Below are 55,666 nucleotides of genomic sequence, written 5' to 3'. Positions count from 1 at the left end.
GTCGGCACCGTCGATGCCGGCACGACCCGGACCGACACCCTGGCGCTGGAGCGCCAGCGTGGAATCACCATCAAGTCGGCCGTCGTGTCGTTCGAGATCGCCGGCACGACGGTCAACCTGATCGACACCCCGGGGCATCCGGACTTCATCGCCGAGGTGGAGCGGGTGTTGAGCCTGCTCGACGGCGCCGTTCTGGTGATCTCGGCCGTCGAGGGCGTCCAGCCACAGACCCGCGTCCTGATGCGCGCGCTACGGCGGCTGCGGGTACCGACGCTCCTCTTCGTCAACAAGATCGACCGTGCCGGCGCCGATGCCGGGCGGGTGCTCGAAGCAATCAGGGGACGCCTCACCACCGCGATCATCCCCATGGGTACGACCGACGAACCCGGCACCCGCGCCGCGCGGTTCAGGCCGTACGGGTTCGACGATCCGGCCTTCCGGACAGCACTGACCGAGGGGCTCGCCGAGCGGGACGACTCGCTGCTGGCCGCGTACGTCGAGAACGAGTTGGCGGTCACGGACGGACGGCTACGCGCGGATCTCGCCGCACAGACCCGGCGGTCGCTGGTGCACCCCGTCTTCCTCGGATCGGCGATCACCGGAGAGGGCGTGGCCGCGCTGATGACCGGCCTCGCCGAACTGCTGCCCGCCGAGGCCGGCGACCCGGAGGGCGCCGTCTCGGGGCGCGTCTTCAAGATCGATCGTGGACCGGCCGGGGAGAAGATCGCCTACGTCCGGATGTTCGCCGGCACGGTGCAGCTCCGGCAACGGTTGCGCATCGAGACCGCCGGCGGCGGCGATGTCGAGGCGAAGGCCACCGGCATCAGTGTCCCGGAGCACGGGGAGTGGGTCCGGCACTCCCGACTCGTCGCGGGCGAGATCGGCAGGCTCTGGGGCCTGAACGGGGTGCGGATCGGCGACACCATCGGTCAGCCGCCGCCGACCGGGGGCCAGTGGCGCTTCGCGCCGCCGACCATGGAGACCGTGGTCGCACCCGTGCGGCCGGCTGACGGCGGCGCGCTGCGCGGCGCGCTGGCACGGCTGGCCGAGCAGGATCCGCTGATCAACGTCCGGGCGGACGACACCGGCCGGGAGATCTCCGTCTCGCTCTACGGTGAGGTGCAGAAAGAGGTCATCCAGGCGACGTTGGCGACGGAGTTCGGCATCGACGTCACGTTCCACGAGACGACGATCATCTGCGTCGAGCGCCCGGTCGACCGCGGCGAGGCCGTCGAGGTTCTCAACACGGAGTCCAACCCGTTCCACGCCACCATCGGCCTGCGGGTCGAGCCGGGTCCGCAGGACTCGGGGATCGAGTTCCGGATGGGGGTCGACCCGCAGTCGATGCCGATGTACGTCTACAAGAACGCCGACATCTTCGCGGACCACATGGCTCAGTACGTACGCCGGACGCTGCGCGAGGGCCGGTTCGGTTGGCAGGTCACCGACTGCGTCGTCACGATGATCGACTGTAGCTACAGCCTGGCCGACGGCCCGCCGTCGAGGCGCGGCCCGCTCAGTACGCCGGCCGACTTCCGCAACCTGACGCCGATCGTCCTGATGCGGGCCATCGAGCAGGCCGGAACCGTGGTCTGCGAGCCGATGCTCCGGGTGAGCCTCGAAATCCCGGTGTGGGCGATCAGCGCCGTGCTGACGGCCCTGGGTCGTCTCGGCGCGGCGGTCAAGCACCAGTCGCTACGGGGTGACCTGACCACCATCGAGGTCGTCGCACCGGCGGCGCGAGTGCCGGACCTGCAACGCCGACTACCGGGACTGACCGGGGGCGAGGGTGTTCTCGAATCCACACTCGACGGATACCGGCCGGTCCGGGGTGAGTTCACCACCCGGCCACGGACGACGGTGGACCCGCGCAACCGGGAGAGGTACCTGCTGTCCCTGACCCGGCAGGGAGCCCGGGGTTGAGCCGCTGGTCAGCGAACGGGAGGCAACGCCGTTGACAAGATCATGGGAGTCTGTGCCATGGACTCGGTAACGCTGCAGACGGCGGCACGGCGGTACCTGATGGAACGCTACGACGAGCTGACCCGCAGCTATGCGGCGCTGCCGAATCAGGGGCGGGCCGAGGACGGGTACCACTACCGCCCCGAGGCCTGGCGGATCTTTCCCCGGTACAACGTGGTCGCGGCGATCCTGGAAGAGGTGGAGCGGCTCGATCCCGACCGCCTGCCCGAGCTGCCCGACCTGGTCGACGTACTGGCCGAGGCGGGTGACACGGCCCAGTCGTCGTTCACCCGGACCGCGTCCAACGCGGCGGAGGCCGAGGCGATGGCGGAGGAGCGTCGGCTGTTCCGGTCGACCCTGCGGGGCTGGGTGACCAGCGGCGACGTCCGGGTGGAGCCGCTGGCGTACCGGCGCGTGTTGACCCCGGCGGAGTCGACCGAACGGCAGGAACAGCTGCGGCGTCGGTGGGGACTGGTGGGCCGGTCGTGGCACCCGATGCTCGCCGACCCGCCCCCGCCCGGCGTGCTCGTGCTGACCGAGGCGTCGATGTGGGACGAGCGGGGACTCGCCGAGGCCCGCGCCGCGCTACGGCGGCTGGGCGGAGGCCGGGTCACGGAGCTACGCGAGTACGGCGCGGACGTTCTCGTCGATGTGGCGGCGTTCGCGCCCCGGTACACCGGTGCCGAGGGGGTGTGGAGCGACGACACGCTCACCTGGATCGCGTTCGCCTCCCACGAGGGAACCGTTGCGTTCGGCGGCCAGCTCGCCGCCGCCCTGGCGACCGGATGGGCCGACGTCGACCAATGGCGCTGGTCATCCTGATGTCGACCCCGGGGTGACGGAGTCGCATCCCGGATAGTGCCGCGACACGCGTCGCTCGGTGGCCTCGATGTAGTCGTGCAGGGCCTGGCGGGAGCGCGTGAGCGTGTCGATGCGCTCGTCCAGCCCGTGCAGGCGTGCCCGGAGGGTGTCCAGGAGCTCGGGGCAGGGCTCCAGGTCGGGGGCCGCGCCGGTGGCGCAGGGCAGCATGAACCCGATCTCCTGGGTCGACAGTCCGGCTTCGAGCAGTTTCCTGATCTGGGTCACGGTCAGGATGGCGTCGGCGGTGTACTCGCGGTAGCCGCTGGCGCCGCGGCCCGGTTCGAGCAGGCCCTGGGCCTCGTAGTACCGCAACTGATGCGCGTGGACTCCGGACCGCCGGCTCAGCTCCCCGATCAGCACGCCCGCTCCTCCTTGACCTTCATACCGGTATGAACGTTGATGATTCTGCCAGCACCAGCCACCCAACAAGAGGGAGCAGACGATGCAGAGTCGCGACGCCGACCACACGCCCGTAACCGTCATCGGCCTGGGTCTGATGGGCCAGGCGCTGGCCGGGGCATTCCTGCGCGACGGACACCCCACGACGGTGTGGAACCGCACGGCGGCGAAGGGCGAATCCCTGGTCGCGCAGGGCGCGACGCTCGCCGCGTCGGTCGGCGACGCCGTGGCGGCCAGCCCGCTCGTGGTCGTCTGCGTCTCGAACTACGAGGCGGTGCACGAACTGCTCGATCCGCTGGGCGAGGTCCTCGATGGTCGGATCCTGGTGAACCTGACCTCGGGCACGTCGCGTGCGGCCCGCGACAGCGCGGAGTGGGCGTCACGGCGGGGCAGCACCTACCTCGACGGCGCGATCATGGCCATCCCTCCGGCCATCGGCACGGCGGACGCCGCGATCCTCTACAGCGGGCCGCGGTCGGCCTTCGACGCGCACGAGTCGACCCTGCGGAGCCTCGGCGCGGGAACGACGTACCTCGGCGCCGACCACGGCCTGTCGTCGCTGTACGACGTGGCGCTGCTGGGCGTGATGTGGAGCGTTCTGAACGGCTTCCTACAGGGTGCCGCCCTGGTCGGCACGGCCGACGTGGACGCCGCGACGTTCGCCCCGGTCGCGAACACGGTGATCGGAACGGTGACCGAGTGGGTGCCCGGTTACGCGCGGCAGATCGACGAGGGCAGGTTCCCGGCCCTCGATTCCACCCTCGCCACCCACGTGGGCGCGATGGAGCATCTCGTCCACGAGAGCGAGTCCCTCGGCGTCAGTGCCGACCTGCCGAGGTTCATCAAGGCCCTGGCCGACAGGGCCGTCGCCGACGGGGACGGCGGCAACGGGTACGCGGCGATCATCGAGCAGTTCCGCAAGCCCTCAGGGGTACGAGGGTGACCGCCACACCATTCGACCAACGCACGCTGGCAGGGCGCTATTCGCTCAGCAGCTGTTCGCGCAGGATGTCCGCGTGTCCGCAGTGCTGGGCGAGCTCGCGCAGCACGTGGAGGTATACCCAGCGCAGCGGAAGCGGGCCTCGCCGGTTGCCGTGGACCGTGTCGTCCAGCCCCAGCGGTGACGTCGCGCGGCGTGCCGCTTCGCACGCTTCGCGGTGTGCGCGCTGGACGGTGGCGATGGTGTCGCCGTCATCGAGCACGAACGAGTCGTCCGGCGTCGCGGGGATGCCGATCTCGTCCCGCGGGCGGCAGGTGATGGCTTCGTCGAACCAGACCTTCTCGACGAAGGTCGCGTGCTTCACCAGGCCCAGCAGCGTGGTTCGGGACGGCACCAGGGAGCGGCGCACCTGATCCTCGGTCAGCCCGTCCAGGCAGCGGTTGAGCGCGCCGCGATGTTCGTCGAGGAACGCCTCGAACTGGGCCCGGGCCGGCTGGTTGGTGACGTTCTCGGCGGACGTCGCAGGGAGTGAGGACATCCGGGAAGCATTCCAAGACCATCGCCCGGGAGCAACCAGGACACATCGGCAGGTTCGGGCGACATCCGGGGCATGGGCATGCTGGTCGATGACGGCGGTCCGGGGCGGGTGGAGCCGCGGCCCGGGCGCCGATGGCTCAGAACCTGACGGCGATCCCGATCACCGGGGGGCGCCGGACGTGCAGGATCCTGGTGAGCCAGTTGCCCAGCCGGGACACGACGTACTTCCGGGCCAGGAGCCTTCGTGCGACTGCCGTTTCCGACTCGTCCAGCAGCCGGGCCGTGCCCTGGGCGGTCGGAGCGCCCGGGGCGATCCGGCCACGGATACCGCAGACCGTCACCACGACATGGCTGTTGTTACGGATCCGCTTGACCTTCCACGCCGCGGCGTCGGACACCACGAAGAGTTCACCGCCGTTCCGCACGTGCCAGACCGGCGTGGCGACTCCGGTGCCGTCCCTGCGGTAGGTGGTGAGGCTGACGTACCTGCTGCGGCCGATCTCCTCGACGACGGTCATCGGCCGAGCCTATCGACGTACGGGGCGGCGGACGCCCTGGATCTCCTCGCCAACCAACCGGTACCGACGGTGGGCGGAGTCCGACGCGCGCCGACCGGCGGGCTGCCGTAGGCGTTCAGCGGCGGTCCAGTCAGTGTCCAGCGGGTTCGGCGAGGCTGCCGGTGCGGTCGCATCCGCGCCGCTCGTCCACCTCGGGAGGAACCGATGCCACTCCGCGTCCACCGGCTCAGGCTGGTCCAGCTGTTCTTCGTGCTCGTTGCGGTCACCGCGCTCGGCGCGGCCTGGGCCGGTACCGCGTCGGCCGCGCCGACCGGGGCCGTGGCGTCCCACGCCGCCCCCGGCGAGGCCGCGTCCATCGCGGCCTCGTGGCCACAGGCCGCAGCGTTCGCGGTGGTGCTGCCGCCTCCGCACGATCCGTCGCGAGGGTCCTGCACGGCGAGCCGGATCGGCGCGCAGATCCGGCTCGACTGCTTGATCCAGAAGCCGGACACCACCCTCTGGGTCGCCTGCTCGGGTGGGTTCGTCGAGATCCGCCACCTTCCGGTGGGCGGGATCACCGCGCAGGGCACCTGCCCGCAGTACGGCGGGTACGCGCTCACCGCAACCTCCAACCCCTGATTCCTACGGCGGGGGGCCGGTACGTCGTGAGCGGATCCGCCGCCCACGGCGTACCGGCGCGGCCTCGGGCCGCCACGCCGGTGAGGATGATCCCGGCGTCCGGGGCTGAGCGGGAGCGTCAGGTGGCGCTGGGTCCGGGCACCAGGCAGCCGTCCGGGGTGCACCCTCCCTCGACGCTGCCGACGACCGGCAGCGGCTGCGGTGTGGGATGGCTGTCGGTCCAGGCCCTGGTGATGACCGCGAGCAGTTTGTCGGTGCCGATGGCGCCGGGGACGGCGAACCGGTCGTCGAGCACGAGGAACGGCGCGCCGTGGGCGCCGAGGCGTGGCGCCTCGCGCTGCTCGGCCGCCACCCGGGCCCGGTAACGACGGCTGCGCAGGGCCTCGGCGGCCTCGTCGGGGTCCAGGCCCACCTCGGCGGCGAAGTCGAGGACCTCCGTGGCGGTCCACAGCTTGCGGGCCTGCCCGAAGTGTGCGCGGAACATCGCCGGCTGATCAACCGGACCTCCTACCCGGAAGTCCCGCCCCGCGTCGAGTACGCCCTCACCGAACTCGGCACCTCGCTGCTCTCCACCGTCCTGGCCCTGGCGGCCTGGTCCGCCGACCACCATGCCGAGATCCGCCGCCACCAGGCCGCGTACGACAACGACACCGCGCGGTAGGACCCGACCACCTGACCCGACCTACCGACCGCCGACCTACCGACCGCCCTGCTGAAGGTCCGATCCGCTGAGCTGGTACCCCTGCTCGGTCAGCGTGCGCGTCATGTGCGCGGCGTACCACGGCGGCCAGTCGGGGTCGGGCCTGCCAAGTTCCTTCTCGTGTACGCCGTGCGCGTCCGCAGCCCGCCGAAGTGCGTCGGTCAGTACGTCGGTCATGGTCCGTTCCATCGCCTCTTCCTCCGCCTCTTCCTCTCGCCCGGACTCGTCGACGCGCCGTCATCAGGCAACCCGTCATCAGGCAACCCGTCATCAGGCGACCTCGGACCGACTTCGTGGGCACGCTGCGGGCACGTCACGACGCCGCACCCGTTGCCATGCTGTCACCGCCAGGCGGGCCACGACCCGTGGTTCCGTGAATCCCGGCGAACGACCAACGGCGGGCCCGTACGGCCGAGCAGCGTTGCCGGGCACCCGTCAGGTGGCGTCTCTGACGTACCGGCCGGGAGGCAGGCCGACGATGCGCTTGAAGTGCCGGTTCAGGTGCGCCTGGTCGTAGAACCCCGCCTGGGCCGCGACCTCGCTGATCGGCAGTCCTGCCCTGAGCAGGGACTTGGCGCGGCGTACCCGGGTCTGCGTCTGGTACGCGTGCGGCGTCATTCCCACCGCGGCCCGGAAGACGCGGCACAGGTGGAAGGCGCTGAGGCCGGCGTTCCTGGCCAGATCCTCCAGCGTCACGTTCTCGTCGACGTGTTCCCGCAGGTACTCCTTGCTGAGCAGGACCGCCCGGCGTTCCCGGCCGGGAGGTCTTGGCGTCTGCGGGGGTACCGCGTGGCGGGCGACCAGGAGGACGAGGGCTTCGACGAGCTGTGCCTCCCGTTCGAGCCGGTTCGAGTCCGGTGGCTCCGAGAGCTGGTGGAAGCGGCGTAGCTGTGCGGCAAGCTCCCGGTCCCGCACGACCTCGCCGCCGAACTCCGGCCCACGGTGCCGGTATCCGGGGAACTCCGCCGCGATCCTGCCCATGAGGTCCGGGCCGGGATACAGGGCCCGGTACGTCCAGGAACTCTCCGCGGGGGAACCACCGGCGTGCGCCTCCTCCGGGTTGAGCGCGATCAGGTCGCCGGGGCCGATGACGTGCGTGTCCCCCCGGTAGGTGGGCGTGGCGATGCCTTCCTCGGTGAGGGCGATGAAGAACTCCTCGTGCGCGTGCGGTCGGAAGGCGAATTCGCTGAGGGTGGCCCGGAGAAGCTCCAGGCCGCCGAGATCCGTCGCCCACCACATCCGGGCGCGGTCGGCCTCCGGCGGGTTCCCGGAGGGCCCCGAGGCGCTCGTCACGGATCAAGCGTAGTCCGGAGCAATCCCGTCCAAGACCGGCGGTCCGGATCCGCCATAGGGTCCGCTGACACCGCCAGCCAGTGTGGAGGAATCACCGATGGAAACGCATCTCAGCAGCGCATCCCGTCCGCCGGCCGCCGTGCCGGCCGAGCTGTTCGCCCGGACGGCCCAGATCGCGGCGGACTGGCTCCGGTCGCTCGACCGGCGGCCGGTGGCCGCGTCGGCGACCCTCGGCGAGCTGCGCTCCCGGCTCGGTGGCCCGCTCCCGGTCGGCTCCGTCGATCCACTGACGGTGGTCGAGGATCTGGCCCGTGCGGCCGAGCCCGGGCTGGTCGCGATGCCCTCGGGTCGCTATTTCGGCTTCGTGATCGGCGGAGGACTGCCGGCCGCCGTCGCGGCCGACTGGCTCACCTCCGTCTGGGACCAGTGTCCCGGCTTCTACGCGTGTGGTCCGGCCGCGTCCGTCGTCGAGGAGGTGACCGGTGCCTGGCTCGCTGCCCTGCTCGGGCTGCCGGCGGACGCGTCGTTCGCCTTCGTCACCGGCTGCCAGACGGCCCACCTCACCTGCCTGGCCGCGGCCCGACACCACGTCCTGGACGCGGTCGGCTGGAACGTCGAAGAACTGGGCCTGGGCGGATCGCCGTCCATTCGGGTCATCGTCGGGGCACGACGGCACGTGAGCGTCGACCGCGCCGTGCGGTTCCTGGGCATCGGGAGGGCGTCCCTGCGGGTCCTTCCGGTCGACGGCTCCGGCCGGATGGAGGTGTCCCGACTGCGGGAGGAACTTGCCGCCGCCGGCACGCCGACGATCGTCTGTGCCCAGGCCGGTGAGGTCAACACCGGCGCCGTCGACGACCTCGACGAGATCGCCGACGCCGTCGCCGGCACCGGAGCGTGGCTGCACGTCGACGGGGCCTACGGCCTGTGGGCCGCTGCCAGCCCGGCATTGCGCCACCTCGTCAGGGGCGTCGAGCGCGCCGACTCGTGGGCCTTCGACGCACACAAGTGGCTGAACGTCCCGTACGACTCGGGCCTGGCCTTCTGCGCCCACCCGGACTCGCACCGGGCCGCGATGACCGCCACCGCGGACTACCTGGTGCAGGGCGGTCCGGGGCAACCACGGGACGCCATGGACTGGACGCCCGCCTTCTCGCGACGGGCCCGGGGATTCGCCGTCTACGCGGCGCTGCGGTCCCTCGGGCAACGGGGCGTCGCGGACCTGGTGGAGCGGAGTTGCGCGCACGCCCGGACGTTCGCCGACGGACTCGCCGCCGTACCCGGCTGCGAGGTGTTGAACGAGGTCGTGCTCAACCAGGTGCTGTTCCGGTTCGACGACGACCGGACGACCGACGGGGTCCTCCGCCGGGTGATCGACAGCGGCGAGGCGTGGCTGAGCGGAACGACGGTCGACGGTCGACGGGCGATCCGCCTGTCGGTCACCAACTGGCAGACGAGCGACAGCGACATCGGCCGCGCCCTCGACGCCTTCCGCAACGCCGCGGTTGAGATGTGAGGAAGGGGCCCTTCTTATACAGAAAACGATAAGAAGGGCCCCTTCCTCACCGGCCGTTGACGTCGGTTGGGCACCCACCTAGTCTGGTTACGGGCGTGGCCGTAATTGGGTTGGTGGGTGTTGGTTGTTGGGGTGTTGGGGTTGCCGGCTGGGGGTTTGACGGGGCCGGCGAATCCGGGGGCGGCTTTCTGGCGATCAGGTGTGCGAGCTGACGCCGGTCTTTTTCGGTGTCGGGTGATTACGGCTCCCTCCGTTACTCAATCGATGATGCTACTGACGGCCCGTAGCCAGGAAAGTAGGCGCCCATGCGCAGCACTCGTAGAGTCACCGGCCTGCTCACCGCGCTGACGGTGGCGCTGACCATGTCCGGCGTACCGGCGGCCGAGGCGGCGACGTCGGAGGCCCCGACCGTCACCGTCGACCCCCTCGGCATTCCGCTGCGGGACGTCCTGTTGATCGGCGGGACCGTGGCACCGGGCCCGACCGGACGGCCGGTGCTCTGGTCGGCGGTGTCCGGCGAGCCGGCCCGGCTGGTGGCGATCGATCCGGGCACCGGCCGGACGGTGTCCACCCAGGACCTCACCGGCGCCCCCGGCTCGTACGCGGTCGCCGCCGCACCGGACGGCACCGTCTACGTCGGCGCGTACAACACCGGCGACCTGTACCGGCGGAAGCCGGGCCCGGACAGTCCGATCGAGAACCTCGGGCGGCCGCTGCCGTCCGAGACGTACATCTGGCGGCTCGCGGTCGACGAGCGTGGCATCGTCTACGGCGGCACCTTTCCCGGCGCGAGGGTCTTCTCCTACGATCCCGGCACCGGTCGCAGCCGGGACTACGGCCAGGTGCTCCCTGGCGCGCAGTACGTCCGGAGCCTCGCGGTCGGCGGTGGCAAGATCTACGCCGGTACCCAGCCGGACGCCCACCTCTTCGAGATCGACAAGACCACCGGTAAGCGCCGGGAGCTACCACTACCCGCCGAGCTGGGCGACGGCGTCGGCACGACCGTGTACGACCTCAACGTCCACGACGGCCGGGTGTACGCCCGGTTCGGCTCGGCCATCAACGGCGACCTCGGGGTGTACGACATCAAACGTCGCAAGTGGACCGACCTGATCCCCGACGTGGCCGGGCTGGACGTCGCCGAGCCCGGACCGGGTGGCCTGGTCTACTTCACCCGTGCCGGCCGGCTCGTCGGATACCACCCCGGGACCCGCAGGTTCACCGACACCGGGCTGGCCTTCCCCGGCCGGGTGGTCAACAACCGGGGCATCGGATGGGTCACCCTCGCCGACCGGAAGTGGCCGGGACGCACCCTGGTCGGGCTGCTCTGGCGCGGCGACATGTTCCGGTACAACCCGTTGACCGGCCGGTCGGAGGTGTTGCGCACCGACGTGCCCGGCGAGCCGATTCCCCTCGCGGCGCTGCACGTCGGCGCGTCCGGCACCGTGTACGCCGGTGGCTACCTCAACGGCGGTCTCGCCCGGGTCGACATCGATACCGGCGTGTCGGACTTCCAGCGTTTCGCCCAGGTGGAGGGCGTGCTGGAGACCGACGGTCAGGTCTATCTGGGTGCGTACCCCGACTCGCGCCTGTACCGGTACGACCCGGGCCAGCAGTGGAACAGCTCGGAGTACTCGCCCTCGCTGCCCGGCACTCCGGAGAACCCGGTGAAGCTGGTCGACCTGAAGTCCTCCGACCAGGTGCGGGCGCGGGTGCTGACCGACGCCGGGGACAAGGTCGCCTACGGCACGATGCCGAACACGACACTCGGCGGCGCGCTCGCCATCGTGGACAAGGCGACCGGGGCGTCGACGGTGCACCGGCCGGTGGTCACCGACTCGTCGATCGTTGCTCTGGCGTACGCCGGCGGTCTGATCGTCGGCGGTACCTCGATCGACGGTGGGTACAGCGTGCCGGCGCCCACCCAGACCGAGGCCCGCCTGTTCGGCTGGAACACCGCCGGCGACGCCAAGGCGTTCGAGATCGTTCCGGTGCTGGGTGCGAAGGCCGTTCCGGCGCTGGTCGTCGACCGGTCGGGGCTGCTGTGGGGGCTGGCCGGCGGGCAGCTCTTCGCCGTCGACGTGGCCTCCCGGTCGGTGGTGCGGCGGGTCCAGCTCGCCCCGGGGGTCTCCGACAGCCGGGGTCGGCTCGGCTACGACGCCACCGCCGACGTGCTGTACGCGCTGGTGGGCAATCGCCTGCTGTTCCGGGTGGACGTCGCGGCCGGCACCTCGACGCAGTTGCTGGACCAGTCGGCCGAGTTTCTCGCGGTACACCCGGACGGGCGGTTGTTGCTCGGCGACGGGCCGCAGTTGTACCGGGTGACCGTGTCCGGTTGAGCGCGGCGGCGATCACTGCCGACGGCCGGTGGCCCTGTGTAGGACCGCCGGCCGTCGGCCTTCCGTGGCTGCGGTTGCCCGTCCCGGTCCGGCCGGAGCGGGACACCGCACCGGAATCGCCGGACGCCCATGGTTTCGGTCCGGGCGTAATTCACCCCACCCCCGTCGCCGGATGATCCACAAGCCGATGGTCGCTGGCAGCTTCGGATCGATTCATCATCGACTATGGAGTTTCGGCCGCGCCCGTAATAGGGTCTCCGGGCACCCGCCGGAACGAGGGAGTCACTCGTGTCGTTGTCGTGTCGAATCGTCCTGCCCGCCACCGTCGCCCTGGCGGTCACCGCCGCCGTACTGCCCGCCGGTCCCGTCCAGGCCGCTCCGACCCCCGTCCAGGCCGCTCCGATCCCCGTCCGGGTCGCGCCGGCCAATGCCGACCCCGGGACCGTCACGGACTTCGGGGTGCAGCAGACCGCCCTGACCGTCTTCGAGACCCACTACGGCACCGGGGCCGACGACCGCCCGGTCGCCTACGGCGTCCAGATGGGATCGCCGGGAGTGCTCAGCGTGACCGATCCGGTGACCCGTGAACTGCTCGACACGGCGTACCTGCACGAATCCTCGGGCGCCTGGGGCATCACCCAGGCCAGCGACGGCATGGTGTACGCCGGCAGCTACCCCAACGCGCACGTCTACTCCTACGATCCCCGCACCCGGGTCACCACGGATCTCGGTGCACCGGTCGCCGGGCAGGGCTACCTGTACGGCCTCCGGTCCGGTACGGACGGCCGGATCTACGGCGGCACCTATCCGGACGCGCACGTCTTCTCCTACTCGCCGACGGAGGGGTTCCGCGACTACGGCGCGATGTATCCCGGCGAGCAGTACGTCGTCGACACCGCCGTCGACGCCGCCCGGAACGTGTTGTGGGCGGCGATCGGGAGCCACGGCCACCTCGTCCGGCTCGACCTGACGACGGGGGAGAAGCGGGACATCTGGCCGGAGGTGCTGCGCGGCGACGCGAGCTATCCGTACGACGTCAACCTGGTCGGCGGCAAGCTCTTCGTCAAGCGGAGTCAACAGCAGGCCCTCGTGCTCGACCCCGACTCCGGGGCGGTGCTGGCCGACGGGTTCACCATGAACTCGCGCGGCACCTCCGCGCTGGCCCCGGACGGCCGGTCGGTCTACTTCACCTCCGGCAGCCAGCTCTGGCGCTACGACCTGCCGACCGACACCTACGGTCCGGCCCCGGACGGCGCCGGTGCGCCACTGGCCACGGCTGGGGCGAGCATCGGGTTCGGGTTCGTGGCGGGCCGGTTGCACGCCACGATCGGCAACTACTCGGGTCAGGCGCTCTGGTACGACCCGGCAACCGGGGCGAGCGAGCGGTACCGGCTGCCGTTCCCGCCGCAGGCCCTGGACATCAACAACATCAGTGCCGGCCCGGACGGCCGGGTCTACACGAACCTCTACATCAACGGCAACATGGCCGTGCTCGATCCGGCGACCGGGGTGACGACCAACGTGGGGCGGATCGGCCAGACCGACGGGTTCGGCTGGCACGACGGGCTGATGTACCAGGGCGTCTACCCGTACGGCGGGGTGCTGGAGTACGACCCGGCCCGGCCGTACCAGTCCGGCACCAACCCGCGTGAGCTGTTCCGGATGCAGCCGGACGGGCAGAACCGGCCGATCGCGTTCGCCTCGGCCGGCTCGAAGCTCTTCGTCGGCAGCACCCCGGACTACGGGCTGTGGGGTGGCGCGCTCACCGTGTACGACATCGCGACCGGCACCCGGACCACCCACCGGGACATCATTCCCGACCAGGCCGTCATCGCCCTGTCCGTGATCGGTGACCGGCTCTGGGCCGGCAGCACGATCGGTGGCGGCGGGGGCACCGAGCCGAGGGCGACGGAGGCGAAGCTCTTCACCGCGGACCTGGCGACCGGCGAGAAGATCGCGGAGTACACCCCGGTGCCGGGGGCGTTCGCGATCAGTTCGGTCGCCCCGGGACCGGACGGCATGGTCTGGGGCCTGGCCGACGGTGAACTGTTCGTTCTCGACCCGGCGACCGGCGCCACCGTGCATCGTCTGGACGTGCCGGGGAACCACACCGGGGCGCACGACGAGCTGGTCGTCAACCCCGCCGACGAGCACGTCTACGCCTCGCTCGACGGCTATCTGCTCCGGATCGACCCGCTCTCCAAGGCGGTCACGGTGATCCGGGACGCGCAGACGTACCGGCTCACCCAGGACGGGCAGGGCAACCTGTGGTTCCGCAACGGGGTCAAGGCCCCCAACGGGGCGGTGCAGTACGGCTCGAACCTGCTGCGCTACGTACCGGAGGCGGACGGCTGCCGGGGTTCGGACCTGCGGGCCACGGTGCTGACGGGGGCCGTGGACTCCCGGGTGCGCAACCGGTACGGCACGGACGGCTGCACGGTCAACGACCTGATCCGGGACGAGGCGACCTGGGACAGTCGGGCCGCCTTCCTGGTCCACGTCGTACACGTCACCGGACGACTCGTCCGGGCGAAGACGATCACGGCAGCCGAGATGGGCGCGATCCTGGTGGCGGCGGCACGGTCCGGCGTCGGCGGGTAGCGCGTCGCGAGGGGGGTGCCGGGTCCGGGCCGGACGGGTCACTGTCCGGCCCGGACCCGGCATACGGCGGTTACGGCACTGTCCGATAAGGAAATCGGGCGTGGATGGCCTGACGACGTCATATTTGATCTTCGTGCATCTAGTATCGGCCCGGACCGTAAGTTAACCTACTTCGAACCAAGCTCACCTGGGAGGATGCGGGATGCGTGTTCGGAAGAGCCTGTCAGCCGTTGCGGTGGCGCTCGTCACCGTGCTCGCGGCAACCGCCTGTGGAGGGTCCGAGGACTCGGACAAGAAGACCGTGACGATGTGGATGTACCCGGTGATCGCCGACGAGGCGAAGCACCGGGCCTTCTGGGACGAGACCGTCACCGCCTTCACGGGGCAACACCCGGACATCGAGGTGAAGACGGAGATCTTCCCGTGGGCGAACCGTGACCAGGCGCTGGCCACCGCCATCGCCGGCAACAAGGGACCCGACGTCGTCTACCTCATCCCCGACCAGCTGCCGAAGTACGCCCGCAACATCGAGCCGGTCGACGCGTACCTGGACGACGCCGCCCGGAGCGACTACCTCGACAACGTCCTCACCTCCGTCACCATCGACGGCAAGATGATGGGCGCACCCGTCCTCACCAGCGCCGTGACGATGATCTGCAACAAGAAGGTCTTCGACGCCGTCGGCCAGACGACGTACCCCACCAACTGGAGCGACATCCTCGGCATGGCGCCCGCGTTCAAGGCCAAGGGCTACGACATGACCGCCTACGCCGGAGAGGTGAAGAACACCCTCAACCAGACCTTCTATCCGTTGCTCTGGCAGGCCGGCGGCGAGGTGTTCAGCCCGGACGGCAAGTCGGTGGCCTTCGACAGCGACGCCGGCCGGAAGGCACTCACCTTCGTCAAGCAACTCGTCGACGGCGGATACCTGGACAAGAGCCTGCTCACCACGGCGCCGTCGATCGAGCAGACCCGGATCGCCCAGAACAAGGTGGCCTGCGTCTGGCACATGGAGCCGCAGCAGGTGGAGGGCTTCTGGGGCAAGGAGAACATCAAGGTCCTTCCGCCGATGACCGAGGCCAGGCAGATCGGGTACGGCACCGTCGGCTCGCTCGCCATGCTCAGGGGCGCCGCGGACAAGGAGGCCGCGGGCAAGTGGATCGCGTTCGTCTCCGGCGTCGACATCGCCAGGAAGTACGACACCAGTTCCGGCTTCTTCGCCGCGAAGAAGTCCGCCGGCACGCTCTACGCCGGGGATCCCGTCCTCGGCGAGCAGGAGAAGTACGTCGGCATGACCACCGTCGGGCCGCTGCACGAGAAGGCCCGGGACGTGATGGGCGTGCTCGCTCCGGAGATCCAGGCGGCCCTGCTGGGCAAGAAGTCGGTGGACCAGGCCCTGAGCGACGCGGCCAAGGCCGCCGCCCCGCTGCTCGGCTAGTACGGGGACGACGGGCCGGACCTCCCACGAACCGCGAGAAAGGTGATGGACATGGTCGCGCTGCCCGACCACCGTCGTCGACGCCTGCGTCGCCCGTCGGCACGGGAGGCGGGAACGGCACTGCTCTTCATCCTGCCGTGCCTGGCGCTCTTCGTCGTGTTCCGGTTCGGGCCCGCGATCGCCGGGGTGGTGCTCGGCTTCACCGACTACACGATCGGCGGTGACACCGGCTGGGTCGGGTTGGAGAACTTCCGCCGGCTCGTCGACGACCCCACCTTCTGGTCGGCGGTACGGGTGACGGTGATCTTCACCCTGCTCTCCGTACCGCTGTCGATGCTCGCCTCGCTGGGGATGGCGCTGCTGACCCGGCGGGCGTTCCGGGGCGCGAAGATCTTCCGGTCGATCTTCTTCCTGCCCGTCGTGACCAGCCTCGTCCTCGCCGGGGTGGTCTTCACCTGGGTGTTCTCCGAGGGCGGGCCGTGGTCGGGCCTGATGGCCGGCCTCGGCCTGCCGGCGGGGTCGTGGTTGGCCGACAGCTTCCTGGTGATCCCCGCGCTCGTGTTCGTCTCGGTGTGGTCCCGGTTCGGATACGGGATGCTGATCCTGCTCGCCCGGCTACAGGCGATCCCGGCCGAGTTGGAGGAGGCGGCGCTGACCGACGGCGCGTCCGCCTGGCAGCGGTTCCGGTACGTGACCCTGCCGCAGCTGCGACCCGCGCTGTTCTTCGTGGCCATCATCGAGACGACCGTGTCCTTCCAGGTCTTCGACACCATCTACGTGATGACCGGCGGCGGCCCGGTGCGGGCCAGCTACACCCTCGTCTACCTGCTCTACGACCAGGGATTCCGGTACTTCGACCTCGGCTACGCCAGCGCGATCGGAGTCGCGTTGTTCGTGATGACCGTCGTCGTGGCGCTGATCCAGCGCCTGACCCTGGGGAGGGACAATTGACCGAAACCCTGGTGCCACCGGCCGCCGCGCCCGCCCCGTCGATCCCGTCGGGGCGTGGCCGGCGACCCTACCGGCCCCACCGGGCCAGCCGCTCCTGGCAGCTCGTCCGGACCGTGCTGCTGGTGGTCGGTGCGGCGATCACGCTCTTCCCCTTCTACGCGATGGTGGTGCTGTCGTTCAAGCCGACCGGACCGGTCACCTTTCCCGACAGTCTGCTGCCGTGGCCGTTCTCGGCCGAGGCGTACGACTCGGTGTTCGGGGCCAAGAGCGTGCTGCGCTGGGTCGGCAACACCCTGGTCTACTCGGTGGTCTCGGTGGTCGGCGTGCTGCTGCTGTCGTCGCTGGCCGGGTACGCGTTCGCCAAGAAGCGCTTCCCGGGCAAGGAGACGATGTTCTGGTCGTTCCTCGCGATGCTGATGGTGCCGTACCACGTCACCATGATCCCGACGTTCATCATCATCTCCGAGTTGGGCGGCGTGGACACCTACTGGGGCCTGATCCTGCCGACCCTGGCCAACGCGCAGGCGGTGTTCCTGATGCGCCAGTTCATCGCGTCGCTGCCCGACTCGCTGTTCGAGGCGGCCCGGCTCGACGGCTGCTCGGAATGGCGGGTGTACGTGTCGATCGTGCTGCCGCTGATCAAACCGATCCTCGCCACCCTCGGGGTCTTCGTGTTCCTGTGGCACTGGAACGACTTCCTCTGGCCGCTCATCGTCGGGCAGAGCACCGACATGCGCACCCTGACCACCGGCATCGCCTCGCTGCAACAGGAGAACGTGCCGCTGAACATGCTCCTCGCCGGCTCGGTCATCGCGTTCGTGCCGATCTTCATGGCGTACCTGGTCGGACAGCGATATTTCACCGAGGGAATCGCCACCTCGGGAATCAAGGGGTGAACCGGGGGAGCGGGGCGGAACCGGAGCACGGTGGACCAGCGGCCGGCGCGGCGCGCACCATCGCCGTGGCCGCCCCGCCGGCACTGCGCTCGCTGTTCTTCCCCGGAACACTCTGGAAGGAACTGACCTCCCTCGGCCCGGTACGCCTGCCACCGGACGGAGCCGATCTCGGCGACCCGGCCGTCCTCGCGACCCTGCTGCGCGACGCGGCGATCGTCGTCACCTCGTGGGGCTGCGCGCCACTGTCGGCGCCGGTGCTCGCCGCCGCGCCCCGGCTCCGGCTGCTCGCCCACACCGGTGCCTCCGTCAAGCCGTACACCACGCCGGCCTCCTTCGCCCGGCCGGTTCGGGTGACGCAGGCCGGCGACGCGATGGCGTACGCGGTGGGGGAGCAGGCGCTCGGGTTGACCCTGGCCCTCCTCCACCGGGTGCACCGGTTCGACCACTCCCTGCGTACCGGTGCCGAATGGGCGGTCGCGAAGACCGCTCCGCCCCGCCGGGAACTGCGCGGCAGCGTCGTCGGGGTGGTGGGGGCGTCGCGCACCGGACGGGCGTACGCCGCACTGGTCCGCGCGTTGGGCGGGCAGGTGGTCGTCTGCGACCCGTTCCTGACCGGCCCGGACGCCGACGGGCTCGGCGTCCGGCGGGTAGGGCTCGACGAACTGCTCGCCGGCTCGGCCGTGGTGTCCCTGCACGCGCCGGTGCTGCCGGGCACCGCCGGCATGATCGGCGCCCGGGAACTCGCGTTGCTGCCCGACTGCGGTCTGCTGGTCAATACCGCCCGGTCGGCGCTGGTGGACGGCGACGCGCTGCTGGCCGCCCTACGCTCGGGTCGAATCGACGCCGCGCTGGACGTGTTCGACGAGGAGCCGCTGCCCGTCGACCATCCGCTGCGCCGGTTGCCGAACGTCCTGCTGACCCCGCACGAGGCCGCGGGTACGGTCGGATCGCGTCGCCGGGCCGGCGAGATCGTCCTCGCGGAGCTGCGACGGTTCCTGGGCGGCGAACCGCTGCGGCACGAGGTGCTTCCGCAGGACCTTGACCGGATGGGCTGAGCGTCGCGGCAGCAGGGGTGGCGGGTCGCCGGGTGCCGTCCGCGGCCACCTCGCGGACGACACCCGGCGTACCCGTCGTTCGGGACCGCGGTGCTATTCGGTGCGTAGTGCGGTGGCGGTACGGGTCCGAGCGGCCCAGCCGGCGGGTAGGAGCGCACCCAGGACGGCGATGAGGAGGCCCCCGAGGCCGAACAGCACCAGTTCGGCGGGGTGGTAGATGTTGATGACCGAGGCGGGTAGGTCGAAGCCCGTGACCCGGCCCATCTCGCCGACGATCAGCTTCTGCAGGACCACGCCGACGGGCGCGCCGATCGCGCCACCGATCAGGCCGGTGACGACGACCGAGGCGATGACCATGGCGATGGTCTGCCGTGGGGTCATCCCCAGCGCCTTGTGTACGCCGAGGTCGTGAACGCGTTCCCGGGTCTCCAGGACGACCATGTTGAGTACGCCCAGCGCGGCGACGGTGATCAGCATCAGGGTGAGGAGGGTGGTCAGCGTGTTGATGACGATGAGGACTTCGGGGATCTCGTCCTCGGCGATCTCCGCGGTGGCCCCCGCCGACGCCAGCGCGGTGTTCAGGCCCTCGACGTAGGCGGCCGGGTCGGTGCCGGTCTTGAGGGTGATCTCGTAGGTCATGGGCCGCAACTCCGGTTCGGCGGCCGTGAGCGTCGCGACGGCGGTGAGGATCTGCATGCCTCTGGACTGGATGTTGAAGGCCTCGCCGACGATGCGGACGGTGATCTGTGTGCCGTGGCTGGTCAGCACGATGGTGTCGCCGACCTGGGTCTGGGTGGCAGTCAGGAACGGCTTGGCCACGACGATCTCGTTGGGTTGGGTGAACCACCTACCGGAGACCATCTCGTAGCCGTAGGAGGAGTTGTCGCCGGTCAACGCGAGGGTGTCGAGGGCGCTGGTGAGCCCGGCGGTGGTCACCTCTGTCTCGACGGCGCCGCTGTATCCGCTGGTTCCGGCCTGTGCGGTGATCGCCGTGGCGACGGCCACGGGGTCCGGCGCCTGCGGCGGGCCCGGGGCGACCCCGGGTCCGCTTCCGGGCGGTGGTTTGGCCATCCGGCCGCCCGGGTGGACGATGACGTCGCCATGACTTTCCGAAGCCTGGACCTTGTTCAGGGAGGTGCCCAGTCCGACGGCGAAGGTCGCGGCGGCGGCGCCGAACGCGATCGCCGCGATGATCGTGGCCGACCTCAGGGCACGGGCGAACGGGTGGGCCAGGCCGAGGGTCACCGGTCGGGGTAGCGGGAGTCGTGCGGCCAGCCGGGCCGCCCACTGGCCGCGGCCGGGGCCCGGGGTGCGCCCGACAGCGAGTACGTCGACGGTGCGCAGCCTTCCGGCCCGTGACGCCGCCGCCCACGCGGTCACTGCGACCAGAGCCAGCGCCCCGGCGATCACCACGATGTTGACCGACGGGGCGACGCCGGAGTCTGCCGTGCCGTAGACCTCGTTGGTCTGCGCCAGGATCGGGATGATCAGGAGGTTGCCGGCGACGACGCCGAGCGCGGCGCCGGCCATGGCGGGGATCAACGCCTGGACCAGGTAGGCCCGGACGACCTGGCCGGGGGTGAACCCGAGGGCCTTGAGGATGCCGATCCGGTGCGTGCCGGTGCTGACCGCGCCGGTGATGACGTTGCCGATGATGAGGATGGCCATGAGTACGCCGAGCACGCCGAACGCGATGAGGAACGGCACCAGCAGCACCGTGTTCCCGGCGCTGTTGGTTCTGGTGGTGAGCCAGGACCGCGTGCCGGTCAACGCCCCCGCCGGGACGCTCGCCTCCACCGCGGCGCGGCCGGCGTCGACCTGCGTGGCCGTGGCGTCCGTGGCGAAGCGGTAGAGCATCTGGTACCCGCCGGTCGCGCCCGGAGCCGTCAGTGCCGTGATCTGTTCGGGGGTCACCCAGCCGCCGGCGGTCTCGCTGACGGACCGGGCCACCCCGACCACTGTCAGGGTGGGGCTGCCGGGAAGGTCCGGCAGTCGCAGCACGTCGCCGACCTCCGGCTGTAGAACCTCTGGGAGTCGGCTGTCGGTGTGCAGCACGATCTCGCCGGGGCCGGTCACCCAGCGCCCCTCGGTCGGCGTGACGGCGTCGACCGGTCCACCCGGGTCGGCCCGTCCGGCCACGGTGATCGATTCCATCTCTCGACCACGACGGTCGACCGGAGTGATCGACGCGGTCGGGAACGGTCCGGCGGCCGCGGTGACGCCGGTGGCGTTCGCGGACGCCGACAGTTGCGCGGCCGTGGTCCTGGTCGCGTCGAACTGTGCGGTCAGGTGCGCGCCGCGCTGCTGGGCGAACGCCCGGTCGAACGGTGCCCTGGAGGCCACCATCAGCGACCCGCCCAGCACGGCTGCCGATACCGCGATCATCACGACCAGCCCGATCACGACCGTCTGCACGCGGCGACGTCCCACGCCGGAGCGGACCACCCCACCCAAGGCGCTCATCGGCCCGCCTCGCTTCGCTCGGCGTTCCGGTGAGCCTTGCTGAGCCGGCTGACTCGCTCGCTCCGCTCGTTCATCGCCCCGCCTCGCTTCGCTCGGCGTTTCGATGAGCCTCCCCTGAGCCGGCTGATTCGCTCGCTACGCTCGCTCATCGGACCGGCTCCATGGCGGTGTCGGCGGCGACCCGACCGTCGACGAGTTGGACGGTGCGGGTCGCGCACGACTTGGCCAGGGCCAGGTCGTGGGTGACCAGGACGATGGTCTGGCCGTCGGTGTGCAGGTCGTTGAGGAGTTGCTGGACCTCCTCGCCGGAGGCGGTGTCCAGCGCGCCGGTCGGTTCGTCGGCCAGCAGCAGCGCCGGCCGGTTCATCAGGGCCCTGGCCACCGCGACACGCTGCCGCTCACCGCCGGACAGCCGGCCCGGGTAGGCGCCGGCGTGCCGGTCGATGCCGAGCGCGCCGAGCAGTTCCGCCGCGCGGCGCCGCGCCGCACCACGGGCCATCCCGGCCAGCTGCGCCGGCAGCATGACGTTGTCGGCGACGGTCAGGTCGTCCAGGAGATTGAAGAACTGGAACACCATGCCGACCTTCGCCCGGCGGTAGCGTGCGGAACCGGCTTCCCCCAACTCGTCGACGCGGACACCATCCACGGTCACCGTGCCGCTGCTCGGCCGGTCCAGTCCGGCGACCAGGTTCAGCAGCGTGGACTTGCCGCTGCCGGACGGTCCGAGAATCGCGACAGCCTCTCCGGCGGTGATCCTCAGCGACACGTCATCCAGCGCTGGCGGCCCCTCGTCGTACCTGCGGCTCACAGCACTCAACTCGATCACCGGCACGGTCATGGTGGATCTCCTTCGAATTCGTACACACATCTGGCTGGCTGAAGCTAGATCCGCTCCGGGAACGTGCGCGTCGGCCGTCGGAGGCAGATTCGGTACCAGGTAGGGATGAGGCGGGCGGGCGTCATCCCTGCGATGTAGTCGACGGAGGTAGCCGGGGTGGTCGGCTCGGCCGATGTCGCGGCCCGGGAACGTTGGCGAGAATGGCCTGGTGATGAACGTGGCGGTGGCCGGTCGGCTGCGGACCGGGCTCAGGCTGCTGCTGCGCCCGTCCGGTCCGCTGCCACCGCTCTCGTGGCGTGGTCAGATATTTGACGTGATCGTGGCGCTGAGCCTCGTCCTCGCCGCGGTCATGGAGGGCAACGACCGCGGCGCGGAACGCCGGTCGGTCGTCGTCCTGAACGACTCGGACCTGCCCATGCCGCCGATCCGGCCGCCCCATCCGGTGGCCGAGCCGTTTCTGCCGATCGAGGACTACGAGATCGGCTGGACCGTCGTGATGCTCCTCGTGGTGGTGCTGCCGTTGGTGTTTCGCCGCCGGTATCCGCTCGCGGTGCTGTGGATCGTCCTCGGCACGGCCCCCCTGGCGCACGACTACAACGCCGCGCTGAGGGTTTCCTTCTATGCCTGCGTCATCGCCGCCTACACGGCCGCCGTCTACAGCCCTTACCGAGTACCGGCGCTGGCCAGCCTGCCGATGGCGGCCTACCTCTACACCCAGCTTCGCGAACCGGCGGTGCCCACCGTCCCGGAAAATGCCGTCTCGTTCCTGATCCTGATCCCGATCGGCGTCGCGGCGAACGGCCTGCGGCGGTGGAAACGCCGCGCCGACGAGGACCGCGCCCGGCTTTCCGCGCTGGAACGCGAGCAGGCGGAGGCGCTGCGCCGCGCCGCCGAGCACGAACGCGCCCGGATCGCCCGTGAGCTGCACGATGTGGTGACGCACAACGTCAGCGTCATGGTCATCCAGGCCGGCGCCGCCCGGAAGATCATGCCGACCAGCCCTGGTCAGGCCCGGGAGGCGCTCCTCGCCGTCGAGGCCGGTGGCCGGGCGGCGATGGCCGAACTACGCCACGTGATGGGGCTGTTGACCATGGACAGTGACGGACCCGAGCCGGCCGCCACGGCCGGCCTGGCGCCGCAGCCGGGCCTCGACCGGTTGGGGGCACTGGTGCAGCGCGTGCGCGACACCGGGATACCGGTCGAGCTGACCGTGACCGGTCAACCCCGTCCCCTGCTGCCCGGCGTCGAGTTGACCGCCTACCGGGTGGTCCAGGAGGCGCTGACGAACACGGTCAAGCACGCCACCGGCGCGACGGCCACGGTGCTTGTCGAGTACCGCACCGACCAACTCCGGGTCGAGGTCAGCGACACCGGTGGCGGTCCCGACGTCTCCGCCGCGAACGGCAACGGTCGTGGGCTGATCGGCCTGCGGGAGCGCCTGGCGGTCTACGGCGGTACCCTGCACACCGGGCGACGCCTCACCGACGGCTACCGGGTCACCGCAGAGATCCCGCTGGAGGCGCCATGACCGGTCCACTGCGCGTCGTCGTCGCCGACGACCAGGCGCTGGTCCGTACCGGCTTCCGGATGATCCTGACCGCCGACGCCATCGACGTCGTCGCGGAAGCGACCAACGGTACCGAGGCCGTCGAGGCGGTCCGGCGTACGCTGCCCGATGTCGTCCTGATGGATGTCCGGATGCCCGAGATGGACGGGCTGGAAGCCACCCGGCGCATCCTCACCGGTGCCAGCAACGAACCGCGCGTGATCATCTTGACCACGTTCGACCTCGACCACTACGTCTACGCGGCGCTGTCCGCCGGTGCCAGCGGCTTCCTGCTCAAGGACGTCACCCCCGAACACCTGGTCGCCGCCGTCCGCATGGTCCGCTCCGGCGACGCGCTGCTGGCGCCCGCCATCACCCGGCGTCTCGTCGAAAGGTTCGCCAGCCGCAGCGCCGACACCGCCGCGATCCACCGCGACCTGTCCGCGCTGACCCCACGCGAACTCGAGGTCCTGCGCCTGCTGGCCCAGGGCCTGAGCAACGCCGAACTCGCCGCCCAGCTCTGCCTGTCCGAGGCGACCGTCAAGACCCACGTCGCCCGCATCCTCGCCAAGCTGGGACTCCGCGACCGCGTCCAGGCCGTCGTCGTGGCCTACGAGACTGGACTGGTCAGCCCGAGCGGGGTGTGAGACAGCCGCCTTTCCACACCCGTGCACCTCGTTGACCAGCGGTGGCGTGGCCGCAGCCGCCATGAGTAGCCTCTGCGGTCATGCGCATCTCGATCGCCGGGCTGGCCACCAGCCATCCCTACGCCGACGCCCGGACCCTGCGCCGGCACGCCGACCTGGTGGTCTGGGAGCCGGATCCGCAGCGGCTCGCCCGGTTCCTGGACGAGCATCCGGACGCCACCGTGGCGCCGGACCTCGCCGCGCTGCTGGACAGTCGGCCGGACGGGGTGGTGCTGACCGTGCCGCCACCGCAGGTGCCGGGGGCGCTCGCCCAGGTGCTCGACCGGGCGCTGCCCTGTTTCGTCAACAAGCCCGCCGCTGCCACGGTCGAACAACTGGACCAACTCGGCCGGGTCGTCTCGACAGCGCCGGAGCTGGTCCTGTCCACCTCGGTGCTCCGCTTCGCGCCGGACTTCGCCGCGTTCGCCGTACCGCGCGAGGAGGTGCTGGCGGTGCGCGCGACGGTGCGGCACGATGTCGGGCTCTGGGCCACCGGCTACAACCCGTGGCAGGACGATCCCGCCATCGGCGGCGGAACGCTGGTCATGATGGGCCTGCACGGCGTGGAGCTCCTCGTCGCACTGCTGGGGCCGGCCGTCCGGCTGGTCGGCGCGGCCACCGCGACCCGCAGCTACGACACCCTGCGCTCCGAGGACACCGGTCTGCTGACCCTCCAGTGGTCCGACGGCGTGCCCGGCACCGTCGAGGTGCTCGGGGTCAGCGAGGGCGAGGCGTACGAGGTCACGGTCCACACGTCCACAGGGGAACGACGCGTCGCGCTGCACGGCGGAGAGGACGAGCTCGGCTACCGGGCCACCATCGAGGCGTTCCTCGCCATGGTCGGCGGGGCGGCGAGTCCGGTCCCGTGGGCGCAGACGCGGGCCGTACTGGGCGTACTGGCTTCGGCACGCGCCCACCACTGACCACCGGCCTCGGCTCACCGGGCGTTCGACGGAACCCGCGGTCGGCGGTCCGGACCTTGACGACCTCTCCCGCCCACGGTTACGGTCAGGGCCGTTAATCGGAAGGGGTTGCATCGAATGCGATCGTTGGCGGAGCTCGAGGAGCGACTGTCGCGCCCACGCGACGTGCTCGTGGACGATCTGCGCAAACTCGACGGCGACATCCTGGTCCTCGGCGCCGGAGGCAAGCTCGGGCCGAGCCTGGTCCGGTTGGCGCTGCGCGGCGTCGCGGCCGCGGGCACGGACGCCCGGGTCATCGCCGTCTCCCGATTCTCTGAGCCGGGCCTGGCCGACGCGCTGCGCGGCGCGGGCGCCGAGGTGGTCGAGGCGGACATCGCCGACGACGACTCGCTGGCCGCACTGCCGCAGGTCGCGAACGTCGTGTTCCTGGTCGGATCCAAGTTCGGCACCTCGGGCCGGGAGCACGCGACCTGGGCCACGAACACGTACCTGCCCGGCCGGGTGGCACAGCGCTTCGCCGGGGCACGCCTGGTCGCGCTCAGCACCGGGAACGTCTATCCGTTGGTGCCGGTCGCCTCCGGCGGCTGCGACGAGCAGACCCCCGTCGCACCGGTCGGCGAGTACGCCATGTCCTGCCTCGGCCGGGAGCGCATATTCACCCACTTCGCGCTGCACGGCGACACCGCGCTGGCCCTGGTCCGGCTCAACTACGCGGTCGAGATGCGCTACGGCGTCCTCGTCGACCTCGCCCGCGCCGTCCTCGCCGGGGAGCCGATCGACCTGACGATGGGACACGCCAACTTCGTCTGGCAGGGGTACGCCAACGAGGTCACGCTCCGGGCGTTGCACCACGCGGCCACGCCGCCGTTCGTACTGAACCTGACCGGACCGGAGCTGGTCTCGGTCCGCCAGGTCGCGACCGCGCTCGGTGCCCGGCTGGGCCGCGAACCGGTCCTCGTCGGCACCGAGGCACCCACCGCCCTGCTGTCCAACGCCACGCTCTGCCACCGGCTCTTCGGCTATCCGGACACCTCGCTCGGCGAACTCGTCGAACAGACGGCCGGCTGGGTCGCCGACGGGCTGCCGTTGCTCGGCAAACCGACCGGATTCCAGCGCCGCGACGGCAAGTTCTAGGAGAGCCAGTGCTGACTGCCCCGAGCCCTCGGCACAGCGCCGCCCTGTCCCGGTTCCGGCGTGGCTGCGTGATCCCCGCGCATCCGCTCGCCCTCGACGAGCGGCGGCGCCTGGACGAGCGGAGGCAGCGGGCGCTGACCCGTTACTACCTCGCGGCCGGTGCGGGCGGGATCGCGGTGGGCGTACACACCACCCAGTTCGCGATCCACGAGCCGAAGGTCGGGCTGCTGGCGCCGGTGCTGGAGCTGGCGGCGGAAACCGCCGCCGGCTCCGACGCCGTCCTCGTGGCGGGTGCCTGCGGACCCACGGCACAGGCGGTCGCCGAGGCCGAACTCGCCGCCTCGCTGGGCTACCACCTGGTGCTGCTGTCGCCGGACCCGAGCCTCGACGAGGACGGTCTCGTCGAGCGCGCCCGAGCCGTCGGCGAGGTGCTGCCGGTGGTCGGGTTCTACCTGCAACCGGCGGTGGGTGGCCGGGACCTGTCGCGCGGGTTCTGGACCCGGCTGGCCGGGCTCGACTCGGTGGTGGGGATCAAGGTCGCCCCCTTCGACCGGTACCGCACCCTGGACGTGCTGCACGGGGTCTGCGCCGCCGGCCGCGACAGCGACCTCGCGCTCTACACCGGCAACGACGACCACATCCTGGCCGACCTGGTCGCGCCGCACCGGGTCATCTCCGACGGCCGACCGGTCGAGGTGGAGTTCGTCGGGGGCCTGCTCGGGCAGTGGGCGGTCTGGGCGCGTACCGCGGTCTCGCTGCTGGACGAGGCGCGCCGGGCCCGGGCTGGTGACGACGCGACACTGCGCCGGCTGCTCACCCTCGACGGTCACCTCACCGACGCCAACGCCGCCATCTTCGACGCGGCCAACGGCTACCACGGCTGTATCCCCGGCATCCAGGAGGTGTTGCGCCGGCAGGGGCTGCTCGCCGGGCGCTGGTGCCTGGACCCGGCGGAGGAGTTGTCGCCGGGACAGTCCGCCGAGCTGGACCGGGTGCACCGGGCCTATCCGCACCTGCGCGACGACGACTTCGTGGCCGCACACCTCGACGAGTGGCTGGCCTAGCCGTCCGATACGCCGTCAGGCGGCTTCGTTACAGGGTGAGGCGGTAGAGCGTCAGCGGACGACCGCTGGTGCCCAGGGCGAGATTGCCGGTCCGTTCGGCCAGGCCGGCGAGTTCCAGCCGGTGCAGCATCCGGCGTGCCGTCCGCTGTTGCACGTTGAGCTGGTCGGCCACCTCGCGGGTGGTCAGCGGGGCGGTACCGACGGCGTGGCGCACCTGGCGCAGCCGCAGCAGGGTCGGCACCGAGAGGCCGACCCGTTGCGCGATGACGGCGAGGTTGACGTCCTGCGTCGGCGGCACCGGGGTGGTCGACTCGAGCACGATGTCGGTCTCCCCACGCAGCGACAGCACCGCCGCGGCGGATCCGACCCGGCGGGCCCGGCTGAGCGCCCGGCGGGCGAGGTTCTCCGCCTCCGCGGCGCTGCGACCCAGCCCGAAGCCGATGTGCACGGTGTCGTGCCGGTCGGTGAGGCGGCGGAGCATCGGCAGTGTGGTGAAGCCGGCGGTCGCGTCGTGCAGCGGCCCGCGGGTCGTCACGATCAGGTGGGTTCCACGGGTGAACCGGGCCAGCGTTCCGCCGAGCGCCGCGACCTCCTTGAGCAGCCCTTCGTCGCCGTCCGGCACGTCGGCCAGGCCGAGGGCGATCTGGGCGTCCTCCTGCGCCTGACTGCTGGCCTGCAACAGCAGTTGCCGCAGCGCGGTCCGTACGGAGTGGTTCGACGGCGCGAGGCGCAGCGCCGGCATCTCGTGGCGCAGCACCTCGAACACCGAGCTGAGGCAGGTCACCGCCACCGTGGCCGGAGTGCCGCCACGGCGCTGGCGGCGGTGGAAGGCGATCAGATCGGCGGAGGTCAGCCCGTTGCGGTACGGCAGCGAACGGATCCGCTCCACGGGGAGACCGGCCTCGGCGAAGGTCGTCGTCACGTCCGCCGTGGTGACCGTGTCGATGGAGATCAGGCCGGGGTCGTGGCCGTCGCGCAACAGGCGTACGGCGGCCTGGAGCAGGGTGGCCCCGGTGTAGTCGACGAACGTCGCCGGCCGGGTCAGCACGTCCGCCTCGCGGGCGAGGGCGTAGGGGACGACTCCGGTGAAGAGCCACGCCGTCACCTGGCCGCCGTGGGCCTCGACGATCGCCGGGGCCTGCGACTCGTGGTCGTAGTCGAAGCGACGCGCCTCGACCCCCGGCTGCTCCTCACAGGTAGCGGCGACGTCGTCGACCAGGTCATGCGGTCCGACTATGCCGATCTCGACGGCCACCCTCAGCCTCCAATGCAGGTTGCGTGACGCACATCCAACAGATTACGGTCTGGTCCGGTATCCGCGAAGCCGGGAGGGTGGATGTCGTACCCCAGCATGATCGACTCCAGCGGCCGGACGCTCGGTACGGAGGAGATCGAAGCCGTCACCCGGGTTCTCCAGTCGGGCATGCTGAGCGCGGTGTGGGGCAAGGAGGTCCGCGCCCTCGAACGGGAGATGGCCGACCTGCACGGAGTCTCCCACGCCGTCGCGTGCAGCTCCGGCACCGCGGCACTGCACATGGCCGTGGCCGCCGTCGCGCCGGACCCGGGCGACGAGATCATCACCTCCCCGATCAGCGATTTCGGCACGGTCGCACCGATCCTCGCGCAGAACGCCGTACCGGTGTTCGCCGACGTCGATCCCGACACCGGCAACCTGGACCCGGCCGCGGTGACCGCCGCGATCGGCCCACGGACCCGCGCGATCCTGGGGGTCCACCTCTTCGGCGCTCCGGCCAGCGGCCTGCGCGAGGTCGCCGACTCCGCCGGTGTTCCACTGATCGAGGACTGCGCGCAGGCCTGGCTCGCCCGGTACCCCGACGACCGCCTCGCCGGCACCGTCGGCACCATCGGCTGCTTCAGCCTCCAACAGTGGAAGCACATCACCTGCGGCGACGGGGGTCTCACCATCACCGACGACGCGGCGCTGGCCCGCCGGATGCGGCTCTTCGCAGACAAGGGCTGGCCACGTGAGGGCGGTGTGCGCCGGCACGAGAGCCTCGGACTGAACTACCGGATGACCGAACTGGCCGGTGCGGTCGCCCGCGCCCAGTTGAGCAAGCTGCCGGGCGTCCTGGCGGACCGGCGCCGTACCGCGCGTCGGCTCTCCGCCGCGCTGGCGGACCTGCCCGGGGTACGCGTACCGGCCGATCCGGACCGGCACGCGTGGTGGCTCTTCCCGGTCGTGCTCGATCCACCGCTGACCAACCACGAGGTCGCCGCCGCGCTGGCCCGGGCGGGCGTACCGGCGCGGGCCGGGTATCTCGACGAACCGCTGCACTGCGCTCCCGCCCTGGTCGAGGCGCCGACCTACGGTGGCTCCCGCTACCCGTTGACCGTGCCGCCCGCCGACCGTGTGCCCGCGCTCGGCTGGGGGACCCGGCCCAACGCGGAGCGGCTGATCACGCAGACTCTGTTGGTGATCGACTGGAACGAGCGCTACACCGACACGCACGTCGACCAGATCGCCCAGGCGGTGCGGGCGGCGGTGACCGGGTGAGCGGTGCGGAGCGGGGTGGTGACGTGAGGGAGCGGAGCGAGCGAGCCATTGGGCTCAGCAGCGTGAGCGGGCGACCGGGGCACGGTGGGGGACGAACATGATCGACGCGAGGGCGGCGGCGCTACGGGACCGGCTCCGGTGGCGACTCGTCGCGGCGGCGGCCACCCCGACCACCGCGACCGGCGAGGTGGATCCGGCGGTCACCGGGGCGTACCTGCGCGGACTGGTCGCCGACGGGGCCGACGCGCTGGCGGTGCTGGCGCACACCGGGCGCGGCCCGTACCTCGATCCCAGCACGCGTGGCGAGATCATCGCGGCGGCGGTCCGCACCGGGGTGCCGGTCCTGGTCGGGGTGGGCGGTCGGTCCGACGAGACCGGTGACAGCGTCGCGGCGGAGGCCGTCCAGGCCGCCGAGCTGGGCGCCGCCGGGGTGCTGGTGTTCCCGGTGACCGGCGACCCGGTCGGACACCACGACGCCGTGTGGCGGGCGAGCGGGCTGCCGATGCTCGCCTTCGACCTCTACCTCCGGCCGTATCCCGGGCCCGAACTGGCGGCGCTGCTGGAGCACCCCGGAGTCGCCGGGCTCAAGGTCGCCCGACTGCACGACGCGATCGCCTGCCAGGCGGCGCTCGCCGCCGCGAACCGGGCCGACCGCCTGGCGGTGACCGGCGAGGACCGGATGTTCGGCCCGTCGCTGTTGTGGGGTGCCCAGGCGGCCCTGGTCGGCATCGCCGCCGCGGCGGTGCCGGTCACCGCCGCGGTGCTGCGGGCCTTCGCCGACAAGGAGTACGCCGCGTTCGTCGCCGCCTCCGGGCGGCTCGACCGGCTCGCCGAGGTCACCTTCACCGAGCCGATGGAGGGGTACGTGCGACGGATGCTCTGGATCGCGGCCAGCGAGGGACGGATCCCGGCGGAGTACGCGGCCGACCCGCACGGCCCCGCCCTGTCCGAACAGGACCGGGAGCGGGTACTGCGGGTGGCGGGGGCACGGTGACCGATCAGGTGAACTGGCCCGGGGGCGCGGCGACCCCGTTCACCCTCGACGACCGGAACCGGCCCGGGGGCGCGGCGAACCCGTTCACCGCCGACGATCTGCCGCCGGTCGGCCTCGACATCGACGTCCTCGTCGGGCGGTACGCCGACTGCCCGGGACCGAGCGGGGAGCCGGCCGACGTCGCCGCGACCCTCGCCGCCAACGGCATCGCGCGGGCTGCGGTGGCCAGCCTGCGCGCGGCGCTGTTCGACGTGCCGAGCGGCAACGACGAGACAGCGGCCCTCACCGGCCCCGGGGTCGTACCCGTCGGCGGAGTCGACCTGCGCGACCCGTTGGGCGCGGAGCGGGAGGTCGTCCGGCTCGCCGAGCGGGGCTTCCGGGCGGTTCGGCTGTTCCCCGACGATCAGCACGTCGAGCCCGACTTTCCGTCGGTGCGGCACGTGGCGCGGCGGGCGACCGAGGCCGGACTGGTGGTGCTGGCCGGCGGCGACGTACGCCGGTTCTGGCGCCCGCTGCGTGGCGCGACGGTGGTCTTCCTCGACACGCACTTCTACCACCTGGGCGATTTCGTCGTCGTGGCCAGGGACGAGCCCGGGTTCCACACCTCGACCCGGTTGCTCAACTCGCCCGACGCGCTGGAGACCGTGGTCGCGCAGATCGGCGCCGAACGGCTGCTCTACGGCTCCCGTACCCCGTTGTACGAGGCCGTGGTGCCCCGGCTGCGATTGGCCCGGAGCGGCCTCGAGAAGGCGGACGTGGCGGCGGTGGCCGGCGGTAACGCCCACCGGATCCTGGGACTCGACGCATGATCATCGACGTGCACGGCCACTGGGGCCCATGGTTCTTCAGCATGGAGGTCGGCGACGTCGCCACCAACCTCGCGGTGATGGACCGGTACGGCATCGACCTCACCGTCGTCTCGGCCACCGAGGCGGTCATCTACGACGTGACCGCCGGCAACCGGGCGATGGCCCGGATACTGGAGGGCAGCGACCGACTGCTCGGCTACCTCACGGTGAACCCGCGCCGGCTCGGCGACGCCGAACGTGACCTGCGCGAACTGCTGCCCTCCGGCAACTTCGTCGGCGTGAAGATCCACACTGACTACACCGGATCGCCGGTCACCTCGACGCAGACCCGGGAGGCACTGGCCATGGCCGCCGAGTACGACCTGCCGGCGCTCGTGCACACCTGGGGCCCCACCCCGCTGGACCTCGCCCAGGCCTGCGCCGACATCCCCCGACTGCGGGCGATCGCCGGGCACATGGGTGCCGACGGCTGGCGCCACGCGGTGGAGGCGGCGAACTCCGTCGACCGGCTCTGGCTGGAGCCGTGCTTCTCACACACCAGGGCCGGCCGGTTCGCGTCGGTCGTGTCGGCGGTGGATTCCCGGCGCCTGCTCTTCGGCACCGACGCGACGCTGATCGACCCGGCGGCCGCGTACGGGGCGGTGCTGGCCGCGAACCTGCCGGCGGAGACGGCCGAGCGGGTCGCCTGGCGCAACGCCGCCGAGCTGTTCCGGCTCGACCTGTCGTAGCGTGCCAACGTGGACGTAGCGGCCCCGCTGACCCTGATCAGCGGGTATGTCGGAGCCGTTGCGGAGGGACGCCGGCGGCGGTGAGCCGGCTGGCTATCGTCACGGAACGGGTGAAGAAGGAAACGATGACGTTGTCGTCGTCACCGACATGGCAGGCGGCCGCGAGCGTGCCGACACCGATCGGGTCCAAGACGGACACGTCAGACAGATCCACCATCACCTGCCAGGGGCGGACCTTGCGGACCGCACGCACAAGGATGTGTCGCAGTTCGGCGGCGCAGTCGATCCCGACCGGCCCGTGCGGCTGCACGACGAGAGTGCCGTCCACGACCGTCGACACCTCTACCAGGGTGTTGGGCACTGGACCGCCCTTCGTCACCGCAGACTATTTGAGGGGCCACCCTATGGAAGGTGAGAAACCTGTGTCGAGAACGACGGAAGAATTGCACCTCAAATCGATATCGTCACGGCGTAGCCGAACCACCCCAGTACGGTGAGGCCGCTGGCGCCGAGAAGCGCCGCGTTGACCAGGACATCATGGCGGCGGTCCAGCACCGTCGTAGTGAGGACCGACCAGGTCGTGTAGCCGAACAGCGCCATCGACACCGTGACGAGAACCAGCATTTGCTCACCTGCGCCTTCCGGGCCGGCGTCGACCTCAATTGATCGGCTGCAGCCGCACTTGATCGATGAGGGCCTTGATCGCGTCCGCCCTGCCGGTGCCAAGCCCGTGCCGGGTCACGTTGAGTGCACCGGCCGCCACGCCGGTACGGATCGCCTCGGTCAGGTTGCCGCCTCGCGCCAGGGCCGCCGCGACCCCGGCTGTCATGGAATCGCCCGCACCTCGGTGGTCGACCACCTGTAGCGGCGGCATGTGCAACTCCACCAACCGATCCTCGAACAGCGCCAGCGCCGGCTGGTCGGCTCGGCTGATCAACACCGACGTGGCACCCTCCGCGCGCAACTGATCCGCCGCAGCGACCAATTGAGCGCGGCTGTCGTCCGCAGCCCGGCCATCGGCGAGCAGTTCCTCGTGGCTGACCTTCACGAAATCGACTCCACCGGCGAGCACCGCAGTCAGGTGATCACCGGACAGGTCGGCCACCACCCGGCCACCGCCCGCGCGCAGATCCGCTGCCAGCCGCCGATACACCTCGGGATCGGCGACCGACGGATGAGCCGGGCCGCTGAGCAGACAGACCGAGGCACGAAGCCCTTCGGCCAGCGTCACGTTGTACAACTCGTCGAGGTCGTGGCGAACCAACGGTGCCCCCGGATCGTCGGCGATCTGTTCCCGCTGCCCGTCCCGACGATCGTGCACGTACCAGCCGCTGCCTCGATCGCGGGCAACGGTCCGCAACGTCACGTTCTCCTCGGCGAGAAGCTTCGTCAACAGCCCGCCCACCTCACCACCGACGGTGGCGCACATGGTCACGTCGACGCCGAGCGACACGAGCATGCGGGCCTGCCAGACGCCCTGGCCGCCCGGGTGCAGGTGCAACTCGAGGACATCTGCCTGCTGCTCGATCGTCACCGTCAGCACCGGAGCCGGCGCGAAGACCATTACGGGAGCTTCCATGGCCGCCCGTTCTCCACCCTGCCGGACGAGCACGAGTCTTCCGGATGGCCGGCTGGTGATCGGCGCGTGAACACCGCGTTTACGGCCACGCGGGGGCACGCCGTGCTGCCGGGTTCGTTGCCCGGCGGGGGTGGGACGGTCGGACGCCGGCCGGGGGAGCCCCGCCGGGCCGGGCCGATCGGCGGTGACGTTTCGAACAGGAGGATGATCAATTCTTGACGGGATCCTCACAGTCGCTGAGTATCATCGCCAATCCGGACGACAACTGGTAAGAGGGCATGGTTATCTACAGCGCGGAGCGTCTCCGCAAGATCCGCGTAGTCGTCACCGGCGGCGGTACGGGTGGACACACCTATCCGGCGCTGACCACGATCCGTACGCTGCGGGCCCGGCTCGCCGTGGCCGGCACCGAACCGGAACTGCTCTGGGTGGGCGTCGCCCAGGGACTCGAGGCCAAGGTAGCCAAGCAGGAGGGCATTCCCTTCAAGGCGATCGTCACCGGCAAACTGCGCCGTTCGCCGAATCTGCGCGAGTTGGGCCGTAACATCGCCGACGCCTTCCGCATCCCGCTCGGCATCCTCCAGGCGGTCATGATCGTTCTGCGTACCCGGCCCGCCGTGGTGCTCTCCACCGGCGGGTACGTCTCCGTTCCGATCGGGATCGCGGCCTGGGCGACCCGCCGGCCTCTGGTCATGCACGAGCAGACTCTCACCGTCGGGCTGGCGAACCGGATCCTCGCCCGGATCGCGACCCGGGTCCTGCTGAGTCACGAATCCTCCGTCGACCACCTGCCCGAGCGGGCGAAGGGTCGGGCGGTGGTCACCGGCAACCCGATCCGGCCCGAGATCCTGGCCGGCGACCGTGACCGGGCACTGGCCGCCTACCGTTTCGATCCACACCTGCCGCTGGTGTACGTCACCGGCGGCGCCCAGGGTGCCGTCCAGGTCAACAACCTGATCGCCGAGATCCTGCCCGACCTGCTGCCCGGTTGTCAGGTGCTGCACCAGTGCGGCGAGTACTCCTTCGACCGGATGCGGCAGGTCGCCGACGGCCTACCCGGGCACCTGCGGGAGCGGTACCGGGTGGTCGACTACGTCCACGGCGACATGCCGGACGTGCTCGCCGCCGCCGACATCGTGGTGGCGCGCAGTGGCGCCGGTACCGTCGCGGAACTCACCGCGCTCGGTAAGGCGTGCATCTTCATCCCGCTGATTCCCACCGGCGGCGACGAGCAGCGGCAGACCGCGCGGCACCTCGCCGAGGCGGGCGCGGCCCGGATGGTCGCCGGCGCCGACGCCACCCCCGAGCGGCTGCGTGAGGAGATCGTGACGCTGCTCCAGCACCCGGACCGACGCCAGCAGTTGGCGGACGCGGCGTGGCAGCACGGCCGCCCCGACGCCGCCGCGGCGGTCGCCACCGCGCTCATCGACGCGGCCGGACGGTACGGCTCGTAGGTCGGCGCCACAGCCGGTCGGCGTGCGGACCGGTCGACCACACCGTGCCCCAGCGGAGACAGAGCCGCCTGACCACCCATGTCCCGGCGGACAGAGCCACCCTGACCAGGAACGAGTCGGTGGAGAACGGTGCGCCCTGGCAGGACCAGGGCGCACCGGGACGATCTAGTCCTGCTGGCCGGCGGCGACTGCGAAGCCAAGCCCCGCGGCCGGGCCGGATCCTGGATCCTCGGCGGGTTCGAAGGCGACTCGGCACCGCAACTGCCGGAACCCGGTCCGTTCCAGTTCCGCCACCACCATCACCCGGTGGGCGTCCACGTCGGCGATGACCTCCCGGGCGCCGCCGTCGGCCAGCACCCGGACCGCCTCGGCCAGCAGCTCACCCCGAACGGATTCGTCGAGCAGGCCCAGGTAGGCGAGGAGCGGATAGCAGGCATCCCCTGCCGTTCCGGCCAGGCCGACCGGCTCCCCGGCGTGCAGCGCGATGCGCCAGTTCCCGGCCGGGCCTTTCAGCCAGGCCAACGGGTCGGTTGCCAGGTCAACCCCGGCGACCGCTCGCGCCACCTCCACCCCGGTCAGCACGTCCGGCTCCGCGATCCGGGCAACCAGGGCGTTGATCTCCAGCGGATCGGCGGCCGGGCGGAAGGTGTACCGCCCGGAGGACGCCGGCAGTGGCGTGCCCGTCCAGGAGCAGCGGACCCGTTCTCCCCGCTCGACCAGCCCGGCGAGCCGGGCCGCCGCCATCGGTGCCTCGACCACGGCCAGCACCTCCGGCCGGCGCCGCCAGTGCGCCGGCATCGAGGCGTAGTACGGTCGGGGACCGCCAAGGGCCTCGTGGGCGGCGCGCAGCAGCGCGGCACCCACCTCCGGCTCGGCGTCCAGGTCGAACCTCTCCAGCCACGGCACACCCACGGAACCCGGCGGGAGGACCCAGGCCGCCCGGCCGACCACCCGGCCAGCCTGGAGGGCGACCCAGGTATTCTCGCGCCGGTAGCCGCCGCCGGCGATCCCGTCGGCGTAGCCGACCTTGCGCAGTTGGGGCAGCGGATCGGGCATGGACTCGAACAGACTTTCCTCGCCCGCGACGAGCGGACGGATGACCAGACCAGTCATAGGGTGATCCTCCGGAAGGCAAGCGCCCCGGGTCAGATCCGCGCGGACGCCGGTGCGCGGAGGGGGCGCAGAACATCGGACATGGTTCTGACCTCCTCCCAGCTCGACGGCGTGCCTGGCAACCTAGTCGACGTACCCGCCCGACGCAACAGGCGACGCGCCGGACTCGGCACGTCCCGGTGTGACCGGGCTTCAGGATGTGGCGGGAGCGGTCCGGCGCAGGCACTGCCAGGCCAGCAGGGCGTACCACAGCATGACCGGCAGATGGAGTCCGTAGCCGAGTTGCTCCGGCGCCGACGACAGGGAGTCGGTCCCGGTGGTCCACGGCACGGTGACGGCCGCGAGTCCAGACGCGGCGGCGAAGGCTCCGGCACGGCGAAGCCAGCGCGACGTGGTGAGTCCCACTGCGGTGACCGCTGTGGCGGCGACCCAGAGCAGCCCGGCCAGGTTCACGGCCCACTTCGCGGTCAGCAGCGTCCCCCGGGCCACGTGGTTGGTCGGGCCCAGGGGCTCGCCAGCCAGTTGGGTCAGTGCGAGGTTACCGGCGTCGTGGAGCAGACCGGCCAGCCCCGCGGCGGCCAACAACCCACCTGCCAGCACGGCCAGGTGGGGTCGGACCACCGAGTTCGAGCCGGCCAGTGTCAGCCCGGCCGCGGTCAGTGCCAGCCAGCCGAGAACGTCGAACGCCAACTCGGTCAGGTGCAACCCGACGTTGTCGCGCACGGCGGTCAGCGCGGCGGCCGGGTCGGCCGGATTCAGGGTAAGTCCCGATGGCACCACGATCGCCACTCCGGCCAGTATGGCGACCATCGAGGTCAGCAGCAGTGCGCCGGTGAGTCGGGCGCCGGGATTCCCGTCAAGCGGTGTCATGGTGGGCGACGGTAGAACTTTGCCGCAGGGAGAAAGTCAAGATGTGGCGGATCGGGGAACTCGCCCGCATGGCCGGCGTCACCGAACGTACCTTGCGTCACTACGACAAGATCGGACTGCTCGTGCCGGCGGCCGTCGACCGCGCAACCGGCTACCGTTGGTACGGCGTCGCCGAACTGTCCCGACTGGAACGTATTCGTGGACTACGGCGCCTCGGTCTGCCGCTGCGCCAGATCGCCGACGTGATCGACGCGCCCGACACGCAGGTCCGGCAGGCCCTACGTGAGACGGTGGCGGCCATCCACCGCGAGATCGCAGCCCTGGCCGAGGTCGCCGACCGCGCCGAGGACCACCTCGCCCGGCCGATGTCGATCCTGCCCCGGCAAACCACCGTCGGCGCGCGCCACCTGCACGTGCGCTACCTGACCGTCGGTCACCCGCGCGAGATCGCGGTGGCCTGCGCCGCTCGGCCGACAACCCTGCTGACCTGGCTTCGTGGGCACCCCGACGGTGGCTTCACCGCGGCACTGGGGACCGGCCGCACCGGCGAGCGGCTCACCCTCCCGGCCCGCACCGTGGTACGCGCGGTGGTCCCGTCGGCGAACGGGATCGTGCAGGCCGGGCAGGACCTCTTCGACTGGCTGCACCGCCACCACCTGGTCATCGCCGGCCCCACCGTCGAGGAGCAGGTCGTCGACGGCGACGGCGTGCGCGCCGCCATCCTGGAAGTGCCGGTAGAGGATCAGTTCACGCCGCCGCTCCGACGGCGGTAACCGCCGGGGCGCCTGCTCAGTCGGGCGTAGACGTCGCCGGAGCGACCGAAGGGGCGGAAGAATTCGAGGAGCCGCACGAGTTCGGTGGCGTCCAGCCAACGGTCGCTGGCGAATCGCATGCTTTCGACCGGTGAGTAGTTGTAGCGGTATCCGCCTGCCGCCGTACCGAGCCCGTCCACAATGGCGAGAGCGGCGAGGGTTTTCTCATGCGCCGAGGGAATGTACTCGAAGGACAATGCGTGCAAGGGCTGGCTAAGCCCCTCCAGCACGTTTACCTCGAAACCCTCGACGTCAATCTTGCAGAAGGACGGCACGCCGTGGATCGCGATGAGGCTGTCGAGGGTCGTGACGTTCACGTCCACGGCGCGGTCCCACCTCACCCTGGCGAAACTACGATCCGTCGTGACGGAGCCGATCCATTCCGGTGACATCGTCGAGACCGTCGGAGTTGCGGTGGACAACGCCATTCTTGCCCGTCCGGCCCGCGCCCCGAGAGCGACGGGAACGACGGTGACGTTCCGGTCCTGGCGAAAGGCCCAGCGCAGGATCCGTAGACAGTCGGGCTGTGGTTCGACGGCGACCACGCGCGCGCCGAGTCGTCGCCAGGTGCGTATCCGACTTCCTACGTGCGCGCCGACATCGAATCCAAGGTCTCCCGGCCCGAGGAATTGGCTGTAAAGTCGCCGGGCCCGTCGATGCATGTTCGGTTGGCAGTGGTAGATGAGGAGGGACCGAATAATGCCCCGGGCCCGAGAGAGCATGCAACGACCGTACCAGTGCCGATAAACGTTCATTTCGCGATTCGGTAAAGCCGGCCGTACATTTGCCTCCTCGACTTCCTGATCTTGTCGTGCCGTCCGGAGTGCCTTGGCGTCGGGTACTTCGAAGGGCCGCGATTTGCTCCCCGGCCCAGCCACCCGGCCGTAGCGTGGATCGGGTGAACGACGCCCACCTGCCCCGGCGGCTGTTGCTGACGGGCATCGGCGCGGCGGCGGTGGCGGCTCTGCCCGGCTGCGGGGCCGGCACCTCGAAGACGCCCGCACCACAGACGGCAGGCTCGCCGCAGTCCTCGACGACCCGGCCCGCGGGCCCACCCCGGCCGGGCGGGGAAGCGTCGCTACGACGCAAGATCGCCAGCCTGCTCGTGGTCGGTTTTCGAGGCGAGAAGCTTGCCGAGAACGACTGGATCATGAAAGCGGTCAGGGACGGTCTCGGCGGCGTCATTCTCTTCGACCGGGACCTGAAGACGAACGCCCCACGCAACATCAGTTCGCCGGGCCAGGTCACCGCACTCGTGAAGAGCCTGCGACAAGCCTCACCGGGTCGACTTCTCGTGTCGATCGACCAGGAGGGCGGCCAGGTCACACGCCTCAACCCCAGCAACGGCTTTCCGGCCACAAGGTCCCAGGCCGACATCGGCGCCGCGAACTCCACGTCCACCACCCGGGCCTGGGCCCAGGGGATCGTCCACAGCCTCACCTCGATCGGCGTCAATCTCAACTACGCCCCGGTCGTCGACCTGAACCTGAATCCCAGCAACCCCGCGGTCGGCAAGCTCGGACGTAGCTTCTCCGCCAACCCGAGCGTCGTGATCAGGAACGCGACCGAGGAGGTTCAGGTCCACCGCGCCGCCGGCGTCAAGACCGCCCTCAAGCACTTTCCCGGCCTCGGCACCGCGACCGGCAACACGGACTTCGCCGTCGTCGACGTCAGCAAGACCTGGCATTCCAGCGAACTCGAACCGTTCCAAAGCCTGATCCGCAGTGGCAACGCCGACTCCATCCTGGTCGCCCACCTGCTCAACAAGCAGCTCGATCCGAGCCGACCGGCATCGCTGTCGCCAGCGGTGGTGACGGATCTGCTCCGTGGCAGGCTCGGCTGGAAGGGCGCCGTCGTGAGCGACGACATGCAGGCGGCCGCGATATCGAGCAAGTACGGCCGCGACGAGGCGGTCGCGATGGCGCTCGAGGCCGGCGTCGACGTGCTCGTGTTCGCGAACCAGCAGGTGTACGACCCGAAGATCGTCGACGAGACGCTCGACAACGTCGTCAACCTGGTCCGGAAGGGACGCCTGACCGAGGCGCGGATAGACCAGTCGGTCGCCCGCGTCGACGCCCTCCGTCCGAGGCGCTGACCGGTCGCGGGCCGGGGATCGGATCCGATCGGACAGTCGGCGGCCGCGATCGGTCAGAGTTCGAACAGGTCGGTCAGGGCGGCGCCGAGACGCGACATGCTCGCTCCGGTCACCATCCCCACCCGCTCCACCGCGACGGCGGTCGGGATGCGCCGCACCCGGTTCACCACCACAACCCCGGCCATGGGATCGGGTTCGGCCAAGGGGATCACGAACGGCGGCAGGTGGGTGTGGTCCGCCTGGCGGACGATCGGGGCGCAGTACGGGGCCGCCGACGGTCGGTCGTTGTGCGCGTCGCCGGACAGGACGATGACCCGATACTTGGCCTGCTGTGCGGGGTCGCCGATGGTCCAGATCTCGCCCCGGTTCACGCCGCGCCCGCCATGTCCACCCAGCCGGCGTCGACGTTGTCCGCGTACCGGTCAAAGCTGTCGAGTTCGTCGCGGACGTCCGGGTTCGCGGCCAGCCACTCCTCGTGCCGGCGGGCCGCCGCCCGGATGGCTTCCCGTCGGGCGGCGCGGTCGATCCAGGCGGACAGGGACAGGCCGTCGTGCTTCGCCGCCTGGCGGGCCCGGGCGAGCGTGTCCGGGTTCATGCTCAGCGTGACCTTGTCTGCCATACCGCCGATGGTACGCCCAGTGGTACGCGCGGTGGTATCAGTTCACGGCCGATCGGGTACCGGCGCCATCGGAGCGTGGGCGGGACGGAAGCCGAACTCCGACAAGCACCCCCGGTCGTCGGCGCGGGGCAGCGCACTGGGCCGGATTGCGTGCTCGCTATACCTAGAACTACTATGCATTGAGGTTCTAGGGTTAGGGGGTTGCATGCACATCACGAAAGACCTCGTCGCGGCCTCGGCGACTCCGCTGGTGCTGGGGATCCTGGCCGACGGCGAGAGCTACGGCTACGCGATCCTCAAGCAGGTCAACGAGCTGTCGGGCGGGCAGTTGGAGTGGACCGACGGTCTGCTCTACCCACTGCTGCACCGCCTGGAGCGGCTCGGCCACGTCGAGTCGGACTGGCAGACCCCGCCCGGGGGACGCCGCCGCAAGTACTACCGGATCACCGACCAGGGGCGGGCCGAACTCGCCGAGCAGCGCCGCCAGTGGGCCGCGGTCGTCGACACCCTGCGGGGCGTCTGGAACGCGTCCCAGTCCATCACGTCGATCACGGCACCGGCCTGGGAGGCGGGATGACGAACGCCGCCAACGACAACGAGCTGGAGGGCCAGATCGCCGAGTGGCGGGCCTACATGCACCGCCGTCGGGAACTGAACCACACCGATGCCGAGGAGCTGGAGGACCACCTTCGTAGCCGGATCACCGAGCTGACCGAGGTGGGCCTGCGCGCCGACGAGGGGTTCCTCATCGCCGTCAAGCGGATGGGCAGCCTCGACGAGCTGTCGCGGGAGTTCGCCCGCGAGCATTCCGAGCGGCTGTGGAAGCAGATCGTGCTGCCAGGGGAGCCGGACGCGCCCGCCGCCGCCCGTTCCCGTCGCGAGTTGCCTGTCATGGTGCTCTGCGCGGCCCTCGCCGCCCTCGCGATCAAGGTGCCGAGCTGGTTCGGGCTCGACCTGGACGACGATGCCGGCTTCTACGCGCGAAACTTCAGCCTCTTCGCGCTGCCGGCGCTGGCCGGCTACTTCGCCTGGCAACGCCGGGTCGGTCCTCGGGTCATCGGAGTGCTCGCGGCGCTGTTCGTTCTCGGCGCGGTCGCCGCGAACGCGTATCCGCTGGCCGATGACTCGCAGACGACCGTGCTCACGGCGATCCACCTGCCACTCGCGCTGTGGCTGGTCGTCGGCGTCGCCTACGTGGGCGGTGACTGGCGTTCGGACCGGCGACGGATGGACTTCATCCGGTTCACCGGGGAGTGGCTGATCTACTTCGTCCTCATCGGACTGGGCGGTGGCGTACTCACCGCCTTCACGGTCGGCACCTTCAATGCCATCGGCCTGGACGTCGAGGGATTCATCGAATCGTGGTTGCTGCCGTGCGGCGCCATGGCCGGGATCGTCGTGGCGGCCTGGTTGGTGGAGGCCAAGCAGAGCGTCATCGAGAACATGGCGCCGGTGCTGACCCGCGTCTTCACGCCGCTGTTCGTGGCCACCCTGCTGGCCTTCCTGGTCGCGATGATCTGGACCACCAACGGCATCAACGTCGAGCGCGACGCGTTGATCCTGTTCAACCTGCTGCTCGTCGTCGTGCTCGGCCTGCTGTTGTACGCCATCTCCGCCCGTGACCTCACGGCCCGGCCCGGCCTCTTCGACCGCCTACAGCTCGCGCTCGTCGTCATTGCCCTGATCATCGACGTCATGGTGCTGCTGGCGATCACCGGCCGGATCACCGAGTGGGGCTTCAGCCCCAACAAGAGCGCGGCACTGGGCGAGAACGTCATCCTGCTCACCAACCTGGCGTGGTCGGCATGGCTGTTCCTCGGCTTCGTGCGTGGCCGCATGCCGTTCGCCCGGCTGGAGCACTGGCAGACCCGTTACATGATCGTGTATGCCGCCTGGGCCTGGATAGTCGTCCTCGCCTTCCCGCTCGTGTTCGACTTCGCCTGAGCCGGGTCCGGCCCGCTCATCCTGCCCGGTACAGGGCAGGGTCGGGCGGGCCGTCACGGACCGCCCGGAGCACCACCTCGTCGACGTCCGCCGAGTGCCACCGGCCCGCGATGCCGGGCCGACCAGCCAGATAGGCGGAGATCTCCCCAGCGGTCCAGCCGTGGGCCTCGTGGATGCCGCTCGCGATCAGTCCGAGGTATCTCGGCGCCGGTGACGCCACTTCGACCTCCCCCGCCCGCCAGGGCGCGGTGAAGGTCAGCAGCGGATGGCCTTCCCGGGTTCCGGCGCAGACGAGCGTCTCGTACCGGCCCGGCCCGAGGCGCGCGCGCCCCTGTGCCACGGCCGCCTCGATCAGGTCCAGGTCCCCGCCGGGTGGCCGGTACATCTCCTGGGTGGCGATATCGGCGAACTGTGCTGCGGTGATCAGGTACGCGCGAGCTGCCGCCCGGCCGGGGAGTTCGGGATCGTAGAAGGCCATCCCTCCCGTCCAGGCCATCGATTCCAGGGCGAAGTAGATCCCGCCGGGCAGCATGACGGGAATGGTGCGCCGAGGCGGTCGGCCGTCGCGGCAACCCGGGTAGCGGCGTCGTCCCCCCTCCGGCTGTCCCCCGGCCAGGTAGTACCGCAGCCGGCCGGCGTGCATGTTCGAGCCGTACGCCGCGTACCAGACGAGGTCCGCGGCTCTCGTCGTGGGCGCGTCCAGATCACTGGGCGTTCTCGGCCCGAGCGGCATACCGACAATGATCTCATCGGGAAATCGGGTCCGGAGGAGACCCGCGGCATCCGCTGACCTCGCTGCGTACCGGGCCGGCGCCGCCACCGGGCACCGGGAGGGGCTGGCGTAGGGTGGCCTTCGTGGGGGACGAGGGGTTCCGGATCGGGATCGACTTCGGCACCTCCAACACCGCCGCAGTGCTCGCCTTCCCGGACGGGCGGATCCGGCCGTTGCTGTTCGACGGGTCTCCGCTGCTGCCGTCGGCGGTGCACGCCGACCCGCTGGTCGGGTTGCTGGTCGGCCGGGACGCGACCCACGCGGCGCGGGCCCGTCCAGACCGTTTCGAACCGCATCCGAAGCGCTGCGTCGACGACGGCGCGGTGTTGCTGGGTGAGGCGCGGGTGCCCGTCACGGACCTGGTCGCGGGGGTACTGCGGCGGGTCGCGGCGGAGGCGTCGCGGGTGTCCGGCGGCGCGGTGCCCCGGGCGGTGCTGACCTGCCCGGCGGGCTGGGGACCACGGCGGCAGGAGGTACTGAGGACCGCCGCCCGGGGCGTCTTCTCCGACGTGGTCCTGGTGCCCGAACCGGTCGCGGCCGCGACCTACTTCGTCGCGGTCGCCGGCCGCCGGGTGCCGACCGGTTCCTGCCTGATGGTGTACGACCTCGGAGCCGGGACGTTCGACGCCTCCGTGGTGCGCCGTACCACGGAGGGGTTCGAGGTCCTCGCCATCCATGGTCTGAGTGACGTCGGAGGGCTGGACATCGACGCGGAGATCGTCGCCGCGCTCGGACACACCTACCGGACGCGGGACGAGGCCACGTGGCGGCGTCTCGTCGAGCCGCAGGATCCGGCCGACCGACGCGCGTCCCGAACGCTGTGGGAGGACGTACGCGCGGGCAAGGAACTACTGTCGCGGGCGGCTCACACCAGCGTGCACATACCGCTGTTCGACGACGAGGCTCCGGTGGGCCGGGAGCAGCTCGACCGGCTGGCCGGACCGATCCTCGAGCGAACGGTCGCGGCGAGCCGTGCGGTGCTGGACGCCGCGGGGGTGGCGCCGGAGGACCTGGCCGGGCTGTTCCTGGTGGGCGGGGCGAGCCGGATGCCGCTTGCCGCGGCCCTGCTGCACAAGCAGTTCCGGGTCGCGCCAACCGTGGTCGAGCAGCCTGAACTGGTCGTCGCCGAGGGCGGCCTGCACATCCGGGGATCGGCGGCGCCAGCGGCCGGGCCGGAAGGGACCGACGCCCCGTCGCCGCTGCTGCTCGCGTCGGCGCGGACCCCGCCCGGCCCGGCGGACGGTCCGCAGGACAGGGCGGGCCCGCCCACCCGCCCCCGTGCCGGGCTGCGGCTGCGGCTGCGGCGCAGGCTGACCGCCGTCGCGTTGGCCGCCACCGTGGTGGTCGGCGCCGCTGCTGCCGTCGTCGCCGAGCAACTCTCGGGCTCCGCGTCGAGCGGTCTGACCGCCGTTCCCGAACCACTGCGCGGAGACTGCCGGGACGGTGACGGCGCCACGATGCCGGGCGCGGCCAGGACGCTGCTGTGCCGCGACCCGCAGGGACAGCAGGCGACGGTCGGGCTGTTCGACGATCGGGAGGCCGTCGAGAGTGCGTACCAGCAGGCGGTACGCGAGGCCGGAGTCACCCCCGGCGAGGGCGACTGCGCCACGGCCACGACGGGGGAACACAGGTATCCGGCCGCGGGTACGGCGACCGGACGCGTCCTCTGCTACACCGGTGAGTCCGGACGCACCAGCATCGTGTGGACCGACGACCGGGGCCACACGATCACCCGGGCCGAGGCGCCGAGCCGGGACGCCGCGCCGGTGCTGCGCGAGGCGTGGCTGGCGTGGACCGGTGCACCGGCCTTCCCCACCCGTGAGGAGCGTGACCTGATCGACCTGCTCGCCGCCGCCGACTGCCGGCGAGCGCCGATCGGCCTTCTGGACGACTTTCCCGGTGCGCTCGCCGGAGTGGAGTGCAATCCACAGGGGGTCGGCGCCCGTACCGCGTCGTACCTCCGGTTCGGCACCGTGGCCGACCTGCGGTCCGCGATGGACGGCCAGGCCGCGGCGGCCGGGGCGCCCACCGGTGTCGACTGCGCCGACGGCGCCGCGCCCGGATTCCTCGGCGCCCGTCGCTACGACCTGCGCAGCGTCGAACTTGGCACGCTGCTGTGTCAGCCCGGACCGCAGAGCAGCCTGGTGATGCAGTGGAGCGTCGAGTCCCTGCTCGTGGCCGGTCGGGCCGTCGGCGCCGACTCCGCAGACCTGGCAGGCTGGTGGCGGGCCTACTCGGGCCCACCGGTGGCCAGGATCGTCGAGGCGGTCAACCGCCAGTCCGCGCCGCCGTTTCCGACCGCCGGGGAGAGCGACCTCCTCTCGCACATCCCGCAACGGTCCAGAAAAGACTGTCTGCGGCCATCGGGCGAGCAGGTCCGCAAGAACGTCGGCTCGGAGCCGGTCGTCGCCGTCGTGTGCGGGCCCACCAGCGGTGCCCGGATCGTCTTCTACTACCGCTTCCCGGACGTGCGGGCCATGCGGCGAAGCTACGGCAGCGGCCGCACCGGCGGCGCCGACTGCACGAGGCAACCACGGCGGTTCGAGGGGGAGTCCTCCTACCAGCGGGGGCGCGTCACGGGCCGACTACAGTGCGGCAGCGACGAGTCGGGCAACCGCTGGCTGGAGTGGACCACGGACCAACTGGCCGTCCAGGCGTTCGCGTTCCAGGGCGGCGACCCCGCCGCGATGATCGACTGGTGGCGACACGACGCCGGGCCCAGCTGACCGGCAGCGCGCACCCGGGATCAACCCAGAACGGAGCCGCCGATGTTGGCGGTGCCGGTTCCCGAACTGCTGCCCTGACTGGTGGTCTGAACCCGACCGTTGAACATCCCGACCAGGCTCACGTCGCCCTGGCGGAACTTCACGGTCAGGCTCCACTCGTGACGCCTGCCGTCGGCCGGCACGTCCACCGACTGACGCCACGGCAGGCGCGCCGACCGTCCATCGGTGGCCTTGCCGTCGAGGACGTAGGTGAACGAGTCGATTCGCGCGTCACCGGTCGCCGTCAGCACCAGGATGTGCGGCTGTCGTGCCGGCGCCGTCGAGGTCGCGTCGATCGCGGGACCGGTCGTGGTGGAAGCGGGAGCCGGCGAGCCCGCACCCGATGGAGCGGGGCTGTCGTCGCAGCCGGCGAGCACTGCGATCAACAGGACCGTGCCCGCCGCCAGCGGGCGTACGCCAGACAGCATGGGTTCCAGTTTAGTCAATGATGATCGGTTTACGGCAAGCGCGTACCCGGCTCTGCCCGGGACGGGCTGTCGAAAGTTTCGGAGATCTGGCGTCGGCCGGGACGGCGTACTCAGCCGCGTCGGGTGATGCCGATGCGGTCCGCGCCCGGCGGCGATGGGTCGAACAGGTCGGCCGCGCGTCGGACATCCACCGGTTTGCCGTGGTCAGCGCCGTGACGATCGGTGATCAGGCGACGATCGGCGAGGAGGGTGGAGAGTGTCACGGCGGTATTGACATGTTTCAGTATCTTGCTGAAAACTTAACCACGTCTACATCCGTGATCTTCGATCTATGTCGACGCGTCCATCACCTACCCGGAAGGAGAGCCCCAGTGATCAGCAGCTCGGGCCGCTCTAGGATCAGTTCGACGGTCGCCGTGTTGGCGGTGGCGGCGCTCGCGGTCGCTGGTGCGGTGACGGTAGTGGCGAGAACGGCGGTCGCCGGGGCCGCGCCGGTTGGCGGTGTGGTGGCGGCGGCGTCGGTCGAGGACGAGGGTGCGGACTGCGCGGTGTCGTTGCCGGGGTCGACGACGGCGAACTCGATGCTTCCTGATCCGTTCCTGAGGTTGAGTGGTTCGCGGATCACGAGTAAGGCTGACTGGCGGTGTCGGCGGGCGGAGACCCGGGAGTTGGCGGAGCGGTACGTCTACGGTGACAAACCGGCGAAGCCGACGAGTGTGACGGGTACGGTGTCGAGTTCGAGTATCACGGTGAACGTGTCGCAGAACGGTCGGAGTTCGAGTTTCTCGGCGAGTGTGCAGTTGCCGAGTGGTTCGGGGCCGTTCCCGGCGGTGGTGGTGCTGGGTGGGTTCGGTGCGGACACGGCGGCGATCAGGTCGGCCGGTGCCGCTGTGATCAACTACGATCCGTACGCGGTGGGTCGGGAGGGTACGCCCCGGAACAACAAGCAGGGTGCGTTCTACAGCATCTACGGTGCGACGAGTAGTACCGGGTTGTTGATGGCCTGGGCGTGGGGGGTCAGTCGGATCATCGACGTGATCGAGCAGTCCGGTGGCAACATCCTGCGGGCGGACGCGACGGGTGTGACGGGGTGTTCGCGGTTCGGTAAGGGTGCGTTCGTGGTCGGTGTGTTCGATCAGCGGATCGCGTTGACGATGCCGATCGAGTCCGGTAGTGCCGGTGTGCCGATCTTCCGTGGTATTCCGGGTGAGGGTGCGCAGAGTCTGAGTAGTGCGTACGGGGAGCAGCCGTGGTTGGGTGACGCGTTCGGTTCGTTCACGGGTAGCCCGAACAACCTGCCGGTGGACACGCATCAGATGGTCGCGATGGTGGCGCCGCGGGGGTTGTTCATCATGGACAACCCGCACATCGCGAATCTGGGTCCGAGGTCGGCGAGTGTGGCCGCGTTGGGTGGCGCGGAGGTCTACAAGGCGCTCGGTGCGGGTGAGAACATCACCTACTGGTCCGATGTCCAGGACGGTACCCACTGTGCGAACCGGGCCGAGTGGCGGACCCCGTTGCAGCAGAACATCCAGAAGTTCCTGTTGAAGACGGGCAACGCCGCCGGTGCGATCAGGATCTCCAGCAGGGCCGCCGGCAACCTGTCGCAGTGGCGGAACTGGCAGACCCCGACCCTCTCCGACGGCCCGACCAACCCACCCACCACCCCGCCCACCACAACTCCGACGACTCCACCGACCACCACGCCCACCACGCCGCCCACCACCGGACCGACCACCCCGCCGACCAGTGGCGCCTGCTCGGCATCGGTGTCGCTCAACCAGTGGACCGGTGGGTTCGTCGCCACGGTACGGGTCACCGCCGGCTCCTCGCCGGTCAGCGGCTGGACGGTTTCCATGACCCTGCCGTCGGGCACCGGCGTGACCAACTCCTGGAACGTCAACCGCAGCGGGACCACCGGCGCGGTCCAGTTCACCAACGTCGCCTACAACGGCTCCATCGCTGCTGGTCAGTCGACCGAGTTCGGCTTCCAGGGCACCGGTACCGGCACCGGACTGTCCCCCACCTGCGCTGCCAGGTAGTTCTTTCCACGCGGCGGGTCTGGGCCCCGGTGCGGAGGCGACAAGCCTCCGCACCGGGGAGCCGCAGTGGGCGATAGGAAACCTCATGGGAACAGGTAGAGCTCCGAGGCGAGCGCAAGCTCGACGATCTGTTCGGTGGTGAGAGCCGGAACTGGGCGTGTTGCCACAGGCTCAGGACCTTGCCGATCATTGTTCGAGATCAGGACGTTGACGATCGTCTGTCCCCGGTAGACCAGCGCGGTGAAGGTCCGTGGATGCTCCGCCGGCAGGGGCTCCAGTTCGGTGCCCGTTATTACGGTCGTCCCCTCCGGTCCCGGACGAACGGTGCAGGCGGAATGGGTGGTGGTCTCGCACCGGGCGGCGGCCACGGCGCCCGCCGCCGGGCTGGCCACCCCGACCGTGAGATAGAAGTCGCTGGTGCCCTCGGGATCCTGGATCACAGCCCGCGCGTCCACCCGGTCGCCGCCCCAAGGCTGATCACCTCCTGGCGGGCGGATCGGCGCCCGATCCGGCAGGCTGAAACCGACCAGGGGGCCGGCCAGCGCCCCCGGCGCCGCGAGATACTCCGCGTCAGGCAGCATCCGGGGCATCGCGTAGGAGAGATAGCAGGTCAGACTCGCGGCGGCCCAGTCCGCCAACTCGTCCGACAGCGGCTGGTCCGCTGCGATGACGCCCGGTGGACGGGGGCCGGGCGGCGATGGACACTGGGGGGCGGCGGCGACCGTCGTGGTGGACGGGCCGATCATCCGTGGCGCGACCATGACGCCCGCACCGACCAGCACCACGGCCAGGCCGGCCCCGGTCACCCCGGCCAACCGCCGGATCCGCCGCGAGCGCCGTCCCGCCGCGAGCACCGCGTCGGAGGTCAGACTCATCGGTGGTTCCGCGTCGGTGGTGTACGCCTGAAGCAGCTCTCGTACCTCGGTCTCCTGCATCTGCTACTCCTTGGTCAGCACGGGATCGCCGAGCGCTCCGCGCATGGATTGGATTCCCCGGGCCGTCTGGCTCTTCACCGTGCCTTCGGTTATCCCGAGGAGGGTGGCCACCTCCGCGACCGGCAGGTCCTCCAGATACCGGAGCACCACGGCGGCCCGTTGCCGAGGAGAGAGTTGGGCGAGAGCGTGGCGGACGGCCAGCCGTACGGCGACGTCCACCCCGGCTGCCGGCAGGTCGGGTGGGTCCGGTGTGACCGCCTCCCGTCGGCGGTTGCGCCGGTCCGACAGGAACGCGTTGACCAGGACCCGCCGGGAGTAGGCATCGACCGATTCGGCGCGGACCCGGGGCCAGTTCCGGTACAGCCGGACGAACGTGACCTGGACCAGATCCTCGGCGGTGTGCCAGTCGCCGGACAGCGAGTAGGCGAGTCGCCGCAGCGGCTCGGCCCGTACGGTGAAGTACTCGACGAACTGTTGTTCCCAATCGGTTCGGGCCACCTTGGCCCCCCTCTCTTCGACACCCCATCTACTCCGCGGGGCGCCCGGAGGTTGCCGGTCGGTAGGAGATAACGCGGGGAGGTGCGCCCAGCACCGGCCCACGCCGGACGGGCGGAAGCATCGGTGTCCGCCACCGCCGGTCGCGGACCGTGCGCGGCGACCGGCGGCGAGGCTCGGAGACTGGAGTCGACGTGCCTGGTCGGTTGCCGGCGATTGCCCGATGGGCCGGGTCAGCCCGGATCGCTGGTCAGTTCGACGATCCGGAGTACGACGGGCAGCGCGCCGGAACGGAGCTGGCTCGCCATTCCCGTCGCCTCGGCCCGGGTGAAGCCCCCGGTGATCTGGGCGTCGCCGGTCATCACGTCCTGCACGGTCGGAGCCGAGAGCACCACGTCGTCCACGACCATGGCCAGCCGGTTGGTCCCGCCCGTGCCGGTCGACACCGTCCGGCTCAACTCGGTCCACCGTTGCTGCCCCGCCGGGGTGAAACGGATCGTGACCACCCATTCCCCCTGGGTTTCCACGCTCGCCGTCGCCTCCTTGACGTCCTCCCCGGAGAGCCCGGCGGCGGCGAGCAGGTACTTGTTCGCGGGGCTGGACCGGTCGCAGGTGGTCGACGGCTGGTCGGCGGCATCGGCCGGTTCGGCCGGACGGGCCAGCAACTGCGTACACGTCACCATCGGCACCGCGTACCGCACCTCGGCCGGCAACACCGCGACCTCGGCGGGGGACAGGGCCGCGAACGGTGCGAGCACCTGCCTCGTCAGGGCGCCGGCCTGCTCGGGCGGCGACAGGCTCCGGGCGAACGACTGGGCGACCTCGTACGCCGGGCCGAGCTTGGCGATCACCTGCTCGAGGGTGGGCGGCGGCCCCGTTTCCGGAGGCGGAGACGATTGTGTGCCGGTCGGCCCGGTGTCGGGCGGTGCGGCGGCGGTGGCGATCACCTGACGAAATCTCAGCTCGCCGACGGCCACCAGTGCGCGCAGCGGCTCGGCCTGGTCGGTCCCGGAGACGCGTACGACGATCCCTCGGTCACCCGAACGGGTCACCGACGCATCGTCGAGGTCGGCGGCTTCGGCCCGGTCGGCGAGCATCCGCCTGGTGCGTTCGAGCGTTTCCGCATCGGGCACCCTACCGTCCCGCCCGACCGCCTCCACAGTGATCGTGGTGCTGCCCCGTGGGTCGCCGAAGATCCGGTCGCGGCCGACGAAGGCCACCACCCCAGTCCCGGCACAGCAGAGCAGGAGCAGCGTCAGGCCGCCCGCGACGGCGGCCAGCACGACCGGTCGGCGCACCCCACGGACCGGGTCGGGCGCAGGTGCGGGCGGTGGCCCGGAAGGCGGCGGTACGGGACCGGCCTGCGGCGCGGCGGGCACGGTGGGGGATTGGTCCGGCTCCATGGGACGAGCCTAGAAGCCGGGCACCACGTCCGGGAGTCTGTCGCACGGCGCGGCGCGGCGCCGCGCCGCCGCGGCGACTCGATCCCGGCCGCCGGATCTCAGGCCCGAGGCCGGAGCAGGGTGAGCCGCTGGCCGCCGTACTCGGAGACGTAGAGGTTGCCGGTGCCGGGCTGCTCGGTGAGGTCGAGCGGGTCGGCGAAACCGGTCAGCCCGGTCAGCCCGGTCTGCGCGCCGACGATGTCCTGCTGGGCGCCGCCGGGTTCGAGTACGACGATGTCGTCGCCGCCGCTGTAGCGGACCACCAGGAGCCGGCCCCGCAGGACGCCGCCGAACGCGCCGCTCCGGTATTCGATGACGCCGTTGGGGGATCGGTTCAGCCCGAAGTCGTACGCCGCGCCGCGCCAGTTGCGGTCCGGAAGGGTGCCCACCGGATACTGGCCCACCTCGGCCGGGTCGGCCCCGGCCGTCGGGTTGCCGCCGTTCAACACCCACTCGCACCGGGCCGGATTGGGATGGCCGTAGTAACCGCCGCGTTCGACCCGGAACAGGTAGTCGTGCTGGGTGGTGGGGACGTTTGCCAGGCCCGGCACCGCCGGACCGGTGTACGGGCCGTTGCCACCGGCATCCAGCCGCCGGACGCACTGGCCGGGCAGCGGGTTCGGCGTCGCCGGGGTGCCGCCGCCGGCCGCCGAGCCGTTCGTCGGTACGTACAGCCGGCCGTTGCTGTGCCAGACCAGGTCCCAGGCGTTGCGCACCCCACTGCCGTACACCGTGACCGGCGCCCCGGCGGCGAACGGGTCGTAACCGCCGCCCTCGGCGGTCTGCACGTTCAACGTGGTCGCACCGACCGCCGCCACGTCGACCCGGAGCACCGCGGCACCCAGTGCCCGCTCGGGACGCTGTCCCCAGGCGTTGTCCGGGGCGCCCATCGCGGTGTTGGAGCCCTGGTTGACGTAGAGGGCGCCGTCGGGGCCGAAGGCGAGCCCGTTCGTCAGGTGGTCACGGGTGCTGCGGGGCAGCCCGACCACCCGGTCGGCGACGGTGCCGAGCGCGGACCCGCTGAGCCGGCTGATCCGGCCCGTCCAGTCCGGCATGCCGCCGTAGCCGTACGCGGTGTGGGTCACCCAGAGCACCAGGTTGCCGGCGGTGGCCGCCGGATCGAAGGCCATCCCCATCAGCATCCGGTCACCGCCGTTCGCGGTACGCAGCGACTCGATCACCTCACCGGCACCGAGCGTGCCGTCGGCGTTCACCGGATAGCGGAGGACCTGCCCGGTGGCCACCCCGGCGTAGAGCCGGCCGTCCGGGCCGAACGTCACGCTGGTGAAGACCCGTCCGGCGGTGCCCGGCAGGGCGACCTTGTCGAAGGCGACCGGCCCGCCCCCGCCCCCGGTCGGCAGCGCCCCGGTGGTGAAGGTGGCCGCGTACGGGAGGAAGGCCGCACCGGAGGTGTCCCGTACCCCGGAAGTGATCTCGAAGCGGTAGGCGGTGTCGGCGGCGAGCAGCCCGGTCGGCTGGAGCACGACGATGTCCCCGCCACCGCTGGTGTTGCGGTTGGCCGGCACCGCGACCCCGTCGGCGATCCGGATCAGCCGGACCGTCTCCGGGGTGAGGGTGCCGGCGTCCACTCCGGCGCCGACGGTCGGCAGGTTGACGGTGGCGGCCAGGGCGGTGTCCCGGAGCACCCCGGTCGAGCCGGTCGCCGGGGTCACCCCGGTGAACGCCGGCCGGATGGCCGCCTCCGGCGCCGGCACCACCTCGACATGGGTGATCTTGGTGTTCCGCCCGCCGGCCGCGTCGACGGTCAACCGTCCGTCCAGCACCCGGGTCAACGTCGTCGCCTGCCGGTACTCCGCGCGCGGTGTCGGGTTGTACGGGCCGACCACCGCCGAACCCTCCACATTGAGCTGGTGGAGGCTGTCCACGGACGGGCCGTCACCGGCGCCGACCGTCACCGCGTACGTGCCGTTGGGCCGGGCCAGTTCCCAGGCGCCGGGCAGCCGGACACCACCGAAGTTCGGCACGTCGCCGCCCTGCATGTGCAGGATCGTGTCCAGCCGCTGGTCGATCCCGCTCCGGTTCCGGTCCCGGCCGTTGCCGACCAGGTCGCGCGGGGTCGCGGTGCCCGGGGCGACCCACCCGTACGTCAGGCCACTGCCCTGACCGGTGCCCGTCCGGGCCCCGTACGCCTGGCCGAAGTCCCGCAGGTAGCCGGCGGGGATCGGCGCGGTCTCGCTCTGGAAGTTGACCCGGACCGCCCGTGCGACGGAGAACCGGGCTTCGAGGAGTTCGGTCCCGCCACCGGCCAGGTCGAGGGCGGCGGTGACGGCGTGCGCCCCCTCGGTCAGCCCGGCCGTCGACCACGGTTGCGCCGTGCCGTCGGCGGCGGTACCGGCGAAGTCGTACGGCGCCGCGCCCTCGGTCTGCCGGGGCGGTCCCGCCATCGTCGGGTCGTCCAGGAAGAACCGGACTCGGACGATCTCCGTCGCCGGCCGGACGAAGATGTACCCGGTCTCGCCGAGGGTCGCCTCCGGCAGCGGTACCGCCGCGGACCGGTTCGGGGCCGCGCTGACCGCCAGTTCGTGGACCGGTGCTCCGGCCGCCGACCCGGCGCCGGGCACCAGGGACAGCGGCACACCGAGCAGCACGGCCAGCAGCGGGCGGAGGCGACGGAACGGGGACGCGCGCATGGACGACTCCCTCGGCGACGATCAGGATCACACCGGGCGTCCGCGACGCTACGGAGCGCGATGCCCCGTCCGTAGTGGACTGTGGGGCAGCTGACCGAATCTGCCCGGAGGAGTCGGGCGCGGTGGGGCGGGACGGGCCGAGCCGGTCGATGTCGTATCCGTCGGGACACGTCCGGGCATCGCTATTACCTGGTCGTGACAGTCTGCGGACGGCCTCCGGACATGGCGGTGGCACCTTCGCTCGGGTGAGTTCCCCGCCGATCCTGTCCGCCCCGCCGATCCTGTCCGCCCCGCCGGACACCGTCCGCCCGGCACCGTCGCCCCGGGCGCGGTGGGCCGACGTCGCCAAGGGCGCCTGCATCGTCCTCGTGGTGCTCTGGCACGTCATCGTCAAGCACTACCTGCGGATCGAGTGGCACCTCGGCGTGCCGCTGCCCGGAGTGTGGGGGACCCTGGGTGAACAGTTGCTGCCGCTGCGTATGCCGCTGTTCTTCGCCATCTCCGGGCTCTTCGCGGCGAACGCCGTGGCCCGGCCGTGGCGGTCGGTGGCCCGGCCCCGGATCGCCCGGTTCCTCTACCTGTACGCCGGCTGGCTGCTGATCCATACCGTGCTGCTGGCCGCCGCACCCGGCTTCCCGACCGACCGGGCCACCTCGGCGCCCGGCCTGCTGGCCGAGCTGACCGTCACCCCGTCCAACCTCTGGTACCTCTACGCCCTCGCGCTCTACTTCGCGATCGCCAAGGCGGCCAGCCGAATCCCCCCGCCGGTGCTGCTCGCGGCCGCGGCGGTCCTCTCCGCCGCCGCAGTCGGTCTGCTCGCCACCCCGGGCAACCGTGGCGGCGTCTACCAGAACCTGGTGTTCTTCCTCGGCGGCCTGTACCTGCGGCCGTACCTGCTGCGGTGGGTGGAGACCGCGACCCGGCGCCGCCTGCTGCTGACCGCCCTGGGGTACGCGGCGGCGCTGGTCGGCATGGCCGGGGCCGACGCGCAGGGCTGGCCGGGGGTGTGGTTACTGGTGTCGGTCGCGGCGGTGGCCTTCGGCCTGACCGCCGCCGCGCGGGTGGCGCGGTGGCGGCGGGCCGGCGATGCGCTGGCCGCCCTCGGCCGGCGGACCCTACCGGTCTACGTCCTCCACCTACCGCTACTGGCACTGGCCGACCGGGTGCTGCTCGGCCCGCTCTCCCGTCTGGGCCGGGCCGGCCAACTTCCACTGGCGCTGGGCTATCCGGTCCTGCTCACCGCAGCCCTGCTGGGCCTGACCCTGGCGCTGCACCGAGGGCTACTGGCCCTGCGGGCCGGCTGGCTGTTCGAGTTGCCGGCGCCGAGCC

53 protein-coding genes (1 of these 53 running past the window's edge) are annotated in these 55,666 nt (G+C 71.1%); 29 read left to right on the top strand and 24 right to left on the bottom strand.

Features of this window, described 5'->3' with window-relative positions; genetic code table 11:
* Positions 1 to 1,923 carry the 3' portion of a GTP-binding protein gene (locus ACFP2T_RS08810; protein ID WP_377419537.1) on the top strand. It extends 102 nt beyond the left edge of the window, so only the last 1,923 of its 2,025 coding nucleotides appear in the window; the start codon falls outside the window, past its left edge; it ends in the stop codon at positions 1,921 to 1,923.
* A 57-nt stretch (positions 1,924 to 1,980) separates the two neighbouring features.
* On the top strand, positions 1,981 to 2,784 hold the full coding sequence (locus tag ACFP2T_RS08805) for a hypothetical protein (protein WP_377419535.1): 804 nt from the start codon (positions 1,981 to 1,983) through the stop codon (positions 2,782 to 2,784).
* Here ACFP2T_RS08805 and ACFP2T_RS08800 read toward each other — a convergent pair.
* Positions 2,776 to 3,183: a MerR family transcriptional regulator gene (locus ACFP2T_RS08800; RefSeq protein ID WP_377419533.1), complete on the bottom strand. Its 408-nt coding sequence runs from the start codon at positions 3,181 to 3,183 to the stop codon at positions 2,776 to 2,778. The two genes, ACFP2T_RS08805 and ACFP2T_RS08800, sit on opposite strands and share 9 nt — an antisense overlap.
* Positions 3,184 to 3,265: 82 nt before the next feature.
* Between ACFP2T_RS08800 and ACFP2T_RS08795 the strand changes: the two genes are divergently transcribed.
* On the top strand, positions 3,266 to 4,165 hold the full coding sequence (locus tag ACFP2T_RS08795; protein ID WP_377419531.1) for an NAD(P)-dependent oxidoreductase: 900 nt from the start codon (positions 3,266 to 3,268) through the stop codon (positions 4,163 to 4,165).
* Positions 4,166 to 4,202: 37 nt separating this feature from the next.
* Here the strand turns inward: ACFP2T_RS08795 and ACFP2T_RS08790 are convergent, their stop codons facing one another.
* Complete coding sequence (locus ACFP2T_RS08790) at positions 4,203 to 4,700, bottom strand: DinB family protein (RefSeq protein WP_377419529.1); 498 nt, start codon at positions 4,698 to 4,700, stop codon at positions 4,203 to 4,205.
* Between the two features lie 136 nt (positions 4,701 to 4,836).
* Complete coding sequence (locus tag ACFP2T_RS08785) at positions 4,837 to 5,217, bottom strand: PPOX class F420-dependent oxidoreductase (protein ID WP_377419527.1); 381 nt, start codon at positions 5,215 to 5,217, stop codon at positions 4,837 to 4,839.
* Positions 5,218 to 5,421: 204 nt separating this feature from the next.
* On the opposite strand from ACFP2T_RS08785, the gene ACFP2T_RS08780 reads away from it, so the two are divergent.
* Positions 5,422 to 5,835 (top strand): hypothetical protein, encoded by a 414-nt coding sequence (locus ACFP2T_RS08780; protein WP_377419525.1) that lies wholly within the window; start codon positions 5,422 to 5,424, stop codon positions 5,833 to 5,835.
* Between the two features lie 118 nt (positions 5,836 to 5,953).
* Here ACFP2T_RS08780 and ACFP2T_RS08775 read toward each other — a convergent pair whose 3' ends face one another.
* Positions 5,954 to 6,319 carry a DsbA family oxidoreductase gene (locus ACFP2T_RS08775; protein ID WP_377419523.1) on the bottom strand — a complete coding sequence of 122 codons (366 nt, stop codon included), beginning with the start codon at positions 6,317 to 6,319 and terminating at the stop codon, positions 5,954 to 5,956.
* Here ACFP2T_RS08775 and ACFP2T_RS08770 point away from each other — a divergent pair.
* On the top strand, positions 6,305 to 6,496 hold the full coding sequence (locus ACFP2T_RS08770; protein WP_377419521.1) for a winged helix-turn-helix transcriptional regulator: 192 nt from the start codon (positions 6,305 to 6,307) through the stop codon (positions 6,494 to 6,496). The two genes, ACFP2T_RS08775 and ACFP2T_RS08770, sit on opposite strands and share 15 nt — an antisense overlap.
* Positions 6,497 to 6,532: 36 nt before the next feature.
* Here the strand turns inward: ACFP2T_RS08770 and ACFP2T_RS08765 are convergent, their stop codons facing one another.
* Together ACFP2T_RS08765 and ACFP2T_RS08760 are read right to left on the bottom strand one after the other, a co-directional pair.
* Positions 6,533 to 6,724 (bottom strand): hypothetical protein, encoded by a 192-nt coding sequence (locus ACFP2T_RS08765; RefSeq protein ID WP_377419519.1) that lies wholly within the window; start codon positions 6,722 to 6,724, stop codon positions 6,533 to 6,535.
* A 246-nt stretch (positions 6,725 to 6,970) separates the two neighbouring features.
* Positions 6,971 to 7,828 (bottom strand): helix-turn-helix transcriptional regulator, encoded by an 858-nt coding sequence (locus ACFP2T_RS08760; RefSeq protein ID WP_377419517.1) that lies wholly within the window; start codon positions 7,826 to 7,828, stop codon positions 6,971 to 6,973.
* Between the two features lie 97 nt (positions 7,829 to 7,925).
* Here ACFP2T_RS08760 and ACFP2T_RS08755 point away from each other — a divergent pair, with 97 nt between their 5' ends.
* From ACFP2T_RS08755 to ACFP2T_RS08725, 7 genes are all read left to right on the top strand, one after another.
* Positions 7,926 to 9,341, top strand: a complete 1,416-nt coding sequence (locus ACFP2T_RS08755; RefSeq protein WP_377419515.1) for a pyridoxal phosphate-dependent decarboxylase family protein — start codon at positions 7,926 to 7,928, stop codon at positions 9,339 to 9,341.
* A 305-nt stretch (positions 9,342 to 9,646) separates the two neighbouring features.
* Positions 9,647 to 11,680 carry a ligand-binding sensor domain-containing protein gene (locus ACFP2T_RS08750; RefSeq protein ID WP_377419513.1) on the top strand — a complete coding sequence of 678 codons (2,034 nt, stop codon included), beginning with the start codon at positions 9,647 to 9,649 and terminating at the stop codon, positions 11,678 to 11,680.
* A gap of 288 nt (positions 11,681 to 11,968) precedes the next feature.
* Positions 11,969 to 14,281: a hypothetical protein gene (locus tag ACFP2T_RS08745; protein ID WP_377419512.1), complete on the top strand. Its 2,313-nt coding sequence runs from the start codon at positions 11,969 to 11,971 to the stop codon at positions 14,279 to 14,281.
* Between the two features lie 202 nt (positions 14,282 to 14,483).
* The gene (locus ACFP2T_RS08740; protein WP_377419510.1) at positions 14,484 to 15,719 is read left to right on the top strand and encodes an ABC transporter substrate-binding protein; all 1,236 of its coding nucleotides are present in this window, start codon (positions 14,484 to 14,486) and stop codon (positions 15,717 to 15,719) included.
* Positions 15,720 to 15,770: 51 nt separating this feature from the next.
* Positions 15,771 to 16,670, top strand: a complete 900-nt coding sequence (locus ACFP2T_RS08735; protein WP_377419508.1) for a carbohydrate ABC transporter permease — start codon at positions 15,771 to 15,773, stop codon at positions 16,668 to 16,670.
* Positions 16,667 to 17,566, top strand: coding sequence for a carbohydrate ABC transporter permease (locus ACFP2T_RS08730; RefSeq protein ID WP_377419506.1), 900 nt, complete (start codon positions 16,667 to 16,669; stop codon positions 17,564 to 17,566). Before ACFP2T_RS08735 ends, ACFP2T_RS08730 begins: the two co-directional genes overlap by 4 nt.
* A complete protein-coding gene (locus tag ACFP2T_RS08725; protein WP_377419504.1) occupies positions 17,563 to 18,621 on the top strand; it encodes a hydroxyacid dehydrogenase in 1,059 nt (352 codons plus the stop codon). The genes ACFP2T_RS08730 and ACFP2T_RS08725 overlap by 4 nt, the downstream gene beginning before the upstream one ends.
* Before the next feature lie 93 nt (positions 18,622 to 18,714).
* On the opposite strand, the gene ACFP2T_RS08720 is transcribed toward ACFP2T_RS08725, so the two are convergent.
* On the bottom strand, positions 18,715 to 21,084 hold the full coding sequence (locus tag ACFP2T_RS08720) for an ABC transporter permease (RefSeq protein ID WP_377419502.1): 2,370 nt from the start codon (positions 21,082 to 21,084) through the stop codon (positions 18,715 to 18,717).
* Positions 21,085 to 21,229: 145 nt separating this feature from the next.
* Positions 21,230 to 21,922: an ABC transporter ATP-binding protein gene (locus ACFP2T_RS08715; RefSeq protein ID WP_377419500.1), complete on the bottom strand. Its 693-nt coding sequence runs from the start codon at positions 21,920 to 21,922 to the stop codon at positions 21,230 to 21,232.
* A gap of 211 nt (positions 21,923 to 22,133) precedes the next feature.
* Between ACFP2T_RS08715 and ACFP2T_RS08710 the strand changes: the two genes are divergently transcribed.
* The 5 genes from ACFP2T_RS08710 to ACFP2T_RS08690 all read left to right on the top strand — a co-directional run bounded on the left by ACFP2T_RS08710 (position 22,134) and on the right by ACFP2T_RS08690 (position 27,275).
* Positions 22,134 to 23,450 (top strand): sensor histidine kinase, encoded by a 1,317-nt coding sequence (locus tag ACFP2T_RS08710; protein WP_377419951.1) that lies wholly within the window; start codon positions 22,134 to 22,136, stop codon positions 23,448 to 23,450.
* Positions 23,447 to 24,115, top strand: coding sequence for a response regulator (locus ACFP2T_RS08705; protein WP_377419498.1), 669 nt, complete (start codon positions 23,447 to 23,449; stop codon positions 24,113 to 24,115). Before ACFP2T_RS08710 ends, ACFP2T_RS08705 begins: the two co-directional genes overlap by 4 nt.
* Before the next feature lie 80 nt (positions 24,116 to 24,195).
* Positions 24,196 to 25,077 (top strand): Gfo/Idh/MocA family protein, encoded by an 882-nt coding sequence (locus tag ACFP2T_RS08700; RefSeq protein WP_377419496.1) that lies wholly within the window; start codon positions 24,196 to 24,198, stop codon positions 25,075 to 25,077.
* Positions 25,078 to 25,203: 126 nt separating this feature from the next.
* Positions 25,204 to 26,211 (top strand): NAD-dependent epimerase/dehydratase family protein, encoded by a 1,008-nt coding sequence (locus tag ACFP2T_RS08695; RefSeq protein WP_377419494.1) that lies wholly within the window; start codon positions 25,204 to 25,206, stop codon positions 26,209 to 26,211.
* Positions 26,212 to 26,219: 8 nt separating this feature from the next.
* On the top strand, positions 26,220 to 27,275 hold the full coding sequence (locus ACFP2T_RS08690; RefSeq protein WP_377419492.1) for a dihydrodipicolinate synthase family protein: 1,056 nt from the start codon (positions 26,220 to 26,222) through the stop codon (positions 27,273 to 27,275).
* A gap of 28 nt (positions 27,276 to 27,303) precedes the next feature.
* Here ACFP2T_RS08690 and ACFP2T_RS08685 read toward each other — a convergent pair whose 3' ends face one another.
* A complete protein-coding gene (locus tag ACFP2T_RS08685) occupies positions 27,304 to 28,530 on the bottom strand; it encodes a hypothetical protein (RefSeq protein WP_377419490.1) in 1,227 nt (408 codons plus the stop codon).
* Positions 28,531 to 28,611: 81 nt separating this feature from the next.
* Between ACFP2T_RS08685 and ACFP2T_RS08680 the strand changes: the two genes are divergently transcribed.
* The 4 genes from ACFP2T_RS08680 (at position 28,612) to ACFP2T_RS08665 (ending at position 32,321) form a co-directional block, all read left to right on the top strand.
* Positions 28,612 to 29,790, top strand: coding sequence for a DegT/DnrJ/EryC1/StrS family aminotransferase (locus ACFP2T_RS08680; protein ID WP_377419488.1), 1,179 nt, complete (start codon positions 28,612 to 28,614; stop codon positions 29,788 to 29,790).
* Positions 29,791 to 29,887: 97 nt separating this feature from the next.
* Entirely contained in the window at positions 29,888 to 30,784 is an 897-nt protein-coding gene (locus tag ACFP2T_RS08675) for a dihydrodipicolinate synthase family protein (protein ID WP_377419486.1), read from the top strand.
* Complete coding sequence (locus ACFP2T_RS08670; protein ID WP_377419484.1) at positions 30,781 to 31,593, top strand: amidohydrolase family protein; 813 nt, start codon at positions 30,781 to 30,783, stop codon at positions 31,591 to 31,593. The genes ACFP2T_RS08675 and ACFP2T_RS08670 overlap by 4 nt, the downstream gene beginning before the upstream one ends.
* A complete protein-coding gene (locus ACFP2T_RS08665; protein WP_377419482.1) occupies positions 31,590 to 32,321 on the top strand; it encodes an amidohydrolase family protein in 732 nt (243 codons plus the stop codon). Before ACFP2T_RS08670 ends, ACFP2T_RS08665 begins: the two co-directional genes overlap by 4 nt.
* A 37-nt stretch (positions 32,322 to 32,358) precedes the next feature.
* Here the strand turns inward: ACFP2T_RS08665 and ACFP2T_RS08660 are convergent, their stop codons facing one another.
* From ACFP2T_RS08660 to ACFP2T_RS08650, 3 genes are all read right to left on the bottom strand, one after another.
* Positions 32,359 to 32,649: an STAS domain-containing protein gene (locus ACFP2T_RS08660; RefSeq protein WP_377419480.1), complete on the bottom strand. Its 291-nt coding sequence runs from the start codon at positions 32,647 to 32,649 to the stop codon at positions 32,359 to 32,361.
* Between the two features lie 122 nt (positions 32,650 to 32,771).
* The gene (locus ACFP2T_RS08655) at positions 32,772 to 32,945 is read right to left on the bottom strand and encodes a hypothetical protein (RefSeq protein WP_377419478.1); all 174 of its coding nucleotides are present in this window, start codon (positions 32,943 to 32,945) and stop codon (positions 32,772 to 32,774) included.
* A 34-nt stretch (positions 32,946 to 32,979) separates the two neighbouring features.
* Positions 32,980 to 33,900 (bottom strand): 1-phosphofructokinase family hexose kinase, encoded by a 921-nt coding sequence (locus ACFP2T_RS08650; protein WP_377419476.1) that lies wholly within the window; start codon positions 33,898 to 33,900, stop codon positions 32,980 to 32,982.
* Positions 33,901 to 34,178: 278 nt separating this feature from the next.
* On the opposite strand from ACFP2T_RS08650, the gene ACFP2T_RS08645 reads away from it, so the two are divergent.
* Positions 34,179 to 35,354, top strand: a complete 1,176-nt coding sequence (locus tag ACFP2T_RS08645) for a UDP-N-acetylglucosamine--N-acetylmuramyl-(pentapeptide) pyrophosphoryl-undecaprenol N-acetylglucosamine transferase (RefSeq protein ID WP_377419474.1) — start codon at positions 34,179 to 34,181, stop codon at positions 35,352 to 35,354.
* Positions 35,355 to 35,519: 165 nt separating this feature from the next.
* On the opposite strand, the gene ACFP2T_RS08640 is transcribed toward ACFP2T_RS08645, so the two are convergent.
* Both ACFP2T_RS08640 and ACFP2T_RS08635 read right to left on the bottom strand, forming a co-directional pair.
* Entirely contained in the window at positions 35,520 to 36,467 is a 948-nt protein-coding gene (locus tag ACFP2T_RS08640; protein ID WP_377419472.1) for an acetyltransferase, read from the bottom strand.
* Between the two features lie 192 nt (positions 36,468 to 36,659).
* Positions 36,660 to 37,337 (bottom strand): hypothetical protein, encoded by a 678-nt coding sequence (locus tag ACFP2T_RS08635; RefSeq protein WP_377419470.1) that lies wholly within the window; start codon positions 37,335 to 37,337, stop codon positions 36,660 to 36,662.
* Between the two features lie 41 nt (positions 37,338 to 37,378).
* On the opposite strand from ACFP2T_RS08635, the gene ACFP2T_RS08630 reads away from it, so the two are divergent.
* Positions 37,379 to 38,110 carry a MerR family transcriptional regulator gene (locus tag ACFP2T_RS08630; RefSeq protein ID WP_377419468.1) on the top strand — a complete coding sequence of 244 codons (732 nt, stop codon included), beginning with the start codon at positions 37,379 to 37,381 and terminating at the stop codon, positions 38,108 to 38,110.
* Here the strand turns inward: ACFP2T_RS08630 and ACFP2T_RS08625 are convergent.
* Complete coding sequence (locus tag ACFP2T_RS08625) at positions 38,080 to 38,811, bottom strand: FkbM family methyltransferase (RefSeq protein WP_377419949.1); 732 nt, start codon at positions 38,809 to 38,811, stop codon at positions 38,080 to 38,082. The genes ACFP2T_RS08630 and ACFP2T_RS08625 overlap by 31 nt on opposite strands.
* 236 nt (positions 38,812 to 39,047) lie before the next feature.
* Between ACFP2T_RS08625 and ACFP2T_RS08620 the strand changes: the two genes are divergently transcribed.
* Positions 39,048 to 40,244, top strand: a complete 1,197-nt coding sequence (locus ACFP2T_RS08620) for a glycoside hydrolase family 3 N-terminal domain-containing protein (RefSeq protein ID WP_377419466.1) — start codon at positions 39,048 to 39,050, stop codon at positions 40,242 to 40,244.
* 53 nt (positions 40,245 to 40,297) lie between these two features.
* Here the strand turns inward: ACFP2T_RS08620 and ACFP2T_RS08615 are convergent, their stop codons facing one another.
* Complete coding sequence (locus tag ACFP2T_RS08615; RefSeq protein WP_377419464.1) at positions 40,298 to 40,615, bottom strand: type II toxin-antitoxin system PemK/MazF family toxin; 318 nt, start codon at positions 40,613 to 40,615, stop codon at positions 40,298 to 40,300.
* On the bottom strand, positions 40,612 to 40,863 hold the full coding sequence (locus ACFP2T_RS08610; protein ID WP_377419463.1) for a hypothetical protein: 252 nt from the start codon (positions 40,861 to 40,863) through the stop codon (positions 40,612 to 40,614). The genes ACFP2T_RS08615 and ACFP2T_RS08610 overlap by 4 nt, the downstream gene beginning before the upstream one ends.
* A 205-nt stretch (positions 40,864 to 41,068) precedes the next feature.
* Here ACFP2T_RS08610 and ACFP2T_RS08605 point away from each other — a divergent pair, with 205 nt between their 5' ends.
* Together ACFP2T_RS08605 and ACFP2T_RS08600 are read left to right on the top strand one after the other, a co-directional pair.
* Positions 41,069 to 41,440 (top strand): PadR family transcriptional regulator, encoded by a 372-nt coding sequence (locus ACFP2T_RS08605; RefSeq protein WP_377419462.1) that lies wholly within the window; start codon positions 41,069 to 41,071, stop codon positions 41,438 to 41,440.
* The gene (locus ACFP2T_RS08600; protein ID WP_377419460.1) at positions 41,437 to 42,807 is read left to right on the top strand and encodes a permease prefix domain 1-containing protein; all 1,371 of its coding nucleotides are present in this window, start codon (positions 41,437 to 41,439) and stop codon (positions 42,805 to 42,807) included. Before ACFP2T_RS08605 ends, ACFP2T_RS08600 begins: the two co-directional genes overlap by 4 nt.
* Positions 42,808 to 42,823: 16 nt before the next feature.
* Here the strand turns inward: ACFP2T_RS08600 and ACFP2T_RS08595 are convergent, their stop codons facing one another.
* Positions 42,824 to 43,540 carry a histone deacetylase gene (locus tag ACFP2T_RS08595; RefSeq protein WP_377419459.1) on the bottom strand — a complete coding sequence of 239 codons (717 nt, stop codon included), beginning with the start codon at positions 43,538 to 43,540 and terminating at the stop codon, positions 42,824 to 42,826.
* Between the two features lie 122 nt (positions 43,541 to 43,662).
* Between ACFP2T_RS08595 and ACFP2T_RS08590 the strand changes: the two genes are divergently transcribed.
* Positions 43,663 to 46,305, top strand: a complete 2,643-nt coding sequence (locus ACFP2T_RS08590) for an Hsp70 family protein (RefSeq protein ID WP_377419457.1) — start codon at positions 43,663 to 43,665, stop codon at positions 46,303 to 46,305.
* Positions 46,306 to 46,325: 20 nt separating this feature from the next.
* Here ACFP2T_RS08590 and ACFP2T_RS08585 read toward each other — a convergent pair whose 3' ends face one another.
* On the bottom strand, positions 46,326 to 46,772 hold the full coding sequence (locus ACFP2T_RS08585) for a hypothetical protein (protein WP_377419455.1): 447 nt from the start codon (positions 46,770 to 46,772) through the stop codon (positions 46,326 to 46,328).
* Positions 46,773 to 46,882: 110 nt separating this feature from the next.
* A complete protein-coding gene (locus tag ACFP2T_RS08580; RefSeq protein WP_377419454.1) occupies positions 46,883 to 47,035 on the bottom strand; it encodes a hypothetical protein in 153 nt (50 codons plus the stop codon).
* 108 nt (positions 47,036 to 47,143) lie between these two features.
* Between ACFP2T_RS08580 and ACFP2T_RS08575 the strand changes: the two genes are divergently transcribed.
* Positions 47,144 to 48,814 carry a glucuronyl esterase domain-containing protein gene (locus tag ACFP2T_RS08575; RefSeq protein WP_377419452.1) on the top strand — a complete coding sequence of 557 codons (1,671 nt, stop codon included), beginning with the start codon at positions 47,144 to 47,146 and terminating at the stop codon, positions 48,812 to 48,814.
* 83 nt (positions 48,815 to 48,897) lie between these two features.
* On the opposite strand, the gene ACFP2T_RS08570 is transcribed toward ACFP2T_RS08575, so the two are convergent.
* The 4 genes from ACFP2T_RS08570 to ACFP2T_RS08555 all read right to left on the bottom strand — a co-directional run bounded on the left by ACFP2T_RS08570 (position 48,898) and on the right by ACFP2T_RS08555 (position 54,337).
* Complete coding sequence (locus ACFP2T_RS08570; RefSeq protein WP_377419450.1) at positions 48,898 to 49,749, bottom strand: hypothetical protein; 852 nt, start codon at positions 49,747 to 49,749, stop codon at positions 48,898 to 48,900.
* 3 nt (positions 49,750 to 49,752) lie between these two features.
* Entirely contained in the window at positions 49,753 to 50,247 is a 495-nt protein-coding gene (locus ACFP2T_RS08565) for a SigE family RNA polymerase sigma factor (RefSeq protein WP_377419448.1), read from the bottom strand.
* Positions 50,248 to 50,477: 230 nt separating this feature from the next.
* A complete protein-coding gene (locus ACFP2T_RS08560; RefSeq protein WP_377419446.1) occupies positions 50,478 to 51,647 on the bottom strand; it encodes a SecDF P1 head subdomain-containing protein in 1,170 nt (389 codons plus the stop codon).
* 98 nt (positions 51,648 to 51,745) lie between these two features.
* The gene (locus ACFP2T_RS08555; protein WP_377419444.1) at positions 51,746 to 54,337 is read right to left on the bottom strand and encodes a PQQ-dependent sugar dehydrogenase; all 2,592 of its coding nucleotides are present in this window, start codon (positions 54,335 to 54,337) and stop codon (positions 51,746 to 51,748) included.
* 245 nt (positions 54,338 to 54,582) lie between these two features.
* Between ACFP2T_RS08555 and ACFP2T_RS08550 the strand changes: the two genes are divergently transcribed.
* On the top strand, positions 54,583 to 55,666 hold a 1,084-nt coding region (locus ACFP2T_RS08550), incomplete at its 3' end, for an acyltransferase family protein (RefSeq protein ID WP_377419443.1).

Source organism: Plantactinospora solaniradicis (assembly GCF_042658085.1).
Taxonomy (GTDB): Bacteria; Actinomycetota; Actinomycetes; order Mycobacteriales; family Micromonosporaceae; genus Plantactinospora; species Plantactinospora solaniradicis.
The sequence above is the reverse complement of the archived record's forward strand: the minus strand, read 5'-3'. Positions and strand labels throughout refer to the sequence as shown.

Excerpts from the sequence above, each read along its gene's own strand:
- ACFP2T_RS08805 (WP_377419535.1), top strand. The coding sequence starts at position 1,981 with ATGGACTCGGTAACGCTGCAGACGGCGGCACGGCGGTACCTGATGGAA.
- ACFP2T_RS08795 (WP_377419531.1), top strand. The coding sequence starts at position 3,266 with ATGCAGAGTCGCGACGCCGACCACACGCCCGTAACCGTCATCGGCCTG.
- ACFP2T_RS08790 (WP_377419529.1), bottom strand. The coding sequence starts at position 4,700 with ATGTCCTCACTCCCTGCGACGTCCGCCGAGAACGTCACCAACCAGCCG.
- ACFP2T_RS08785 (WP_377419527.1), bottom strand. The coding sequence starts at position 5,217 with ATGACCGTCGTCGAGGAGATCGGCCGCAGCAGGTACGTCAGCCTCACC.
- ACFP2T_RS08780 (WP_377419525.1), top strand. The coding sequence starts at position 5,422 with ATGCCACTCCGCGTCCACCGGCTCAGGCTGGTCCAGCTGTTCTTCGTG.
- ACFP2T_RS08775 (WP_377419523.1), bottom strand. The coding sequence starts at position 6,319 with ATGTTCCGCGCACACTTCGGGCAGGCCCGCAAGCTGTGGACCGCCACG.
- ACFP2T_RS08765 (WP_377419519.1), bottom strand. The coding sequence starts at position 6,724 with ATGGAACGGACCATGACCGACGTACTGACCGACGCACTTCGGCGGGCT.
- ACFP2T_RS08755 (WP_377419515.1), top strand. The coding sequence starts at position 7,926 with ATGGAAACGCATCTCAGCAGCGCATCCCGTCCGCCGGCCGCCGTGCCG.
- ACFP2T_RS08750 (WP_377419513.1), top strand. The coding sequence starts at position 9,647 with ATGCGCAGCACTCGTAGAGTCACCGGCCTGCTCACCGCGCTGACGGTG.
- ACFP2T_RS08740 (WP_377419510.1), top strand. The coding sequence starts at position 14,484 with ATGCGTGTTCGGAAGAGCCTGTCAGCCGTTGCGGTGGCGCTCGTCACC.
- ACFP2T_RS08735 (WP_377419508.1), top strand. The coding sequence starts at position 15,771 with ATGGTCGCGCTGCCCGACCACCGTCGTCGACGCCTGCGTCGCCCGTCG.
- ACFP2T_RS08720 (WP_377419502.1), bottom strand. The coding sequence starts at position 21,084 with ATGAGCGCCTTGGGTGGGGTGGTCCGCTCCGGCGTGGGACGTCGCCGC.
- ACFP2T_RS08715 (WP_377419500.1), bottom strand. The coding sequence starts at position 21,922 with ATGACCGTGCCGGTGATCGAGTTGAGTGCTGTGAGCCGCAGGTACGAC.
- ACFP2T_RS08710 (WP_377419951.1), top strand. The coding sequence starts at position 22,134 with ATGAACGTGGCGGTGGCCGGTCGGCTGCGGACCGGGCTCAGGCTGCTG.
- ACFP2T_RS08705 (WP_377419498.1), top strand. The coding sequence starts at position 23,447 with ATGACCGGTCCACTGCGCGTCGTCGTCGCCGACGACCAGGCGCTGGTC.
- ACFP2T_RS08700 (WP_377419496.1), top strand. The coding sequence starts at position 24,196 with ATGCGCATCTCGATCGCCGGGCTGGCCACCAGCCATCCCTACGCCGAC.
- ACFP2T_RS08680 (WP_377419488.1), top strand. The coding sequence starts at position 28,612 with ATGTCGTACCCCAGCATGATCGACTCCAGCGGCCGGACGCTCGGTACG.
- ACFP2T_RS08675 (WP_377419486.1), top strand. The coding sequence starts at position 29,888 with ATGATCGACGCGAGGGCGGCGGCGCTACGGGACCGGCTCCGGTGGCGA.
- ACFP2T_RS08665 (WP_377419482.1), top strand. The coding sequence starts at position 31,590 with ATGATCATCGACGTGCACGGCCACTGGGGCCCATGGTTCTTCAGCATG.
- ACFP2T_RS08655 (WP_377419478.1), bottom strand. The coding sequence starts at position 32,945 with ATGCTGGTTCTCGTCACGGTGTCGATGGCGCTGTTCGGCTACACGACC.
- ACFP2T_RS08650 (WP_377419476.1), bottom strand. The coding sequence starts at position 33,900 with ATGGAAGCTCCCGTAATGGTCTTCGCGCCGGCTCCGGTGCTGACGGTG.
- ACFP2T_RS08645 (WP_377419474.1), top strand. The coding sequence starts at position 34,179 with ATGGTTATCTACAGCGCGGAGCGTCTCCGCAAGATCCGCGTAGTCGTC.
- ACFP2T_RS08640 (WP_377419472.1), bottom strand. The coding sequence starts at position 36,467 with ATGACTGGTCTGGTCATCCGTCCGCTCGTCGCGGGCGAGGAAAGTCTG.
- ACFP2T_RS08635 (WP_377419470.1), bottom strand. The coding sequence starts at position 37,337 with ATGACACCGCTTGACGGGAATCCCGGCGCCCGACTCACCGGCGCACTG.
- ACFP2T_RS08630 (WP_377419468.1), top strand. The coding sequence starts at position 37,379 with ATGTGGCGGATCGGGGAACTCGCCCGCATGGCCGGCGTCACCGAACGT.
- ACFP2T_RS08625 (WP_377419949.1), bottom strand. The coding sequence starts at position 38,811 with ATGCATCGACGGGCCCGGCGACTTTACAGCCAATTCCTCGGGCCGGGA.
- ACFP2T_RS08610 (WP_377419463.1), bottom strand. The coding sequence starts at position 40,863 with ATGGCAGACAAGGTCACGCTGAGCATGAACCCGGACACGCTCGCCCGG.
- ACFP2T_RS08605 (WP_377419462.1), top strand. The coding sequence starts at position 41,069 with ATGCACATCACGAAAGACCTCGTCGCGGCCTCGGCGACTCCGCTGGTG.
- ACFP2T_RS08600 (WP_377419460.1), top strand. The coding sequence starts at position 41,437 with ATGACGAACGCCGCCAACGACAACGAGCTGGAGGGCCAGATCGCCGAG.
- ACFP2T_RS08595 (WP_377419459.1), bottom strand. The coding sequence starts at position 43,540 with ATGCCGCTCGGGCCGAGAACGCCCAGTGATCTGGACGCGCCCACGACG.
- ACFP2T_RS08585 (WP_377419455.1), bottom strand. The coding sequence starts at position 46,772 with ATGCTGTCTGGCGTACGCCCGCTGGCGGCGGGCACGGTCCTGTTGATC.
- ACFP2T_RS08570 (WP_377419450.1), bottom strand. The coding sequence starts at position 49,749 with ATGCAGGAGACCGAGGTACGAGAGCTGCTTCAGGCGTACACCACCGAC.
- ACFP2T_RS08560 (WP_377419446.1), bottom strand. The coding sequence starts at position 51,647 with ATGGAGCCGGACCAATCCCCCACCGTGCCCGCCGCGCCGCAGGCCGGT.
- ACFP2T_RS08555 (WP_377419444.1), bottom strand. The coding sequence starts at position 54,337 with ATGCGCGCGTCCCCGTTCCGTCGCCTCCGCCCGCTGCTGGCCGTGCTG.